Here is a 55,886-nt window from a genome sequence, read left to right on the forward strand (position 1 = left end):
GCCCGCGTGACGACCTGGCCCTGCTGGTCGGGCGCGACGCCCTGGCCGGCACGCCGGCGGCGTACGTCTGCCGGCACCACGTCTGCGCTGCCCCGGTCACCGACCCCGCGGAGGTCTAGCGGCGTCCTCCAGTGCGGACACCGCCGCCCCCACGTCCGGCAGCGTGCAGAGCTCGTCCGCCACCGACCGGCACCGCTCGCGCGTCCCGGTCCCCGCCAGCGCCGTGCGGACCCGGGACCCGATCTCCTCCGGGGTCGCGGTGGCGGCGTCGAGCGAGGTGGCGACGCCCAGCTCCTCGGCCCGCCGCGCGTTGTGCGGCTGGTCGGCGCCCAGGGGCAGCAGCACGGACGGGAGCCCGTGGGCCAGGGCAGCCATCAGGCTGCCCGAGCCGCCGTGCGAGACGACGAGGTCGACCTCGTGCAGCAAGTCCTCCTGCGGCACGAACCGCTCCAGGCGCACGTGCGGGAGCTGGGGGCCGAACCCGGCCGGGTCGAGCTCGCGGGCGAGGCCGGGGTCGGGAGGCAGTCCGTGCTCGGCGCGTACGGCGTCGAGCCGCGAACCCACCAGGTCCGGCCGGACCAGCAGCCCGGAGGCGAGCACGAGGTGCGTGGCGACCGGGACGCCCAGCAGCTCCGCCGCGATCGTGGTCCCCAGGTCGGTCTCGTCGCGCAGCACGAGGTCGGGTGCGAAGTCCTCGATCACGCCCGGGACCGCCGCGGCCATCCGGCGCGCGCCCCGGTCGCCGAAGTTCTCGGCGAACTCGACCTCGGCCGCGCGGGCGTCGGTGCCCGCGAGCGGCGTCAGGACGCGGGTCGCGGGTGCCCCGGCGTGGTGCGGCTGCGGGCTGGTCGCATAGGCACGGAAGCCTGCGTCCTCGATCCTCGGGACGAGGCCGCCGGACCCGGCCACCGCGACCTCGTGGCCCGCGGCCTGCGCCGCCCGCGTCAGCGGCAGCAGGGGAGCGAGGTGTCCGAGGCCGCCGACGAACGTGCAGAGGATCCGCATGGTGCGACCAGCCTACGATCGCGGGGCTCCGCGGGTGCTGACGCCTGTCGGTGCGCAGCGCCACACTGGAGGCATGCGGACTCGGGAGCGCGACGGGTCAGGTCGGGGAGCGGGCCGGGCGTCAGGTCGGGCGTCAGGTCGGGCGTCAGGTGGAGCAGCAGCCGCGCCGGTTCTACGACGGTGGGACGCTGCCGAGCGACGACAGCGCCGGCGAGCCGCCCGATCCGGGGGCCGACCCGCGCATCGTGCTGGAGCGGCACGCGGAGGAGGGCGTCGAGACGTTCTCCCTCGAGCGCCGCCTGGCCTACCTCGACCGGCACCTCGGCGAGCTGCTGGTGCCCGCCGATCCCGACTTCCGCACCGACCTCACGTCGGTGCCGGCGCTCTTCGCGTGGCTGGTGCCCAAGACCGGCGCCCACCTGCCCGCGGCACTGCTGCACGACGCGCTCGTGGCCGGCGGTGACGACCCGTCGTCGTACGTCTCCACGGACGGGCACGTCGTGGACCGCGTCGCGGCCGACCGGATCTTCCGCGACGCGATGGCCCGACACCGGCACGGGCGTCATCCGGCGGTGGATCGTCTGGACCGCGGTGACGGTGGCGACGATCTTCGTCGGCCGCGACGTGACGTGGTCGCCCGCGCGGCACTGGTCCTACCGGGTGGCGGCCGGGGCGACGATCGCGACGATCCTCTACCTCGGCTACAGCTCGACCAGCGACCTCGTCGACCAGGCGTGGCCGGGCGCCGTCGACGTCCCGTGGATGGGCGACCGGTCGTGGTGGCTCGAGGTCGTGGGAGGGCTGTCGGGGGCGATCGTCCTGCCCCTCGCCCTGAGCCTGCTGTGGGGTCGCCTGCGGATGGCCGGGGCGATCGCCGGGGTGATGCTCGCGGTGCTGCTGCACGTCACGGAGGGGCTCGCGGTCATCGCCGCCACCTACGTCGGCCTCGAGCGTCTGGCCCGGCGTGCGCCGCTGGTCGCGTGGACGCTCGCCGCGGTCGTGGTGGCCGCGGCCCTGGTCACGTTCGCCGTGATCAGCTTCGGCTGACGCCGAGCTGGGCGAGCCAGCGCGCGGCGAAGGCGTCCGGCGGCAGGCCCGCGGTGACGAGGTCGACCCCCGCCCGGAAGGCGACGACGACCAGCCCGAGGGCGACGGCCGTCACCAGCATCCCGTGCAGGTTGCGCGGGAACCTGCTGGGCACGCTGCGCACCCGGTGCCAGCCGCCGACGAGCCCCGCCGTCACGATCGCGGAGACGATGCTGGCGGCGGCCGCGCCGAGCACGGTGCCGAGCAGGCCCATCCGCCCGATCAGGACGGCGGACGTCGCCGCGGCGGTGGCGCCGGCGACCAGCTGGGGGAGGCTGAGGTCGAGGAGGGGTGGGCGGTCGGTCTCGGGGTCGGAGTCAGACATCACACGATCGGGGTGGAGGACAGGGGCTTCCCCTGTACGACGACCGGGCCGGGCAGATCGTTGCCCGACGTGAGCAGGCTCACCGGGTCCCGGTCCCGGGTCGAGCGCCCGGGTCGAGGGGCGGCTCAGCGCAGCGAGTAGGTCGCCAGCGAGATGCCGACGTAGTGGGCGGCGAACGCCAGCACCGTGAAGGAGTGGAACACCTCGTGGAAGCCGAACCAGTGAGGTGAGGGGTTGGGCCGCTTGAGGCCGTAGACCACGCCGCCGACGGTGTAGAGGATGCCGCCGGCCGCCACGAGGATCAGGGTGGCGATGGCGATGCCGCTGCTGAACCGGTCGGCACCGTCGACGAACTGCGGGATGAAGAAGACCGCCGCCCACCCGAGGCCGAGGTACATCGGCGTGTAGAGCCAGCGCGGTGCGTCGGTCCAGAAGACGCGGAAGATCACGCCCGCGATGGCCGCTCCCCAGACGACCAGCAGCAGCGTCGTACGCGCCGAGTCCTCGAGGAACAGCAGGGCGTAGGGCGTGTAGGTGCCGGCGATGAGCACGAAGATGTTGGCGTGGTCGAAGCGGCGCAGGAACGCCCACGTGCGCGGCGACCACGTGCCGCGGTGGTAGATCGCCGAGACCGTGAAGACCAGGAGCGCCGAGAGCGCGAAGGCGGCTGAGCCGACGCGCGTCAAGGCCGTCGGCGACAGCGCGACCAGGACGATGCCCGCCACGAGGGCGACGGGTGCGGTCCCGGCGTGCAGCCAACCGCGCAGCTTGGGCTTGACCTCGGCCAGCTTGTCGGACATCAGCTCGCCGGCACGCTCGACGGCGTGCTCGGCGCGCCCGACGGCGCTGTCCACGCGGTCGCGGGACGTCATGGGCTGGTCTCCATGCGGAGAATCTACCCGGGGCCGGGTGAGGCGCGCAGCCGTCGCGTCAGAGTGCTGGGTCACAGGGCGGTTACCATCGGCAGGTGGTGAGGTGGAAGGACGCGGTGCGACGGGTGCTCTACCCGGCGTACGAGTCCCGCGTCGTGAAGTTCCTCCCCACCGACCAGATCCCCAAGCACGTCGGCGTGATGCTCGACGGCAACCGGCGCTGGGCCAAGGCGGTCGGGCTCAACACCGCCGAGGGCTACCAGGCCGGGGCCGACAACATCCGCCCCCTGCTCGGTTGGTGCGAGGAGGTCGGGGTCGAGGTGGTCACGCTGTGGCTGCTCTCCAGCGACAACCTCACCAACCGCCCGCCGGAGCAGCTGACCGGCCTGCTGACGATCATCGAGGGTGCCGTGGAGTCGCTGGCCGAGGCCGGTCGCTGGCGGATCCACCCCGTCGGCGCGCTCGACCTGCTGCCGCCCGAGACCGCCGCGCGGCTCAAGGCGGCGGAGGAGGCGACCCGCCACATCGACGGGGTGCTCGTCAACGTCGCCGTGGGCTACGGCGGTCGGCGCGAGATCGCCGACGCCGTACGCGCCCTGCTCGCCGAGCACGCCGCCCGCGGCACCTCGCTCGAGGAGCTGGCCGACATCCTCGACGTCGAGCACATCGCCGAGCACCTCTACACCAAGGGCCAGCCCGACCCCGACCTCGTGATCCGCACCTCGGGTGAGCAGCGGCTCGGCGGGTTCCTCCTGTGGCAGTCGGCCAACTCGGAGTTCTACTTCTGCGAGGCGCTGTGGCCCGACTTCCGGCGCGTCGACTTCCTGCGCGCCATCCGGTCGTACGCCGCGCGCGAGCGCCGCTTCGGCGGCTGAGCCGCACCCGATGGGAGACGTCACCTCCTCGTCACCTCGGGTTCGGGCGTGTCGCCCCGGATCGGGCCACCGGCGGGCGTACTTTCGCGTTCATCAGCAGGTGGGGAAGCCGGCTGAACCGGGAGGCAGTCCTTGAGCACTCAGATGGGAGCTCTCCGGTCCGTTGAATGACATCGGGCCGGGCGAGGAGTGCGCGCGCCGACCCGCAGCAAGGGGTTAGTCGTGGCCAGCAAGACCTCATCGCCCAGCTCCGTCAGCTCTGACCGCAGGACCTACGTCCTGGACACCAGCGTCCTGCTCGCCGATCCCGGCGCGCTCACCCGCTTCGCCGAGCACGAGGTCGTGCTGCCCGTGGTGGTGATCACCGAGCTGGAGGGCAAGCGGCACCACCCCGAGCTGGGGTACTTCGCCCGGGCGGCGCTGCGTGCCCTCGACGACCTGCGCGTCGTCAACGGACGGCTGGACGAACCCGTCGGGATCGGGACGGAGGGCGGCACCCTCCGGGTGGAGCTCAACCACACCGATGCCGCCTCACTGCCCTCGGGCTTCCGGCTCGGCGACAACGACACGCGGATCCTCGCCGTCGCCCGCAACCTCGCCAACGAGGGCCACCGGGTCACGCTCGTGTCCAAGGACCTCCCACTGCGGATCAAGGCCTCGGCCGTCGGGCTCGATGCCCAGGAGTACCGCGCGGAGGGGATCAGCGACTCCGGCTACACCGGCATGACCGAGCTGGAGGTGCCGGCGGCCGACCTCGACGAGCTCTACGAGGACGGCGTCATCGATCTCGCCGAGGCCCGCGACCTGCCCTGCCACAACGGCCTCGTGCTGCTCTCCGACCGCGGTACGGCGCTGGCCCGGGTGGGTGCCGACAAGCGGGTCCACCTCGTCCGCGGCGACCGCGACGCCTTCGGGATCCACGGCCGCTCCGCCGAGCAACGGATCGCGCTCGAGATGCTGCTCGACCCCGAGGTCGGCATCGTCTCGCTGGGTGGTCGCGCCGGCACCGGCAAGTCGGCGATGGCGCTGTGCGCCGGGCTCGAGGCGGTCATGGAGCGACGCCACCACAAGAAGGTCGTGGTCTTCCGCCCGCTGTTCGCCGTGGGGGGCCAGGAGCTCGGATACCTGCCCGGCTCGGAGAACGAGAAGATGTCGCCCTGGGCGCAGGCCGTCTTCGACACGCTCGGCGCCCTCACCGGCAAGGACGTCATCGACGAGGTGATGGACCGTGGCATGCTCGAGGTGCTGCCGCTGACGCACATCCGGGGTCGCTCCCTGCACGACGCCTTCGTGATCGTGGACGAGGCCCAGTCGCTGGAGCGCAACGTGCTCCTGACCGTGCTCTCGCGCATCGGCGCCAACTCCAAGGTCGTCCTCACCCACGACGTGGCCCAGCGCGACAACCTGCGCGTCGGGCGCCACGACGGCATCGTCGCGGTGGTGGAGAAGCTCAAGGGTCACCCGCTGTTCGCCCACGTCACGCTGACCCGTTCCGAGCGCTCGCCGATCGCGGCGCTGGTGACCGAGATGCTGGAGGACGTCACGCTCTGACGTGGGGTCCACCACTGGGGCCCACCGCTGGGGCACGCCACTGGGGCACAGGGGACTCGTGTGACGCACGAGCTCCCTGTGACGCAAGGGACATGGGCAATTCCGGCGTTCGGTTTGCACGCCCCAGACGCCTCATGCATGGTGGTCGTGATCGTTTCGTGACCTGTGCCCGATCGGCAGGCCTGGGACACCCCCTGTATGCGTCCCGCCCGCCCCGCGTCACGATCTCCCTGTCGTCAACCCCGTGAGCCCCTCTCCGTGCCCTCTTCGTCGAAGTACGTCCCCACGCACCGCGCGCCCGGCAAGCACAAGGCCGCGCGCGTGCCCCGCCGAGCCCTGCGCACGACCCTGGCCCTCACCGGCCTGGCCGCTGCGGTCACTGGAGTGAGCGTCGCGGGCGGCATGTACTCCGGCGACACCACGCTGACTCCCGCCGCGGCCGACGTCGCCACCGCGACCTCGCAGGCGTCGCCGGACGGGACGTCCGAGAGCGCCCCGGGCATGAGCGCGGCCGACCTCGAGCAGCGTGAGAAGTCCTCCGTCGCCTCCCGCTCCTCGCGTCGTACGGACGCGACCAAGGCCACCGCGCTGTCGATGTCGGCCGGCTCGGCGGTGACGAGGTCGCAGAAGCTGTCCGAGGGCGACCCGCGTGACATCGCCCGCGCGCTGCTGCCGGTCTACGGCTTCTCCTCCGACCAGTTCTCCTGCCTCGACTCCCTCTACATGAGCGAGTCGGGCTGGCGCGTCGACGCGGACAACCCCAGCTCGTCGGCGTACGGCATCCCGCAAGCGCTGACCCAGCTGCACGACCTCCCCGCGGACTACATGACCTCCGCCGAGTCGCAGATCCGCTGGGGCCTGGAGTACATCCAGGGCACCTACGGCACCCCCTGCAGCGCGTGGAGCTTCAAGGCCGGCCACGGCTGGTACTGAGCGGACCACTGGTCTAACCGGTCGGGCTAGTCCCGCCCGGAACCTCCCCACGGCGCCATGCGAGGGGCCACGCTTCGGCCATGTTGCCTCATCGGTCCACTGGCCGGAGCTCGGGGCCGCCACACTGACGAGACGACAGAGCCCCAGGGCTCGCACCAGGACGACCAGGGGGTCGGAGAGGCGCGACGCGCTCGTCCACAGGGGGATGAGCGAGTCGCGCCTCGTTGGTCGTTCCGCTGCCCGCCTGCGCGATGAGGTCGAGCGCCCCGCCGACGCCCACGCGATCGCCTCCTCGCCGTCCATCACCAGCGCGGCACGGGCCTTCCCCTGCTCGACGTACGAGCGCTTGAAGGCGCGGTTGGCCTCGGCGCCCTGGCCCCGCTAGGGCAGGTTCGGACGACCTGCTGTCGCATCGTCAACGCGCCTCGAAGACGGTGACGTCGTCGCCGTCCGGCATCTCGAGGTCCTGGCGGCGTACGTCGCTGAACCGGCGGGTGAGGGTGAACTCACCGTTCTCGCTGGAGAAGTGGCGGGTCTCGCCGTCGGTCAGGGCGACGAACGTGCCACCCGGGCGCAGCACGCGGCGGACCTCGGCGAGGGCACGGTCGAGGTCGCGCACGTGGTGCAGCATCCACCCGGCGTGGACCACGTCGAAGGTGTCGTCCTCGAACGGCAGGTAGCAGACGTCGGCCCGGCGGGCGTCGACGCCGCGCGCCGCGGTCTGCGTCACCGAGCTCTCGGACCAGTCGACCGCGACGAGGCGGACCCCGGGCAGCGCGTTGATCCGCTCGGCCATGGCGCCCGCCCCGCAACCCACCTCGAGGACGTCGGAGTCGCCGACCATGGCGCGGTCGATCGCCTTGAAGGCCTCACGTGCCGCCGGGTCGTGGCCGTCCGCTGTCGCGTGCTGCGTCCGCAGGGGGCCGGTGCTGGTGATGTCGTCCACGCGAGCACCGTCTCACGTCGCGCGCGTCAACGGCCTGTCATCGAGTCCACGTCGAGGGCGGCGTCGAGCTGCTCCTCGGTGAGCTCGCCGCGCTCGACGTAGCCCATCGCGATCACGGTCTCGCGGATCGTGGCGCCCTCGGCCAGCGCCTGCTTGGCGACCTTGGCCGCCGCCTCGTAGCCGATGTGCGCGTTGAGCGGGGTGACGACGGACGGCGAGGACTCGGCGTAGCGGCGCATCCGGTCGGCGTCGGCGGTGATCCCGTCGACGCACCCGTCGGCGAGCAGCACCGTCGAGGTCGACAGCACGTGGATCGACTCGAGCAGCGCGTGCGCCATGATCGGCATCATCACGTTGAGCTCGAAGCTGCCGGACGCGCCCGCCCAGGCGATGGTCGCGTCGTTGCCGACGACCCGCGCGCACACCATCAGCGTGGCCTCGGGCAGCACCGGGTTGACCTTGCCGGGCATGATGCTCGAGCCCGGCTGGAGGTCGGGCAGGTGGATCTCTGCGAGCCCGGTCGTCGGGCCGGAGGACATCCAGCGGAGGTCGTTGCAGATCTTGGTGAGGCCCACTGCCACGGTGCGCAGCACCCCGGACAGCTCGACGAGCGAGTCGCGCGTGCCCTGTGCCTCGAAGTGGTTGCGCGCCTCGGTGAAGGGCTGGCCGGTGCGCTCGGCCAGGGCGGCGATGGCGCGCTCGGCGAAGGCGGCGGGGGTGTTGATGCCGGTGCCGACCGCGGTGCCGCCCAGGGGCAGCTCGCGCACCCGGGGCAGGACGGCCTCGAGCCGCTCGATGCCGAGCCGCACGGTGGCGGCGTACGCCCCCATCTCCTGCCCCAGCGTCACCGGGGTGGCGTCCATCAGGTGGGTCCGTCCGGCCTTGACCGTGTCGGCGAACTCGACCGCCTTCGCCTCGAACGACGTCGCGAGCCGGTCGAGCGCGGGGAGGAGGTCGTCGACCACGGCGAGCGTCGCCGCGACGTGGATGCTGGTCGGGAACGTGTCGTTGCTGCTCTGCGACGCGTTGACCTGGTCGTTGGGGTGGAGCTCGACGCCGGCGCGCGCCGCCAGGGAGGCGATCACCTCGTTGGCGTTCATGTTGGAGCTGGTGCCCGAGCCGGTCTGGAAGACGTCGAGCGGGAAGTCGCCGTCGTGCTCACCGCCGACGATGGCGTCGGCGGCGTCGACGATCGCCTGCGCCTGCTCGTGGCTGAGCACGCCGAGGCCCGCGTTGGCGGTGGCGGCAGCCGCCTTCACGTGCGCCAGCGCCTGGATGTGGCGTGGCTGCAGCGTGAGGTCGCTGATCGGGAAGTTCTCCACCGCCCGCTGGGTCTGCGCCCGCCAGAGTGCGTCGCGAGGCACTTGGACCTCGCCCATCGAGTCGTGCTCGGTGCGTGTCTCGCTCACGGACCGACCGTACCCCCGGCACGATGGGGTCATGCGATCTCTCCGTCTCGGGGTCGCCGTGGTGCTCGCGGGAATGGCGTCGGCCTGCTCCGCGCTCGGCGGCGACGACGACACCGACCCTGCAGCCGACCTCGCCGACGACCTCGCCGCAGCGCTGTCCGACCACTCGCTGGGCGAGGTGCCGCTGGGCGACGAGGCCCAGCGAACGGCCTTCGAGGAGCTGGTCGCGCCCCTCGACGAGGTGCCGGCCGCGGTCGCTGCCTCCTCCGTCGACGTCGTCGAGGAGGAGGGGTGGGCGGACGTCACGCTGACTTGGCGGTGGGACGTCACCGCGGACGCGGCCTGGGAGTACGACACCTCCGTGCGGCTCGCGCAGGACGGCGAGGGGTGGCGGGTCCAGTGGGAGCCGGAGGCGCTCGTGCCCGACCTCGCCGAGGGCGACATGCTCGGCCTGCGGACGCTGACGCCGCAACGCGGCGACATCACCGGCGCCGGCGGCGTGGCGCTGGTGACGGAGCGTCCGGTGCTGCGCTACGGGCTGGACAAGACCAAGGTCGAGGGGCCGCAGGTGGCGCGCAGCGCGGGTCGCATCGCCCGCGTCCTCGACGTGGACGCGGCGTCGTACGTCGAGCGCGCGGAGGCGATGGGGCCGGAGGCCTTCGTCGAGGCGCTGGTGCTGCGCGAGGACGACGCGCTCGACGTGCTGCCCGCCTTCCGGAAGGTCCCCGGCGCGCTCGCCGTGCGCGACACCCTGCCGCTGGCCCCGACCCGTGAGTTCGCGGCCGCACTGCTGGGACGCGTCGGGCCGGCCACCGCCGAGCTGGTGGAGGCGTCCGACGGTCGTGTCGTGGCCGGGGACGAGGTCGGCCTCTCCGGGCTGCAGGCACGCTACGACGAGCAGCTCAGCGGCAGCAGGGGGATCGCGGTGGTCGCCCGCGACGACCAGGACCGGCTGCGCACCCTCTTCGAGGTCGCCCCGACCGATGGCGCGGACCTCGCCACCACCCTCGACCCCGGCCTCCAGCAGCGCGCCGAGCAGGCCCTCGCGACCCTCGGCGACGCCGGTCCGGCCGGCGCGCTCGTGGCGATCCGGCCCTCCGACGGTGCCGTCCTCGCGAGCGCCAACGGCGCCGGCGCGGGCGGGGCCGACCTGGCGAGCACCGGGCAGTACGCCCCTGGCTAGACCTTCAAGGTGGTGTCCTCGCTGGCGCTGCTCCGCAGCGGCCTCACCGTCGACGACGTCGTCTCCTGCCCGGCGACCACGGTCGTGGACGGGCGCTCGTTCAAGAACTACGACGACTACCCGCCCTCCGCCATCGGCGACATCCCCTTCGTCCAGGCGATCGCCCAGTCCTGCAACACCGCCCTCATCGGCAACGCCGGTCGCCTCGCCCCGGGCGACCTCGCCGCCGCGGCGGGTGCCCTGGGCCTTGGCACCGACCACGACCTCGGCTTCCCGGTCTACTTCGGCCAGGTCCCTCCGCCCGGGACGGAGACCGGTGCCGCCGCCGACATGATCGGCCAGGGGACCGTGCTGGCCAGCCCGTTCGCCATGGCGACCGTCGCCGCGTCGGTCTCGTCCGGCCGCGCCGTGCTGCCGGTCCTGCTGCCGGGGCACCAGGTCGAGCAGGCGCGGGTCGTCGTGCCGCTCACCGACGCCGAGGCACGCACGCTGCGGGGCCTGATGCGGGCCGTGGTGACCACCGGCTCGGGCAGGTTCCTGCTCGACGTACCTGGTCAGGTGGGCGCCAAGACCGGCACCGCGGAGTACGGCGAGCCCGATGCCGCAGGCACCCTGCCGACGCACGCCTGGATGATCGCGACCCGAGGCGACCTGGCCGTGGCGGTGTTCGTCGAGACGGGGGTCTCCGGCTCGCAGACCGCCGGGCCGGTGCTCGAGGCGTTCCTGCGCTGAAGCGCGTCAGGCGGCGCGCGCGAGGTAGAGGTAGTAGGTCTCCGGGCGCTCCTGCAGCAGCACGTCGTGGCCCTGCTCCTCGGCGGCGCCGAAGACCGTGCGCATGGCCTGGAGCAGGTCGGGGGCGGGATTGGCCGACCAGACCACCAGCACCCCGCCGGGGCTCAGCAGGTCGCGGCAGCGGCGCAGGAACCGCTCCTCGTAGACCGCCCCGTTGTCGGCGTGCACCAGGTAGCCCGGGCCGTTGTCGACGTCGAGCAGCACCAGGTCGTAGGTCGACCGGGCCTCCGCGATCGCCATCAGGATGTCGGCGTTGACCACGGTCGCGCGCGCATCGGCGAGAAGCGCGGGGCCGTGCGGAACGGTGCCGTCGCGCATCCACTCGATCAGCGGCTCCTCGATCTCGACGACCACCGCCCGCTCGACACGGGCGTCGGCCAGCACCCGCTGCAGGGTGAACCCGAGGCCGAGGCCGCCGATCAGCACCGAGTCGGGCTGCTCCACCAGGTCGAGGGCCTGCGCGGCCAGCTCGATCTCGCTGGTGGTCTCGAGGGTGTCCATCACGAAGACGCCGTTGACCCGCAGCTCGACCACGTCGGCCGCCGTCTCCGACCTACGGCGCCGCAGCACCACGTCCCCGCGCTCGGTCTCGGCCCGGGCGATCTCGACACTCTCCACGGCACCATCCTGCCCAAGGGGCGCTGCCGTGCTGACATGCGGTGGTGCGCGGCGGACGGCAGGGTGCTCGAGGCATGGGTCGTGGGCCACGCGGGAGGCCCCCTGGTACGCCCTCGCGTGCTCACGACGCCGCGTGACCTCGTGGCGCCGAGCAGGTCGGCCGTCAGGACACGACGGTGACGGTGATGCTCGAGTCGGTGCAGCCGGACGCGACGGACTGCAGCGCGCCGACCTCGCTGTTGTCGGCGGTGAGGCCCCACCGGATCTTCACGGCCACCCACTCCTTGACGTAGCGGCACGAGTTGATCGGCGGGAGCCACTCGGCGACGTCCCGGTCGCCCTTGGAGCGGTTGAGCGACCATGATCGTGCACTGCAAGGACCTGCGCAGGACACGACCTCGTCCACCCTCTGTGCAACCCGGTGGGGAAGAAGTGCGCGAGAAGTAGAGCCTTCGGCGCCGGGTCGCCCTACCTTGGACAGATGTACACCGTCGGACGGGCTGCCGAGCTCACCGGCGTGCCCAGCGGCACCCTGCGCAAGTGGGAGCAGCGCTACGGGGTGGTCGTCCCGCAGCGCTCACCGAGCAACTACCGCCTGTACGACGACGAGGCCGTGCGCCGGCTCAGCGTGATGCGCAGCCTGGTCAACGCCGGCTGGTCGGCGCACGAGGCCGCGCAGCACGTGGTGGACGGCGCGGCGGTCGCGGAGGCCGAGCTCGCGCGCCCGGAGGAACCGTCGACCGACCCGCACGTCGAGGACCTCGTGACGTGCGCGCAGGACTTCGACGTGCCGCGCCTCGAGCAGGTGCTCTCCGAGGCCTTCGCCGAACGCGACGTCGCCGTGACGGTGGACGAGTGGCTGATGCCGGCGATGGTGCGCCTGGGCAAGGCCTGGCAGCGCGGCACCGTGACGGTCGCGGGGGAGCACTTCGTCTCCGCCGCCGTGCACCGCCGTCTCGCGCACCTGTTCCAGACGTGGCCGACCGCGGCGCCCGGTGGTCCGCGCGTGGTCGTGGGCCTCACCCGTGGCGCCCGTCACGAGCTCGGCGTGCTCGCGTTCGCCCTCGTGCTCCGCTCCCGAGGCATCTCCGTGACCTACCTCGGCGCCGACCTCCCGCTGGAGGCCTGGCTGGGCACCGTCCAGGTGGTCGAGCCCGCCGCGGTCGTGCTCTCCGTCCCGATGATCGAGGACCTGCCGTCCGTCCGGGAGGCCGTCGAGGCCCTGATGCCGCTGACCATTGTGCTGCTCGGTGGCGCCCACCAGGACCAGGTCGAGGGCCCCGAGCGCCTCGGCCACCGGGCCGGGGCCGCGGCGGTGGCGATGGCGGAGCGGCTGATCGGCGGGGCGTACTCCGGGGGGTAGCTCCCGGCCGGGGCCTACCGCTCGGCCGAGCGGACCCGGATCCCCGCCCCCAGGAGCGAGCTCAGCGGGACCGTCACCGCGCCTGAGGGGTCGGTGAAGAAGTCGTTGCCCTTGTCGTCGACGACGATGAAGGCGGGGAAGTCCTCGACCTGGATCTTCCACACGGCCTCCATGCCGAGCTCCTCGTACTCGACGACCTCGACGGACCGGATGCAGTCCTGCGCGAGGCGCGCGGCCGGGCCGCCGATCGAGCCGAGGTAGAAGCCGCCGTGGGTGCCGCACGCCTCGGTGACCTGCTTGGACCGGTTGCCCTTGGCGAGCATCACCATCGAGCCACCGGCCGCCTGGAACTGCTCGACGTAGGAGTCCATGCGTCCCGCCGTCGTCGGCCCGAACGAGCCGGACGCCATCCCCTCGGGGGTCTTGGCCGGGCCGGCGTAGTAGACCGGGTGGTCCTTGAGGTAGGCCGGCATCTCCTCGCCGGCGTCGAGGCGCTCCTTGATCTTGGCGTGCGCGATGTCGCGCGCGACGACCAGCGGTCCGGTCAGCGAGAGCCGCGTCTTGACCGGGTGCTTCGAGAGCTCGGCGAGGATGTCGGCCATCGGCTGGTTGAGGTCGACGGGGACGACCGCGCCGCCCTCGATGTCGTGGGCCAGCCCCGCGTCGGGCATGTACTGCGCCGGGTCGGTCTCGAGCTGCTCGAGGAACACGCCCTCGGGCGTGATCTTGCCGAGCGCCTGGCGGTCGGCCGAGCAGGAGACGGCGATCGCGACCGGGCACGAGGCGCCGTGGCGGGGGAGCCGGACGACGCGGACGTCGTGGCAGAAGTACTTCCCGCCGAACTGCGCGCCGATCCCGAAGGACTGGGTGAGCTCGAAGACCTTCTCCTCCAGCTCGGTGTCGCGGATGCCGTGGGCGCTCATCGAGCCCTCGGTCGGCAGGTCGTCGAGGTAGTGCGCGGAGGCGTACTTCGCGGTCTTCAGCGCGAACTCGGCGCTCGTGCCGCCGATGACGACGGCGAGGTGGTACGGCGGGCACGCGGCGGTGCCGAGCGAGCGGATCTTCTCGTCGAGGAACTCCATCAGCCGCGTCGGGTTGAGCACGGCCTTCGTCTCCTGGAACAGGAACGACTTGTTGGCCGAGCCGCCGCCCTTGGCCATGAAGAGGAACTTGTACTCAGGCACGTCCTTGGCGGGCGTGGAGTAGAGCTCGATCTGGGCCGGCAGGTTGGTGCCGGTGTTCTTCTCCTCGAACGTCGTCAGCGGCGCCAGCTGGGAGTAGCGCAGGTTGAGCCGGGTGTAGGCGTCGTACACCCCGCGGCTGATCGCCTCGCCGTCGTCGACGCCGGTCAGCACGCCCTCGGACTTCTTGCCCATCACGATCGCGGTGCCGGTGTCCTGGCACATCGGGAGGACGCCGCCGGCCGAGATGTTGACGTTCTTGAGGAGGTCGAGCGCGACGAAGCGGTCGTTGCCCGAGGCCTCGGGGTCGTCGATGATCTTCCGCAGCTGGGCGAGGTGGCCGGGCCGGAGGTAGTGGCTGATGTCGTGCATCGCCTCCTCCGTGAGCCGGCGGATCGCCTCGGGCTCGACGGTGAGGAAGGTGCGCCCCCCGACCTCCACCGTGGACACGCCCTCGGTGGTGATCAGCCGGTAGGGCGTCTCCTCCGCGCCGTTGGACCCGGCGGTGGGGAGGAGGTCGGAGTAGTGGAACTCGGGGCCGGTGGCAGCGGTCGTCACGGGACCCGAGCGTACGCCGCCGTACGGGGGTGTCCGGCACCCGGGATTCATCGGTCGGGCACACAACGGCCATTCGGGAGTAGCCTCCGGTCCGACGGGACCTACGAGGCTCCGCCCGGCACATCCCGCCGATCCCCCGGCAGACTCCCTTGGAGGTCCGATGAACACCCGCAAGGCACTCGCATCCCTCACCGCGATGGCCACCCTCTTCTCGATGGCCGCCTGCGCCGCTCCCGAGAAGGAGTCCGACACCACCACCGAGAGCGGTGTGGACTCCGCGTCCGCGACGTCCGCCGAGGACTTCGGTGGCATGGAGGAGCTCGTGAAGGCCGCCGAGGACGAGGGCGAGCTCAACGTCATCGCTCTGCCGCCGGACTGGGCCAACTACGGCGAGGTCATCTCGGCCTTCGAGGACAAGTACGACATCGACGTCAACTCCGACCAGCCCGATGCGGCCTCGCAGGACGAGATCAACGCGGCCAACGACCTCAAGGGCACCGAGCGTGCGCCTGACGTCTTCGACCTGGGCCAGTCCGTGGCGCTGGCCAACACCGACATGTTCGCCCCCTACCAGGTGGAGACCTGGGACGACATCCCTGCGGAGTTCAAGGACGCCGACGGCACCTGGGTCAACGACTACGGCGGCTACATGTCCATCGGCTACGACTCCGCGGTCGTCCCCGACGTCACGTCCCTGGCCGACCTGCTGAAGCCCGAGTTCAAGGGCAAGGTCGCCCTCAACGGCGACCCGACCCAGGCGGGCGCCGCCTTCAGCGGCGTGATGATGGCGGCCATCGCCAACGGCGGCTCCGCCGACGACATCGCTCCCGGCGTCGACTTCTTCGCCGACCTCAAGAAGGCCGGCAACTTCCTCACCGTCGACCCCGACTCGACCACGATCGAGCAGGGCACCACGCCCGTCGTGATCGACTGGGACTACCTCGGCGCGGCGGCGGCTGCCAACGTCGACACCTGGAAGACGGTGGTGCCCGAGGAGGCCGTCGTGGCCGGCTACTACTTCCAGGCCATCAACGCCGACGCGCCGCACCCGGCCGCCGCCCGCCTGTGGCAGGAGTTCCTCTACAGCGACGAGGGCCAGAACCTGTGGCTCAAGGGCGGTGCCCGACCGGTGCGCGGCGAGGCGATGGCCGAGGCCGGCACCATCGACGCCGAGCTCTGGGGCGCCCTGCCCGAGGTCACCGGCGAGCCCGTGGTCCCGACCGACGACCAGACGGTGACGGCTGGCGAGTACCTCGCAGCGAACTGGTCCAAGGCCGTCCGCTGAGCACGCCGACCACCGGCGCGGGTCCGGGCCGACGGTTCGCCGTCGGCCCGGTCCTCCCGCTGCTGCCCTTCCTCGGCTTCGTCCTCGTCTTCCTCGTCGCCCCGACGCTCACCGTCGTCGTCGGGGCCTTCCAGGACGAGTCCGGCCGACCGACGCTCGGCAACCTCGACGCCCTCACCAGCGAGGCGGCCCTCTCGGCGCTGAAGGGATCGCTGATCCTCTCGGCCGCGACGGCGATCATCGGCGCCGTCCTGGGCGCCCTGCTCGCCTACCTGGTCGTGTCGATGCCGACGCAGAGCCTGCTGCGCCGGGCCACGCTCGCGGTGAGCGGCGTGCTCGCCCAGTTCGGTGGCGTGGTGCTCGCCTTCGCCTGGATCGCGACGATCGGCCAGGTGGGCATCGTCACCAAGGTGGTCAGCGACCTCCTCGGCGCCGACATCTACGGCTCCGGCTGGCTCTTCGGGCTGCCCGGCCTGGTCGTCGTCTACTCCTACTTCCAGATCCCGCTGATGGTGATCGTCTTCGCGCCCGCCTTCGACGGCCTCCGCCCCCAGTGGCGCGAGGCGGCGATCAACCTCGGTGCGAGCACCTGGGAGTACTGGCGCCACGTCGCCCTCCCTCTGCTCACACCCGCCTTCCTGGGTGCGGTGCTGCTGCTCTTCGCCAACGCCTTCGCCGCCTACGCCACCGCGGCCGTCCTGGTCAGCCAGGGCCAGCCGATCGTGCCGCTCCTCATCCGCCAGGCGATCACCAGCGAGGTCCTTCTCGGCCAGGCCAACGTCGGCTTCGCGCTCGCGCTGGAGATGATCGTGGTGGTGACGCTGGTGATGGTCGCCTACAACCTGCTGCTGCGGCGTACGTCGAGGTGGCTGCGATGAGCACCTCCAGGACCTTCCGGGTGTTCCGGGCGGTCGTGCTGCTGGTGTTCGCTGCCTACTTCTTCGTCCCGTTGCTGGCGATGTTCGACTTCTCCACCCAGGTCCGCGGGAGCGCGCCGGGTCGCACCTGGGACAACTGGGAGTTCATGTACACCGACGAGGACCTCCGGTCCTCGATCGTCGCCTCGCTACTGCTGGCGCTGTTCACCGTGGTGCTCATGGTCGCCCTGCTGGTGCCGACGATGGTGTGGGTGCGGCTGCGCGTGCCGCGGGCCAAGAAGCTCATCGAGTTCCTGTGCCTGCTGCCCCTGACCATTCCGGCGCTGGTGATCGTGGTCGGCATCAGCAACGTCTACTCGTGGGTGACCTACCTGCTGGGCGACAGCGCGCTGGTGCTGACCTTCGCCTACGTCGTGCTGGTGCTGCCGTACTCGTTCCGCGCCGTGGACGCCTCGCTCTCGGCGATCGATGCTGCGACGCTGTCGGAGGCCGCCCGGTCGCTGGGCGCGGGGTGGTTCACCGTCATCGTGCGGATCATCATGCCCAACATCACCGGCGGCATACTCGGCGCCGCCTTCATCTCGGTCGCGCTCGTGCTGGGCGAGTTCGTGTTCGCCTCGCTGCTCCACTTCGACACCCTGCCGGTGGCGATGGCAGCGCTCTACAAGAGCAACGGGCCAGCGGCCATGGCCGCGGCGCTGGCCTCGATGCTGTTCGTGTCGCTGCTGCTCGTCGGCCTCACCTTCCTCAGCCGTGACCGGCACAAGCAAGGAGCCTCCTCATGACCGACCACGGTCTCGCCGTCGACCTGGACGACCTCACCCGCGTGTACGGCGCCGTGAAGGCGCTCGACGGCTTCACGGTGCACATCGCACCCGGCGAGCTCGTCGCCCTGCTCGGCCCCTCGGGCTGCGGCAAGACCACCGCGCTGCGCATCCTGGCGGGACTGGACACCGCGACGTCCGGCACGGTGTCGGTCGGCGGCAAGGACCTGACCCGGGTGCCGGCCAGCAAGCGCGACATGGGGATGGTGTTCCAGGCCTACAGCCTGTTCCCCCACATGACGGTCATCGACAACGTCGCCTTCGGTCTCAAGATGCGCGGACGCGACGGTGCCGCCCGGCGTGCCCGCGCCGGCGACATGCTCGACCTGGTCGGGTTGGCCGAGCACGCCGACCGCTACGCCCACCAGCTCTCCGGAGGGCAGCAGCAGCGCGTCGCGCTCGCCCGGGCGCTCGCGATCGAGCCGTCGGTCCTGCTCCTCGACGAGCCGCTGTCGGCCCTCGACGCCAAGGTGCGGGTGCAGCTGCGCGACGAGATCCGTCGCGTCCAGATCGAGGTCGGCACCACGACCCTGTTCGTCACCCACGACCAGGAGGAGGCGCTCGCCGTCGCCGACCGGGTCGGCGTCATGAATGCCGGTCGCCTCGAGCAGCTCGCGCCCCCGGCGGAGCTCTACTCCGCTCCCGCGAGCCAGTTCGTGGGGGAGTTCGTCGGCCTCAGCAACCGCATCCCGGCGCACGTCCGCGACGGCGTCGCCTCGGTGCTGGGTCGCGACGTGCCGGTCCTGCCCGGCTCCGCCTCCGGCCCGGGCCACGCGCTGGTCCGGCCCGAGTCGGTGTCGGTCGTGGCGGATGCTGCCGGGCCCGCCACCGTGGCGACGGTGATGTTCCTCGGCCCGCTCTCACGGGTGACCTGCACGCTGGCGGACGGCACGCACGTGGTCGCCCAGCTCGCCAGCTCCGACGCGCTGCGCCTCCAGCCCGGCCACGCCGTACGCCTCGAGGTCGAGCCGTCGCCGGTGCTCGTGGTGGGTGAGGGTGCTGCTGCCAACTCACCGGTTGGTTGACCAACTCGTGAGTTGGCGAGTTGGGGGCCGGCCGGCCGCCCTACTTCCAGGGCGCGACCAGGGCGGCCAGGTCGGGGGCCAGCTCCTTCTGCAGCAGCGGCCCGAAGGTCACCCGGTGCACGCCCATCACCTGCAGGTCCTCGAGCGATCCCGCGGCGGAGCCCTTGCGGGGGTTGGCGATCACGTTCACCGGGCCGGCGAGCGCGTCGAGGAGCCGCTGGAGCGAGGGCGCGTCCGGTGCGCCGACGGGGTACGAGCAGCGCGACCCGGCCTCCTCGCACGCCAGCAGCCGGGTGATCGCCTCGGCGACCGGGTCCTCGAACTGGTCCTTCTTGATGAAGGCGTCCGTGCGCGCGTTGATGACGAGGTCGACCCCCGCCGCGTCGGCGGCGCGGCGCAGGCCACCGATGTAGTCGGCGTGCTCGGAGACCGAGCGCATCCGACCGCCCTCGGAGTGCACGGTGTCCTCGATGTTGATGCCGACCGCGCCGGCCTCGAGCAGGCGGTCGACCAGCTCGGCGGGATCGGTGCCGTAGCCCGCCTCCATGTCGGCGGTGACGGGCACGTCGGGCACGGCGGAGCAGATGCGGCGTACGCCGTCGAGGGCGTCGTCGAGGGTCATGTCCTCGTTGTCGCCCTGCCCGCGGGAGTCGGCCAGCGGGTGGCTGCCGATGCTCAGGGCGGGGAAGCCGGCGTCGGCGACGACGCGTGCCGACCAGGCGTCCCAGACCGTGGGGAGGACCAGCGTGGTGCCGGTGTGGTGGAGCTCGAGCAGGGTGGTGGCGCGAGTGGCGATGTCCATGGCTCGAGGCTGCCACGGAGATGGTGACGGGCATAGATGCTGCGGGGTGGGCGTTCTGCCACCGTGGACGTCCTGGATTCTGTGGTGATCGGCGCGGGCCAGGCGGGCCTTGCCGCGTCGTACTTCCTGCGCCAGCGCGGCATCGACCACGTCGTGCTCGACGCCAATCCGCACGCCGGTGGGGCCTGGCAGCACCGGTGGGCCTCCCTCAGCATGGCTGACGTGCACGGCGTCGCGGACCTTCCCGGATCGGCGGCTCCGACCAGCTCCGCGCGGGCCGCCAGCGCCGCGGTGCCCGACTACTTCGGCGACTACGAGCGCGAGCAGGGCCTCCCTGTGGTGCGACCCGTGCGGGTCGAGCGCGTCGAGGACGACGGTGACCTGCTGGCGGTGCACGCGGGTGACCGGGCCTGGCGCACCCGCACGCTCGTCAACGCGACCGGCACCTGGACGCGACCGTTCGTGCCCTACTACCCCGGCATCGGGGAGTTCGGCGGGGAGCAGGTGCACACCGCGCACTACCCGGGCGCGGAGCACTTCCGCGGCCGGCGTGTCCTCGTCGTCGGCGGAGGGGCCTCGGCCGTGCAGTTCCTCGGGGAGCTGGCCCCGGTCACCGACACCTTGTGGGTCACCCGGCGCGAGCCCGTGTGGCGCGAGGAGTTCGACGCCGCCGCCGGCCTCGCGGCGGTGACCGCCGTCGAGGAGCGCGTACGCCGGGGGCTGCCGCCGGCGAGCGTGGTCAGCGTGACCGGACTGGCGCTGCGACCGCAGGAGCAGGAGGCCGCCCGGCTCGGCGCCTACCGACGGCTGCCGATGTTCGACCGGATCGAGGCCGACGGGGTGCGCTGGAGCGACCCTTCGACAGGCTCAGGACAAGCTGCCTTCGAGCGGGTCGACGCGATCCTCTGGGCGACCGGGTTCCGGCCGGCGGTCGACCACCTGGCCCCGCTCGGGCTCCGGACCCGCGAGGGCGGCATCGCACTGGTGCCGGTGCGCGGCAACGTGCAGGGCGCCACCACCGCGCTGCTCGACCCGCGGGTGCAGCTGGTCGGCTACGGGCCGTCGGCCAGCACGATCGGTGCCCCGCGCGCCGGACGGCAGGCGGCGCTCGCCGTGTCCCGCTTCCTCGCGTCCCACTCGGACTCCGGACGGTCGGACGAGCGGACCGCCTGACCGGCTCGAGGTGCGGGTGTGGAGGTGCCCGGCACAATCGGGAGATGGGAGTCCGGACGTGGGGCGGCGCGACGGTGGCTGCGCTCGCCCTGACCGCCTGCACCTCGACGACGCCGGGGGACACCCGCACCCGTGACGGCGACCCGGGCCCGGTCGTCGACGACGCGGTCGCGACGCCGGCGGGCCGCGAGGTCACCCTCGCGTTCGCCGGGGACGTCCACTTCGAGGCCCACGTCGGGGCCCTGCTGCGCCGAGGGCTCGGCCCGGTCGCCCGGACCCTGCGGTCCGCGGACGTCGCGATGGTCAACCTCGAGACGCCGGTCACCAGGCACGGGCGCCGTGACCCCAAGGAGCTGGAGCTCGCCTCCGACCGCTACTACTTCCGTACGCCGGCGCGTGCCCTGGGCGCGCTCGCCGACGCGGGTGTCGACGTGGTCACCGTCGCCAACAACCACGCCGGCGACTACGGACAGGTCGGCCTGGACGACACGATCAGGACGGCGCGGCGCAACCGGGTCGGAGTGGTGGGGGCCGGTCGCGACGCAGCCGAGGCCTTCACCCCGCACGTGGTGCGGGTGGACGACCTCGACGTGGCCTTCCTCGCAGCCGACACGGTGCAGCGCGAGGGCGGCAGCGACGTCTGGGCGGCCGGCCCGGACAACGCCGGGATCGCGGCGGCCCGCGGGAGTCGTACGGACCTGCTGCTCGGGGCCGTCGAGGCGGCTGCCGAACGCCGTGACCTGGTCGTGGTCTACCTGCACTGGGGACGCGAGAACGAGGCCTGTCCGACCCAGAGCCAGCGCCTGCTCGCCGACCGGCTCGCCGACGCCGGCGCCGACGTCGTTGTCGGCAGCCACTCGCACGTGGTCGGCGGGGGCGGCTGGGCCGGCGACACCTATGTGTCGTACGGCCTCGGCAACTTCGTCTGGTACCACTCCCGGCAGCCCGACACCGGCGTGCTGGTGCTGCGCCTGGACACGGACGGCGTGGTCGAGGAGGACTGGGTCCCGGCCCGGCTCGCGTCCGACGGGCGACCGGTGCCGCTGACCGGACGTGCCAGGGCAGGTGCGGTCCGCGACTGGCGGGCCGGCGCCCGCTGCTCGGGCCTCGGGACGACGCGCGGGGAGACGAAGACGGCGGACCCGGCGTACGAGGCGACCGTCGCACCCATCGACTCAGCCCTGGCCGCGCGCATGCGGGGCAGCAGCCACCGGCGCGGGTGCCCCGTCCCGCTGTCCGACCTGCGCCACCTGACCATGACCTACCGCGGTTTCGGCGGCCTGGCTCGCACCGGCGAGATGGTGGTCCACCGACGCTTCGCCCGCGACGTCACCGAGGTCTTCGAGAGGTTGTACGACGTCGGCTACCCGATCGCGCGGATGCGGCTGGTCGACCACTACGGCGGCGGCGACGACGCCTCGATGGCGGACAACAACACGTCGGGCTTCAACTGCCGCCGGGTCGCGGGGCAGCAGAGCTGGTCGGACCACGCCTACGGGGCGGCCATCGACATCAACCCCGTCCAGAACCCCTACGTCCGTCCCGGCTCGATCGACCCGCCGGCCGGGCGTCGCTTCGCGGGGATCGACCGCGGCAGGTCGGCGCCGGTGCCGCTCGGGGTGATCCGCCAGGACGACCTGCTCGTGCGGGAGTTCGCCCGGATCGGGTGGCAGTGGGGCGGCTACTGGGTGACGTCGAAGGACTACCAGCACGTCGCGGCGGCCAGGACCCCCTAGCCTGCGATGCCCTGCGCGGTCCGGGCGATGGCCTCGGAGAGCGGGACGTGCTCGCGGGCCTCCCGGGCGGCCCGCTTCAGCAAGCGAGCGGCGACGGTGCCCTGACCGACTCTCGACGCCGCTTGCGCCCCCTGCCAGCGGCAGTACGCCGCGTCGTGCGGGGCGCGGAGGGTGACCCAGGCGGCAGCTGCCGCCGCCCACCGTTCCACCGTCTTCTCGGACGTCGCTGATGCCAGCTCTGCGGCGAAGGTGACGCGATGAGCCGCGAGATGGGGGTCCGTCCGGTGGTCCTCGTCCAACAGGCCGGACCGGCCAGCCACGTCCGCCAGTCGCGCGAGCGCGTCGCGGTCATCGACTCCGGCAGCGACCCGAGCGGCCACCACCAGGGTCGGGGCGAGCAGGCGCACGGCAGCGGACTCGGCCACGTCGACCAGGGGCGCCACGAGTCGGGTCAGGGCCTGTTCCGCAGCGCCCGCCCACCACGCGACGTCCGAGGCCCAGGCGAGGAACTCCAGGTCCAGGGGAGCACTGGTCGACGGTTCCGTCCAGATCTCCTCCAGGCGGTCCATCGCACTCGTCGACAGCCCGCGCCGCGAGTCGATCACCGCGCGGGCCGTGTGGAGAGGCCACCGGTCCAGCTCGAAGGGGGCATCCGCCGGCGTCGCGATCACGTCCTCGGCATCGGCGACGCGCCCGCCGCGCAGCAGGGAGAACGCGACGTTGACCCTCACCAGCATCACCTGGGGGTTGTCGAGATCATGTGCACGCGCGACGTCCAGTGCCGGGCGACCGGCGGTGACCACGTCATCGGCAGGTGCGCCGCAGGTCAGGAACATGTCGGTCGCGTAGACGCCGCACCGGACGTCGCCGAGCGGGTCGTCGAGGGCGCCCGACTCGACGCCTGCGCGAGCAAGCAGTGCCTGTCCACGGTGGAGCTCGCCACCGATGCCCACGTGCCAGGCCACCCGCATCAGCGCGTCACGGAGCAGGATCGGATCGCCGAGCTGACGGGCGGCGTCGACCTCCTCGTACGCCACCGCGCGGGACTCCGCCGACCTGCCCATCGCGAAGAGCAGGTTCTGCTTCCTGTCGAGTGCGCGGACCTTGCCCTCCCTGACCGGCAGCGTCTCGTGGACGGCGAGCGCCTCCTCGAGCAGCGCGAGCCCGCTCTCGAACCCCTCGGGCTCGCCGCGGAAGATGGATCGCCGGAAGAGCAGGTCGGCCCGGTCGCCGGCATCGAGGTCGACACCCGCGAGCGCCGTCTCCGCGGCCTCGCTCAGTGCGGCCGCCTCGTCGAAGCGGAAGGACGCGCGCAGCGAGTCCATCGCCCGCAGGTAGACGTCGGCGCGCCTGACGGCAGGGTCACCACCACGCTCGACGCCGTCGGTGGGCCAGATCTCGAGGACGCGCAACCAGTGGTCCGCCTCCTGGCGTCTGTCGAAGCGCGCGGCGGCGCCCCGGGCGGCGGCGATCCTCCAGTCGAGCTCCCGGCCATCGTCTCCTGCCCGGCGCCAGTGCTCGGCGACCTCGGCGGCCTCGGCCTCGGGCTGCTCCGCGAGGGCCTGGGCGAGCTTGCGGTGTGTCGCGACCCCCTCGCCCGCGACGAGCCGGCGCTGCACGGCCTCGGCCAGCAGCGGGTGTTGCAGCTGGGCATTCCCCTCCTCGTTGGGCCGCAGCAGCCGACGTTCCCGCAGGTCGCGGAGGACGCGGGTGAGCTGTTCCTGGTCGAGACCGCTCACCGCTGCCAGAGGAGCGGGCGGGAGCGGTCTCTCGGCGAGGCCGAGGCCCCGGACCACCGACCACGCCGTCTCGTCGATCCCCAGCAGCCGGCGGTCGAGCAGGTCGGCAAGGACGCTCGGCAGCCCGGCGTCCTCGTCGAGGTGCGCGGCGAGCTGCTCGGTGAACAGGGGCAGCCCCTGGCTCCTGCCGTGGATCGTGTCCAGGCGCGTGTGCGCGTCGGCGCCGAGCAGCGCGAGCTGCTCGGCGGTCTCGCGACGGCTCAGCGGCCCCAGAGCGAGAACCGTCGTCCCCGACCGGCTCCCCATGCGCGTGCGCCAGTCGTCGCTGGAGTCGGGTGTCCCGAGGTCGTCCGATCGCCAGGTGCCGAGGACCGGGACCGGAAGGCCCCGCGTGACGAGGTGCTCGATGAAGTCGAGGGTGGCGGGGTCGGACCAGTGCAGGTCCTCGACGAAGAGTGAGACTCGTCCTTGGTCGGCCATGGCGCGCAGTGCGGCGACCAGCGCGCTGAACAACAGGCCGCGGTCCTCGGTCCTGGCACGTGCGCTGCCGGGGCCGACCTCGGGGACGAGGGTGGCCAGGGACTCGGCCACGTAGGACGGGCATCGGCTCAGGACCCCGTCGAACGCCGGGATGTCGAGCTCGCGCAGGCTGCGGATGCAGTCGGCGACCGGGAGCAGCGGGATCTCGTTCGACAGCGGGAGGCAGCTGCCCCAGGCGACACGGACCGCACTGGCGCGGGCAGCCGTGGTGACCAGCCTGGTCTTGCCGATGCCGGCCTCGCCGGTGACGAGCAGCAGTCCTGAGGCGGTCTCGAGGTGGGTGCGTACGGCGGCGAGCTCAGCCCGGCGCCCGGCGATGCGGGGAGCCGGCGACATCCCGTCGCCCACCCCGTCGGTTGGGGTGGAGGCGGCGAGCCAGAGCGCGTGGAACTCGCCGGTGTCTCCGCCCATCGCCTCGACGAGGAGCTCGAGGGTGCCCCAGGTGGGGAGGGCAGGCCGGGAGAAGGCCTTGGAGACGGTGGTGTGGGAGACGCCGGTCTCCCGCGCGAGGGTGCGCAGCGAGGGCCAGCCGGCGCGGTGGTGGAGGTCGTGGAGGGCGTCGTTGAGGGCGCGGCTCGGTCCCCTCACGTCCGGTCGAGGCAGTGCGCTCATCGGGCCCTCCAACCCACCCGCTCCCGTGTCGAGGATCCTCCCGCGCCGGCCCGCTCGGCAACCGGCTTCCGGGTGGTCGTCAACCTTCGTCAACCGTCGTCAACCCGGTCCGCGGCGGACGAACTCTGGTGGTCCGAGAAGTTGCCGGGCACCCGCTCGGCTCCACCTAGAGGAGATCGCCATGTTCACCACCACCTCGTCGTTCCGCCGGATCGCCGCGATCGCGGGCGCCACGACCATCACCTGCATCAGCGCCATCACCACGACGTACGCCGTCCAGCCGGCGTCCGCCATCACCGAGCCCCAGCCCCAGCGGCCGTGCTTCATCGTCCAGCCGCACTGGAACGTCGCCATCGACGGACCCGCACCGACGTGCCCGGCCCCGTCGTGGCAGTCGGCCGATCCCGATGGCGGAGTCACCCGCACCCGGATCGACTTCGGCGACGAGTACGGCTCCGCGGGGCGCTGAGGCTCCACGGGGACCGGGCGTGGCGGCCACGGGGTGGTCGCCACGCCCGGTCGGCTGACGGCCGTCACGGGTCAGAGGTCCCGCTGCTCGCTATCCTGACGCCATGGGGGAGATCGAGAACCGGCCACCAGACCCGTCGCAGCTGCGGATCTCGGACAACGACCGCCAGAAGGTCGCCGAGGTCCTGCGCGAGGCCGCCGGGGAGGGCCGCATCGACCTCGAGGAGCTCGACGAGCGCCTCGAGCAGACGTGGGGCGCCAAGACGTACGCCGACCTGGTGCCGATCACCGCCGACCTCCACCTGCCCACGCACCCGCAGCCGGCGAGCGCACCGGTCCCGCGGCCGAGCCACGTGCCGGCGGTCGGCCACGCCTCGTCGACGGCGATCATGGGGGAGTGCAAGCGGCAGGGCGTCTGGTCGGTGCCGGAGCACCACAGCGCGTTCGCCCTGATGGGCTCCGTCCTGATCGACCTCCGTCAGGCCCAGCTGTCCGCGCACACCACCCAGATCAACGCCAGCACCATCATGGGCGAGGTCAAGATCATCGTCCCGGCCCACTTCCACGTGGTGATCGACGGGACGCCGATCATGGGCGAGTTCGGCCACGGCAAGGACAAGACGCCGGCCGAGGTGGGTCCCGACTCCCCGGTCGTGCGGGTGCGCGGGATGGCGATGATGGGGTCGGTGACCGTGCAGCGGCTGCCGGCGCCGGGCACGCCGAAGAAGTACCTCGGCACCTACTGACGGCGGCACGCCGTCAGCGTCGGCGGCGCAGGAGCCTGGCCTCCCACGGCTCGAGGCGGCCGTCCCACGGACCCGCGCCCGGCTCGACGTTGCCCAGCAGGAGCTCGGCGTCGGCCCAGTCGGTCAGGTCGAGGTCGGCACGCACCGGTTCGCCGGAGAAGTTCGCCGCGACCAGCAGCTCGACGTCGTCGAGGGACCGGGTGAACGCGTAGACGGTGTCGTCCTCCGGCAGCAGCATGGAGAAGTCACCGTGCGCCACCACCGGCTCGGTGTGCCGGAGCTCGATGAGCCGTCGGTAGTGGTGGAACACCGACTCGTCGTCGGCGGTCGCCGCCTCGGCGTTGACCTCCGTGTGGTCGGGGTTGACCGGCAGCCACGGGGTGCCGGTGGTGAAGCCGGCGTGCGGCGAGGCGTCCCACTGCATCGGCGTACGGGCGTTGTCGCGACCGCGGGACCGCAGTGCCTCGAGCACCTGCTCGGGGTCGGCGCCCAGCTCCACCGCGGTGCGGTGGTGGTTGAGCGACTCGATGTCGCGGAAGTCCTCGATGCCGGAGAACGGGAAGTTCGTCATCCCGAGCTCCTCGCCCTGGTAGACGTACGGCGTCCCGCGGTGCAGGTGCAGGACGGTCCCGAGGAGCTTGGCCGAGCGCACCCGCCACCGGCCGTCGTCGCCGAAGCGCGACACCACGCGGGGCTGGTCGTGGTTGTTCCAGTAGAGCGAGTTCCAGCCGACCCCGGCGAGGCCGGCCTGCCACCGCCCGAGCACGGTCTTGAGGGCGACCAGCCGGAACGGCACCAGGTCCCACTTGGTGTGGGCATGGTCGACACCCATGTGCTCGAAGGTGAACACCATGTCGACCTCGCGGCGGTCGGGGTCGGTGTAGAGCTGGGCCTCCTCGATGGTCGCGCCCGGCATCTCGCCGACGCTGAGGATCGTGCGGTCCCGGCCGTGCAGCACCTCGCGGTGCATCTCCGCCAGGAACTCGTGGATCCGCGGGCCGTTCATGACGTACGGCGTCCCGTCGCCCAGGACGCCCGCGTGCACGATCCCGTCGGGCAGGCCGACGTCCTTGGAGATCAGGTTGATGACGTCCATCCGGAAGCCGTCGACTCCACGATCGAGCCACCAGCGCATCATCGAGTAGACCGCGGCCCGGACCTCGGGGTTCTCCCAGTTGAGGTCCGGCTGCTTGCGGGAGAACAGGTGCAGGTAGTAGTCGCCGCTCGCCTCGTCGAGGGTCCAGGCGGGCCCCGAGAAGAAGCTCTCCCAGTTGGTCGGCTCGGCCCCGGGCGTGCCTGCGACCGCGCCCTCGCGGGGTGGTCGCCACCAGTACCAGTCCCGCTTGGGGCTGTCCGGCGACGACCGTGACTCCACGAACCACGGGTGCTCGTCGCTGGTGTGGTTGACGACGAGGTCCATCATCAGCCGCATGCCGCGGCCGTGCAGCGCCGCGAGGAGCTCGTCGAGGTCGGCCAGGGAGCCAAAGGTCGGGTCGACGTCCTGGTAGTCGCTGATGTCGTAGCCCGCGTCGTCCTGCGGGGAGGGATAGATGGGGGACAGCCACACCACGTCCACGCCGAGCCGCTCGAGGTGGTCGAGCCGGCCGATCAGCCCGCGCAGGTCACCGATGCCGTCGCCGTCGGAGTCGGCGAAGCTGCGGGGGTAGACCTGGTAGACGACCGCGGTGCGCCACCAGTCCTCGTCGGGACTGCTCATCGAGATCGGTCCTCTCCGGCGGGTGACACGTGCACGAGCGTGACCGTCTCCGGGCGTCGGCGTGGGATCCAGTAACCCCGCGTGGCCAGTGCCGCACCCTGCACCACGACGCCGCCAGTGGGGCCGGCCTCGGGGAGCTCAACGGACCTGCTCACCGCCCGGCGGTCGACCGGACCCGCCCACCGGACGGCGTACGTCGCACCCGGCACGAGCCCGGGGACCCGGACGACCGTCCCGCGGTTGCTGGCGGACTCGTCCATCTGGACGTGGGCGAGCAGCGCCTCCGAGCCGTCCTGCGCGACGACCCCGTGGAGAAGCACCGCGTCGTCCGCCGACTCGGGGCGCACCAGCCGACCGGAGTGCAGCAGCGGCCGGAAGTGCTTGTGGAGGTCGACCCACCCAGCGAGCGCGGACAGCTCGTCGTCGGTGGCCGTGCTCAGGTCCCACTCCACGCCGAAGGCACCGAAGAGCGCCGTCGCCGCCCGGAAGTCGAGGGGGAGCGTGCGTCCGGTCTGGTGGGCTACGGGTGCGCTCACGTGGGCGCCGAGGTACTCCGGCGCCACGAGCTGGGCCGTCCACCGCTGGATGTGCTGGCGCGCCAGCGCGTCGGTCATGTCGGAGGTCCACACGCGCTGGGTGCGCTCGAGGACGCCGAGGTCGATGCGACCGCCGCCGGAGGCGCACGACTCCCAGTCGATGCCGGGATGCAGGGCGCGCAGCGAGTCGAGCATCCGGTAGAAGGCGAGGGTCTGCTCGCGCACCACCGGTGCCCCGCCACGCGCGGCGGACCCCGCCTCCAGCAGCTCGCGGTTGTGGTCCCACTTGACGTAGTCGACCGGCGTGGAGGACAGCACCTCGTGCACCCGGTCGTGGACGTGCTGCCACACCTCCGGGCGTGACAGGTCGAGCACGAGCTGGCTGCGGTGCAGCTGCGGGACCCGCGCGCCGGTGCCCAGGATCCAGTCGGGGTGGGCGCGATGGAGGTCGGAGTCGGGGTTGACCATCTCCGGCTCGAACCACAGGCCGAACTCCATCCCCAGCGAGCGCACGTGCTCGGCCAGCGGCGTCAGACCCTGGGGCCAGATGTCGGCATCGACCGACCAGTCGCCGAGTCCGGCCGTGTCGTCGCGGCGTCCGTGGAACCAGCCGTCGTCCAGCACGAACCGCTCGATGCCGATGCGGGCCGCCCGATCGGCGATCTCGCGCAGGCGCGGCAGGTCGTGGTCGAACCACACCGCCTCCCAGACGTTGAGCACCACCGGCTGGTGTGACGGGTGCGCGGGCAGGGACCGCTCGTAGGTGTGGAAGGCGGCGGCGAGACCGTCGAGTCCCTCGTCGGACGCGCCGAAGACGACCCAGGGGGTGACGTGCTCGTCGCCCTGCTCGAGCGCGACCTCGCCGGGCAGCAGCAGCTCACCACCGCCGAGCGTGGTGCCCAGGTCGGGGGAGCGCTCCACCCGCAGCAGGCTGTTGCCGCTCCAGGCGACGTGGACGCCCAGCACGGTGCCGGTGCGGGTGTCGAAGCCCCGGGTGCCGAGGACGGCCGTCGTCGCGCCACCGAGACCGGGCCGGCCCTCGCGGCCCTCGCGCAGCCAGAGCCCGTCGGCGACCCGGTGTCGTTGCGGGGTGCGCTCGCCCTCGTGGCGGCCGGTGAGGTCGAGCAGCTCGATGAGGTCGTCGGCGGCCGGCAGCACGACGTCGAGCGCAGCGAGGTGGAAGCTGCCGGGGCCGGTGCTGCGGAGCACGTGGCGTCCTCGCAGCAGCCCGCCGGGCAGTCCCTCGAGCTCCGTGGTCAGGGTGAGGCCCGCAGCCGCGTCCCCGGCCCTGACGACGAGCCGGGAGTCGGACTCCTCGACGTGGTCCAGCACGAACCGGGTCGACCAGGCGGCGTCCGAGCCGGGCGCACCGGTGCGGTGGCCGCTGAGGTGTGGACGCGTGAAGAGCTCGTGGGCGTGCTCGCCCAGCAGCGGCACCCCGGGACCGCGGAAGGTCGAGGGATAGCCCGCCGGGGCGGCTGTCGTCGGGGTGGCGACCCCCGCCCAGAGGATCCGCGGGAGCAGGTCGCCGTCGGTGTCGAGCTCGAGGGCCAGCCAGGGGCAGCCGTCCGGGCTGCGGGGAGGAAAGAGCATCGCTCGCTTTCCGGGTCGTCGCGTGACTCGGTACGTCGCCCGGCAAGGGTGCCGGGCGACGTACGGAGGGAGGTCAGCCCTTCACGGCTCCCGCGGTCAGGCCGCGCACGAAGAACCGCTGCAGGGACAGGAACACGACGATCGGCACGATCATCGAGAACATGCCCGATGCGGTGACGAGCTCCTGGTTCTGCCCCTGCTGGCCGAGCAGCTGCGAGATCGACACCGTCATCGGCGCCTTGTCGCCGGGGCCGAGGAAGACCAGGGCCACCAGCAGGTCGTTCCACACCCAGAGGAACTGGAAGATCGCGAACGACGCCAGGACCGGCACCGACATCGGGAGCACCAGCCGGAAGAACGTCTGGAAGTGGCTGGCCCCGTCGATCTTGGCGGACTCGATGATGGTGCCGGGCAGCGTCGCCATGTAGTTGCGGATCATGAAGATCGCCAGCGACATCCCGAAGCCCACGTGGAAGAGCCACACCGCCGGGAACGTGCCACCCATGCCGAGGTCGCGGTAGATCTTGAGCATCGGCACGAACGAGACGAAGTTGGGCACGACCAGCATCCCGACGATCACGACGAACAGCACGTCGCGACCGGGGAACCTCATGAACGTGAACGCGTAGGCAGCGAACGCCGCGACGAGGATCGGGATGAACGTCGCCGGCAGGGCGATCGCGAGGCTGTTGATGAAGCCCTCACCGAGGTTGGTCCCCTGGATGGCCTTCTGGTAGTTCTCGAAGGTCAGGTCGCCGAAGCCGGCAGGCTTGAGGAAGAGCTCCCACCACCCGCCGCTGGCGGCGTCGTCCCGGCTGCGGAACGAGGTGAGAATGATGCCGACGGTGGGCAGGATCCACAACAGGACGACGATCGCGAGGGCGAGGTAGGTGAACCAACCGGCACCGCCGGTGGCCCCACCCTCCTTGCCGGGCTTGCCCGCCGGTGCGGAACCGGCTGCCACCACGGGTGGCGTGAGACTGGTCGTCATCGGGCTGCCTCCTCGGCGCGGAAGTTGCGGACCTGGTAGATCATGATCGGGATCACGGCCAGCATGAGCATGACGGCGATGGCCGCAGCCGCGCCCTGGTTGTTGTTGTTGAAGAACTGCAGGTAGAACTCGTTGCCGATGATGTTGGTGTTGAAGTTGCCGTTGGTCATCACGAACACGATGTCGAAGACCTTCATGACGCCGATCAGCACGGTGATGAAGACGGTGACGATCGTGCCCTTGATCTGCGGGAGCACGACGCGGACGTAGACCTGGCGCTCGTCGGCGCCGTCGATGCGCGCCGCCTCGAGCGTCTCGGTCGGCACGCCCTTGACGGCCGCGGACAGCAGCACCATGGCGAAGCCGACGTTCATCCAGAGCAGCATCACCATCAGCAGGAAGCTGTTGAAGTGCAGCGTGTTCTCCTGCAGCCAGGCGACGGGGTCACCCCCGAAGGCGTCGACGATGCCGTTGAGCAGCCCCACCTGGGGGCGGCCCGGCGGGCGGTAGTCGTAGACCAGGCCCCACACGGTGGCCGCGCCGACCATCGAGATGGCCATCGGCATGAAGATCAGCGTCTTGACGGCGTTCTCGCCGCGGGTCGCGAGCCGGTCCGCGAGCAGGGCGACGAGGAGGCCGAGGACCACCACCGCGGCCGGCACGAAGAGGATCCACAGCAGCGTGTTGAGCAGCGTCTGCCGGAAGGCGTCGCTGGAGAGCAGGGTCTTGTAGTTCTCGAACCCCACCCACGTCTCGGCGGGGAAGCCGACCTTGGTCTTGAAGCTGTAGACGAAGGTCTGCACGGCCGGGTAGATCACGAATATCGCGATCGCGAGGTAGGCGGGCAGGATGTAGAACCACGGCTTCAGGCGCTCCTCGAGACGCGCCGGCAGCAGTTCGGAGATCTTGTTGAGGACCCAGTAGAGGGCCAGCGCAGCGCCGACACCGGCCAGGACCGTGATGAGCGCGGTGAGTGTCTTCTCGAGCATGTGCGGACAACCTTCCTGCAGTGAGCCGGGGAACCCGTGGGGCTCGCGTCACACGCGAGCCCCACAGGCAGAGGGCGGTACAGGTGTCAGCTCGACGGCCAGCTGTCGTCGATGTTCTGCAAGGCGGTGTCGATGTCCTCGTCACCGTTGAGCCACGCGGTCATCTCCTTCCAGAACGACCCGGCACCCACCTCGGCGGGCATCGAGTCCGAGCCGTCGAAGAGGAACGCCGAGGCGTCGTAGGCCACCTTGGCGATCGTGCGGGTCGTCTCGCTCGGGTAGAGCGAGGCGTCGAAGTCCTTGAACGGCGAGATGAACGAGGAGACCGGAGCAGCCTCGTCACCGATGTCCGCCGTCGCCAGGAGGTTCATCGCGGTCTTGGCGTCCTCGGAGTCGTTCATCAAGACGGCGAGGTCGCCACCGCCGAGGACCGGGTTGTCGCCGCCCGCCTCCGCCGGCGGGAAGCCCATGACGCCGAGCTCGTCGTCGAGGTTGGCGAAGACCTCCTCGGGCAGGAAGTCGGGACCGACGAAGAACGAGCCCTGCTTGAGCAACCAGCAGCCCGGCTTGCCCTTGTCGAACATGGGCTTGGCGGCCTCGGTGAAGGGCGTCGCCGTGATGGCCTGCTGCCCGCCGAGGACGTTGCCCTCGGTCAGCGCGACGTTCTCGAAGTAGGCGGCCGCCTCCTTGACCACCGGGTCGGTGAACGGCAGGTCGTGGGAGACCCAGTCGTTGTAGGCGTCGACCCCGCCGTAGCGCATGACGAGGTCCTCCATCCAGTCGGTGGCGACCCAGCCGGTCGCGTCACCGGACTCCATCGTCAGGCACCACGGGGTGCCGCCGTCGGACTTGATCTGGTCGGCGAGCTCGGTCAGCTCGTCGAGGCTCTGGGGCTCCGGGTAGCCGGCCGCCTCGAACGCCTTCTTGGGGTAGAAGATCAGCGACTTGACGTTCATCGACGTCAGCAGGCCGTAGAGCTTGCCGTCGACCTCGCCGGCGTCGAGCGCGCCTGCCACCATCGAGTTCTCGAGCTCGGCGGTGTCGAGCACGTCGTCGAGCGGGAACGCCGCACCGAGCTCCACGACCGACGCCACGACGCCGGGCTGCGGAAGCAGGGCGATGTCGGGGGTGTCGCCGGCCTGGATCTTGGTCTTGATGAGCTTGTCGATGCCGTCGACCCGCTCGATCTTGACCTCGATGCCGGCCTCCTTCGCTTTGACGTCCATCTGCTTCTGGATGCCGTCGACGACGGACTGGTCGAGGCTCATCCAGATCGTGACGGCGCCTCCGTCGTCACTGCCAGAGCCACCGTCGCTGCCACAGGCGGCAGCCGTGAGGGCGAGCGCAGCAGCGGCCGCGGTGGCCGCCATGGATCTCCTCGTTCGACGCTGGAGCATGGGGGACTTCCTTCCGTTGGGTGCACCGGGGGCCGGGGTCCGGTACTGGTCGTACGACTGAACGGTGTGATACACACCACATGCTGAATCGTGTCAGCAGGATGATGTCTCCGCGAGGGGGTGTCAAGACCCTTGTTCAAAACGAGACCTGCACGCAGCGCAGCCATCCGCAGGCTGCAGAATCCGGAGGTGTCATGACGCGTCGCAAACCAGCCACCCTGAGGGACGTGGCGTCCAGCGCCGGCGTCTCGCGCACCACCGCCTCCTACATCCTCAACGGCCGCGCCGACGAGATGCGGATCGCTCCGGGCACCGTGGCGCGCGTCCGGGCGGCCGTGGCCGAGATGGACTACCGACCCAACCGCACGGCGCGCAGCCTGCGCATGCGGCGTACGGCGACGGTCGGGCTGATCTCCGACCAGATCGCCGGCCAGCAGTACGGCAGCAGCATGCTCACCGGCGCGAGCGCCGCGGCCCGCGAGCTGCAGCACGTCGTCGTCATGGGTGAGAGCGGTGGCGACCCGGAGCTGGAGCGGCTCCTCATCGACGAGATGCGCGAGCGCGACGTGGACGGAGTGGTCTATGCCACCCGCACCGCACGGACGGTCCGGCTGCCCGAGGGCCTCACCGAGGTGCGGGCGGTCCTGCTCAACTGCGAGGACCCCGACGCGCGGGTCCCCTCGGTCGTGCCCGACGACGAGGGTGGCGGCCGGGCGGCTGCCGCCACCCTGCTCGCGGCCGGGGTCGACGACGTCTGGGTGATGGGGGAGGACCCGACGCCCGACGCGACCGCCGGTCCTCGGCGCATGGCCGGCATCCGGGCCGAGCTCCACGCCCGGGGCACCGACATCGCCGGCGTGGTGCCGTGCGACTGGTCCGTGACCGACGGGTTCGCCGCCGCCAGCCGGTGGCTGGCCGCCGGCGGTCGGGCAAAAGGCCTGATCTGCATGAACGACCGGCTGGCGATGGGGGCCTACCAGGCGCTGGCCGAAGCGGGCCTGCGCGTGCCCGACGACGTCAGCGTGGTCTCCTTCGACGGCTCCGCCCTCGCCTCCTGGCTGCGCCCGGAGGTCACCTCGGTGACGTTGCCCTTCCACGACCTCGGTGCCCTCGCCGTACGTCGCCTGCTGGACCTCGAGGACGCGGGCGGCACGGTGCTGCTGCCGATGACCGTGCGGGCGGGGGGGTCCGTGCGCGACTCCTGAGCATTGCGGGACCACCGGCCCGGGCCTACTGTGACCCGCGTCACTTCACGACGGATCGTCCGGCACGTACCTGCCGGTGAAGGAGAAAAGTCATGGCAACAGTGAGCTTCGAGAAGGCCCAGCGGTGGTATCCGGGGGCCGACGAACCAGCGGTCCCGGGCATCGACCTGGAGATCAACGACGGCGAGATCATGGTCCTCGTCGGACCCTCCGGCTGCGGCAAGTCCACCACCCTGCGCATGCTCGCGGGGCTGGAGGAGGTCAACAGCGGACGGATCCGGATCGGCGACCGCGACGTCACCAACGTCCCGCCCAAGGACCGCGACATCGCGATGGTGTTCCAGAACTACGCGCTCTACCCGCACATGTCCGTCGAGGAGAACATGGCGTTCTCGCTCAAGATGGCCAAGGTGCCGACCGCCGAGCGCAAGGAGCGCGTCGCCAAGGCCGCCGAGATCCTCGGCCTCACCGAGTTCCTCGAGCGCAAGCCCAAGGCCCTCTCCGGCGGCCAGCGCCAGCGCGTCGCCATGGGCCGCGCGATCGTGCGTGCCCCGCAGGTCTTCTGCATGGACGAGCCGCTGTCCAACCTCGACGCCAAGATGCGGGTGCAGACCCGCACCGACATCGCGCGCCTCCAGCAGGACCTCGGCGTCACCACCGTGTACGTCACCCACGACCAGGTCGAGGCGATGACGATGGGCGACCGGGTGGCCGTGATGAAGCTGGGCGTGCTCCAGCAGGTCGACACCCCGCTGAAGCTCTACGACAAGCCAGCCAACCTCTTCGTCGCCGGCTTCATCGGCTCGCCGCAGATGAACCTCCTCGAGGGTGTCGCGGCCGAGGACGGCACCGTGAAGGTCGGTGGCTACGCGGTCCCCGTCGACCCGACGGCGGAGCGCAAGATGAAGGGCCGGGTGACAGTGGGCGTGCGTCCCGAGAACTGGCGTCTGGTCACCGCCGAGGAGGGCGGCCTGCCCGTGCACGTGACGGTCGTCGAGGAGCTCGGCGCCGACAGCTTCGTCTACGGCACCTGCGACGTGGAGGGCGTGCCCTCCAACGTGATCGTCCGGATCGCCGGCCGGCACCACCCGCAGAAGGGCGAGACGCTCTACGTCACGACCGACCCGCAGCACGTCCACGTGTTCGACACCGAGACGGGCGAGCGCCTGTCCGACTGAGCACCGGCACAGGAGCCCCCCGGAGCGCCGCTCCGGGGGGCTCCTCGCTGCCTGCCGGGCTCAGACGTGGACGGCCAGGTGCAGGACGTGCGCGGTGCCACCCTCCGCGAAGACCGTGAGGCCCGAGCTCGTGGGGTCGGGGAACACCTGGTCGGTCATCGCCAGCTCGCCGTCGCCGACGAACACCTCGACCGAGGCCACGTCGACCACGACCTCGAGGCGCACCGGCCCGCCGCCGCCCGGCCCCCCGCGGGGCGGCAACGGCGCCGTGTGGACGGCCGGGAACTCCGGGTGGACCTCCACCCCCGAGCGGGTCCGGTCGAGCGCCACGGTGCCGGCCGCCGGGTCGATCCGGATGGTGGTGTGCTCGCCCTCGCCGACCCTGACCTGCAGGCCGAGGCGGTCCGCCGTCCCGGGCTCGATCTCGGCGACCACGCGGTACGACGTCGCCTCGACCGGCAGCGGCAGGGTGTCGGTGAGGTTCTGCCCGGTCAGCTCGACGACGAGCTCGCCGGCGCGCGCGACCGGGCGCTGGACCAGCACGAGCCCCTCGTCGCGACGGCGCAGCGAGAGGCGCCGCGCCAGGCTCATCGAGCCCCGGAAGTCGGTCGCGGGGACGCGGTCGGCGTACTGCCAGTTGCTCATCCACGCCTGCACGACCGGCTCGGGGCCGTCGGCGTAGGAGATCGCGGCGTAGAAGTCGGCACCGTGGTCGACCCACCGCGCCGCCTGTGTGGACCGGAAGCCCCGCTCGTCGAGCTCGCCGACGAAGTACTGCATGCCCGAACCGCCGCCCGGACCGCCCGCCTGCACGCTCACCAGCAGGACGGCCGCCGTTTCCGACGTGCCCTCGACGGGCACCACGACGAGGTCGGGGCACTCCCAGACGCCGTCGGTGAAGCCCTCGGGGCCGAAGCTCGAGGCGTGCTCCCAGGTCAGGAGGTCCGTCGAGCGGTAGAGCTCGACCGTCCGGTCCTCGGCGAGGACCAGGACCATGGCCCAGCCGTCGCCCTCGCGGAACACCTTGGGGTCGCGGAAGGCCGTGGAGCCGATGTCGAGCACCGGGTTGCCGGCGTACGTCTCCCACGTGCGGCCCCGGTCCAGGCTGTGGGCCGCGCACTGGGACTGGATCCCGGTCGCCGGGTCGAAGCGCGTGTAGAGCGCCACGAGCGGTGCCCGGCCGTCGGGCGCGAGGCCCGAGGTGTTCGCGGTGTCGTGCACGACGCTGCCCGACCAGATGTGCTCGGAGTCCGAGCCGACCAGCGCCGTGGGCAGCTCCGTCCAGGTGAGCAGGTCGGTGCTGACCGCGTGGCCCCACGACATCGGCCCGGGCTCCAGGGAGTGGGGGTGGTGCTGGAAGAAGAGGTGGTGCTCGCCGTCGTGGACGACCAGGCCGTTGGGGTCGTTGAGCCATCCCCTCTGCGGCGTGAAGTGGTCGCGGGGCCGGACGGCGGGATCGAAGGTCACGACGCGCAAGCCTAGGGCCCCGCGTCTTCGCCATACTGTGCGCGTGACCCGCCTGGACGCCGGCTTCGAGGACAGGCTCCTCGCATGGGAGCCCGACCTGCACGCCACGCTCCAGCGGGTCTACGGACCCGGTGCCGCACGGGACGTGACCGACCGGCTGGTCGCGATCGTGCGCGCCGCGCACGCGGCCCGGCCCGACGACCTGCGCGAGCTCGACGAGCGGCGGCTGCGCGAGGCCGACTGGTTCCAGCGGCCGTCGATGGTGGGCTACGCCGCCTATGCGGACCGCTTCGCCGGCACGCTGCACGACGTCGGCGAGCGCTCGTCCTACCTGCGCGACCTGGGTGTGGGCTACCTCCACCTGATGCCGCTGCTCGCCCCGCGGCCGGGGGAGAACGACGGCGGCTACGCCGTCATGGACTACCGCTCCGTGCGCCCCGACCTCGGCGCGGTCGACGACCTGCGCACGCTCACCACGACCCTGCGCGCCGAGGGCATCAGCCTCTGCCTCGACCTCGTGCTCAACCACGTCGCGCGCGAGCACGAGTGGGCGGCTGCCGCGCGGGCCGGCGACCCCGACCGGCGCGCCTACTTCCACGTGTACGACGACCGCGAGCTGCCGGACGCCTACGAGGCGAGCCTGCCGGAGGTCTTCCCCGACTTCGCCCCCGGCAACTTCACCTGGGACGACGAGCTCGCGGCGTGGGTGTGGACGACGTTCAACGACTACCAGTGGGACGTCAACTGGTCGAACCCCGCCGTGCTGTGCGAGTACGCCGACATCATCCTGGCGCTGGCCAACCTCGGTGTGGAGGTCTTCCGCCTCGATGCGATCGCCTTCATCTGGAAGCGGCTCGGCACGACGTGCCAGAACCAGCCCGAGGTGCACGAGCTCACGCGCGCGCTGCGCACCGTCGCGCGGATCGCCGCACCGGCGGTGGTGTTCAAGGCCGAGGCGATCGTCGGCCCGGCCGACCTCCCGGCCTACCTCGGCGTCGGTGACCACGCGGGCCGGGTCAGCGACCTCGCCTACCACAACGGCCTGATGGTGCAGATCTGGTCGATGCTCGCCTCGGGTGACACCCGGCTGGCCGCGCACGCCCTCCAGCAGGTGCCGCAGCCTCCTTCGACCACCGCGTGGGCGACGTACGTCCGGTGCCACGACGACATCGGCTGGGCGATCTCCGACGAGGACGCGCACGCCGTCGGGATCGACCCCTACGCCCACCGCCGGTTCCTGTCCGACTGGTACTCCGGCGCCCACCCGGGCTCGTGGGCGCGGGGACTGGTCTTCCAGCAGAACGAGGCCACCGGCGACCGGCGCATCTCCGGCACGCTCGCCTCGCTGGCCGGGCTGGAGGCCGGCGACCCGGACGCCGCGGCCCGGATCCTCTGGGCGCACGCCGTCATCCTGGGCTTCGGCGGCCTGCCGCTGATCTGGATGGGTGACGAGCTCGGCCTGCTCAACGACCAGGGGTGGGCCGACGACCCGGCGCACGCCGCCGACAACCGGTGGGTGCACCGGCCGATGATGCCCTGGGACCCCGCATCGGCGTCAGGGGCCCATGACGACCAGCACGGCATCGGCGCCGGCCTGCGACACCTGCTCGACGTACGCCGGGGGCTGCCGCACCTGCACGCGGCCTCGCCCACCGAGGTCTGGGACCCGCGCGACCCCGGCGTGCTGCTCGTCGTACGCCGTCACCCGCTCGGCCCGCTGCTCGCGGCGTCCAACGCCACGGGCGAGGAGGCGTGGGTCGCCGCCGACGTCCTGCACTGGCTCGGTCTGCACACCGACGGCCTCCACGACGCGATCAGCGAGAGCGCGCCAGAGCTGCGCGAGGGTGCGGTGCGGCTCGCGCCCTACGCCACTGCGTGGTTGTACGACAGCGGTGCGTCGTGAGGGGTCAGCCCGCCCGTCGGGCGATGTAGCGCGGGAGGTCGAAGATCGTGGCCTTGATGTCGTCGGGGAACCATGAGGTGTCGCTGTTGGGCTCGTGCTGCCCGGCCAGGCCGAAGGCGTGGTTGTAGTAGTCCTCGATCTGCGACGACGTGACCTGCCCGCCTTCGTGCGAGAAGCCGCCGTTGACGAAGATGCCGACCTCGAACCCGGCCACCTGGAAGTCGTCCGAGACGACCTGTCCCTCGCGTGGGGGCAGGGTGAACCCGTGGGTCCCGGCCGAGGCAGGGACCGTCGTGTTGAAGGGTGGCTGGATCACGCCGACCCCTTTGCCGAACTTCTTCATCGCGAGGTTGTTCAGCCGGTTGAGGTGGCAGATCGTCCGGAAGGATCCCTTGACGGTGCGCCCGGACTCGTCCTTCTTGGACCACTGGGCCTTCGCGGTGGCCGACGGCGGATCGTTCCAGTCCACCATCGCGCCTCCTGGCAGTCGCGCCTCCTCAGTCATCGCCCTCCACCTCCTCGTCGTAGTCGTCACTCGTGGGCTCGTCTGGCTCGTAGTCGGGCATCGGCTCGGCAGGTCCAGGCAGGCCAAGACTCGGGTCTTCGATGATCCCCGGTTCTGGGAGCTCGGTCATGGCGGCCTCCTCTGGTCGTCTCGGTGAGATCAGTGTCGACCTGCGACGAGGCGACAGCAAGGGCGAGGACGCGACGACAACGGCCCCGCGGCCGAGGTGGCTCGCGGGGCCGTCGTCACGCCGACCAGCGGGGTCGGACGACAGTGCGGATCGCTCAGGTGGTGGCCGCGTTCGGGTCGACCGCGGCCTGCTCCTTGCCGACCTCCTCGGCCTTCGCGAGCGCCTCGACACCCGGGACGATGCCGGCGTTGTCGGCGTCCATGGTGAGGTTCTCGCCCGTGGCCGGGTCGAACAGGTGGATCTTGCGGGCGTCGACCCAGATCGTCGCGTCGTCGCCCTCGCTGATCCGGCTCGCGCCGTCGAGCGAGATCACCAGCTGCGTGCGCATCGACTCGCCGTCGAGGTCCTTCTCGAGCTGCGTGAGCTGCTCGCGCACCTCCGGCGGGGCCTCGAAGGGGATGTAGGCGTAGGCCTCGTTGCCCAGCCACTCCACGACGTCGACCGTGGCGTTGAAGGTCGCCTCGTCGGTGACCTTGTCACTGTCGACGACGCTGGCGTCCTCGAAGTGCTGGGGCCGGATGCCCGCGATGAGCAGCTCCTTGCCCTGCGCCCTCGCGGCCTTGTCATCGGGGATCGTCACGGTGCCGAACGGGAGCTCGACCTGGTTGCCCGTCACCTTCGCCGGCAGGAAGTTCATCGGCGGGGAGCCGATGAAGCCGGCGACGAAGAGGTTGGCCGGGTTCTCGTAGAGCTCACGCGGCGTGGCGTGCTGCTGGAGCACGCCACGCTTGAGCACCGCCACGCGGTCGCCCAGCGTCATCGCCTCGGTCTGGTCGTGGGTGACGTAGACGGTGGTGATGCCGAGCCGCTTCTGCAGACGCGAGATCTCGGTGCGCATCTGGCCGCGCAGCTTGGCGTCCAGGTTGGACAGCGGCTCGTCGAAGAGGAAGGCCTCCGCGTCCCGGACGATCGCGCGACCCATGGCGACGCGCTGGCGCTGCCCGCCCGACAGGTTGCCGGGCTTGCGCTCGAGGTGCTCGTCGAGCTCCAGCGTCTTGGACGCCTCGCGCACCTTCTCGTCGACCTCGGAGTCCGACTTGCCCGCCAGCCGCAACGGGAACGCGATGTTCTCGTAGACGGTGAGGTGCGGGTAGAGGGCGTAGTTCTGGAACACCATCGACAGGTTGCGGTCGCGCGGCGCCAGGTCGTTGACCTTCTTCCCCCCGATCATCATGTCGCCGTCGGTGATGTCCTCCAGGCCCACGATCATCCGCAGGAGGGTCGACTTGCCGCACCCCGACGGCCCGACCAGGATCAGGAACTCGCCGTCCTCCACGTCGATGCTCACGTCGTTGACGGCGGGGAAGCCGTCGCCGTACTTCTTGACGATGTTCTTCATCTCGATGCCAGCCATCAGCTGATCACCCCTTCACTGCGCCGGAGGTGAGTCCGGCAACGATCTTGCGCTGGAACAGCAGGACGATGACGATCACCGGCAATGTGACGATGACCGACGCCGTCGCGAGCTGCGCGTACGGCGGGTTGAACGGATCGGGTCCGACGAAGAACGACATCTGCGCCGGCACCGTCCGCGAGGACGTGGTGGAGGTCAACGAGATCGCGAGCACGAACTCGTTCCACGCGAAGAAGAAGGTCAGGATCGCCGCGGTGAAGACGCCGGGTGCGGCGAGCGGGACGATGACCTTGCGGAACGCCTGCCACGACGTGGCACCGTCGACCTGGGCCGCCTGCTCCATCTCCCACGGGATCTCGCGGAAGAAGGCCGAGAGGGTCCAGATCGCGAGCGGCAGCGTGAACGACATGTAGGGGATGATCAGGCCGGGCCAGGTGTTGAACAGCCCGAACGTGGTCCACATGTCGAAGAGCGGCCCGACGAGTGCGACCACTGGGAACATGGCGATCGCGAGCGCCAGCGAGAGCACCAGACGCTTGCCCTTGAACTCCAGCCGCGCGATGGCGTACGCCGCGAGCGTCGCGAGGATCACCGACAGCACGGTCGCGATGAGCGAGATGCCGAACGAGTTGATCAGGGCCCGGGTGAAGTCGGGGTTGTCGATGATCGCCTTGTAGTTGGCGATCGTCGGGTCCTTGGGCAGGAACTGCGGGCTGCCTGCGGCCGTCTCGCCCTCGGACTTGAACGACAGCGAGATGATCCACGCCACCGGGAACAGGCACCACAGCATGATCAGGGCGAACCCGAACCACGTGCCGATTGCGTTCTTGCCCTTCATCAGCCCTCACCCCTCGCCTGGGCCAGGTCGACCCGGAACAGCTTCACGATCAACCACGCCAGCACCAGCACCGACAAGAACAGCAGCACCGACATGGCCGAGCCGAGCCCGAGCTGCATCTGCTCGATCACCTGGCGGTAGGTCAGGAACGAGATGGACTGCGTCCCCTCGGCCCCCTTGGTCATCACGAAGATGTTGTCGAAGATGCGGTAGGCGTCGAGGGCGCGGAAGAGCACCGCGACCATGATGGCCGCTCGCATGTTGGGCAGGATCACCTTGACGAGCCGCTGGGTCCACGTGGCGCCGTCGACCTTGGCGGCCTCGAGCATGTCCTCGCTCACCTGCGCCAGTCCGGCCAGCAGCAGCAGCGCCATGAACGGCGTGGTCTTCCAGATCTCGGAGACCATGATCGCGAACATCGCGTGCGGGTAGTCGCCGAACCAGTTGGTGTCGTCGGCGATGAACGGCAGCCAGTTGAACCACGAGTTCACGAACCCGTTGTTGAGCGAGAACGCGAACTGCCAGGCGAACGCCGAGACCACGGTGATGATGCCGTAGGGGATCAGGATCGACGTGCGCATCAGGCCGCGCGCGAACACGATCCGGTGCATCACCATCGCGAAGGCGAAGCCGATGACCAGCTCGACGGCCACCGTGACGACCATGATCAGGAGCGTGGTGCCCGTGCTCTTCCAGAACTGGTCGTCGCTGAGGATCGTCAGGTAGTTGTCGATGCCCACGAACGCCCGGTCGTCGGGCGCGGTCAGGCGGTAGCGGAACAGCGACAGGTAGAGCGCCTGGATCATCGGCCAGGCCGTGACCAGGAGCATGAGGACCACGGCTGGGGCGACGAGCTTGAGCCCGAGCCTGTTCTCGGCCGTGGTGCGGTCGCTGGTCACGTGCTTCTCCGGGCGGCGGACGTCCTTGTCCGCATCAGGTGCGACGGTCGTGCTCACAGCAGGTCACCACCCTTCAGTACGTCCTCGATGAACGTCGACGACCGTCCCGGGGTGTCCTTGGTGACAGACCGCGGGGGGTGCCAGATGTTCTGGATGGATCCCGACACGTCGCTCCAGTAGGGCGTCACCGTGCGGGGTGCGGCCGCGTCGACGCTGTCCTGGAACAGCTGGAGCAGGTCCTCGGGGTAGGACTTCTCCTCGTCCGGGTCGCTCAGGGGCGGGTAGGCGTACCCCTCGGTGCTGGCGGGCATGTTGCCGGTGATGGCGGCGTTGATGCCCTGGCTCTCCGGGCTCACCAGGCACTGGGCCGCCTCGAGGGACTGCTCCTTGGCGTCGGAGTAGGCGCTCACGCCGATGCCGATGCCGCCGTAGGGCGGACGGGACTCCTCGCCCTCGACCGACTGCGGGTAGCGCGTGTAGCCGATGTCCTTGGCGACGTCCGGCGCGGTCGTGTCGTAGTTGTGCCAGATGTAGGTCCAGTTGACCAGGAACGAGCCCTCGTCGGATCCGAACGTCGAGCCCGCGGTGCCCTCGTTGGACACGCTGAGGTCGGCCGGGGCGGCCTCGGAGGTGGCGAGTTTCTCGACGATCTCGGCGGCCGCCTCGCCTGCGTCGTCGGCGATGGTGATCTTCGCGTCGACGCCCTCGCCGGCGTCCTCGAGGATGTGGCCGCCGGCGCCCTCGACGAGGGCGTTGATCCACACCACGTAACCCTCGTACTTGTTGGCCTGGACCCCGATCTTGGCGTCGTTGTCGTCGGCCGCGTCGATGATCTGGTCCCACGTCACGGGCTGGGACATGTCGATGTCGGCCTTCTCGACGAAGGACTTGCGATACCAGAGCACCTGGGTGTTGGACCAGAACGGGAAGACGACGAGCTTGTCCTTCCACGACGCTGCGTCCATCGCGCCCTTGAAGGTCCCCTGGTCCTCGAGCTGGGCCTTGGCCTCCTGCGGCACCTCGGCCAGGAAGCCCGCGTCCGCGAACTCCGCGGTGTAGGGCGGGTCGATCGACATCAGGTCGATCGAGGGGTCCTTCGCCGCGAGGCGCCGGGCCAGCTGGATGCGCTGCTGCCCGGCGTCCTGGGGGAGGACCTGCGTGGTGATCGTGTAGTCGTCGGTGGAGCACTTCTCGGCCACCGCCGCCTGCCCGCCGCTGTCCGGGTTGATGTACCAGACCAGCTCGGGCTTGCCGTCGGATCCACCGCACGCGGCCAGCATGCTGCTGGCGAGCGCCAAGGTGGCGATCGGGGCGGCGATGCGCCGAGCCCCCGGACGACCGCGCGATCGGGTCGATGATCGGATTCCCATGCGCCCCTCCTATTTATGACGTAGGTCACTACGTCTATCGGCTCCGCTAGGGTTTGGCAAACGTCGCCCACCCCTCCGATCCACCCGGCGAAGGAGCAATCTGTGACGCGCTGGTTCGCCCCCGGCCGGATCAACCTGATCGGTGAGCACACCGACTACAACGACGGCTTCGTGCTGCCCTTCGCCCTCGAGGTCGGCTGCACGGCGACCGTGTCGCCGGGTTCGGACGGCTGGTCGGTGCGTTCGGTGCAGGAGCCGGAGCCCGTCGTCGTACGCCGCTCCGGGCTGGCCGACGCCGACGAGGTGGCGGAGTGGTCGCGCTACGTGCTCGGGGCCCTGTGGCTGCTGACGGACCGGGGGACCGACGTGCCGCCCCTCGAGGTCGTCGTCGACTCCGACGTGCCGACGGGAGCCGGGCTGTCGTCCTCGGCGGCGCTCGTCTGCTCGGTCGTCCGGGCCCTCGACGACCACCTGGGCCTGGGCCTCGACGACGACGCGATCTTCGCGCTCACCCGTGACGTGGAGAACGACGCGGTGGGAGCCCCGACGGGCGGGATGGACCAGCTGGTGAGCCTGCGCGGGCGCGCCGGCCACGTGTTGCTGTGCGACATGCGCAGCCACGAGACGCGGCCCGTGCCGCTCGACCTCGCCGGCTCGGGCCTGGTCGTGCTCGTCGCCGACACGCGGGCGCCGCACCGGCACTCCGACGGGGAGTACGGCGCCCGCCGGCGCGGCTGCGAGGAGGCGGCACGACAGCTCGGCGTGCCGGCCCTGCGCCACGTCACGGAGGCCGACCTCGACGCGGCCCTGGCCCGGCTCGACGACGACGAGCTCCGGCGCTACGTCCGCCACGTCGTGACCGAGGACGCGCGCGTCCTCGACGTGGCGCGCCTGCTCGACGCCGGGAGGCTCCCGGAGATCGGGCCCGCCCTGACCGCGTCCCACCGCTCGATGCGCGACGACTTCCGGATCACCGTGCCCGAGGTCGACACCGCGGTCGACGCGCTGCTCGGCGCCGGCGCGCTGGGCGCGCGGATGACCGGTGGCGGGTTCGGCGGGTGCGTCATCGCCCTGGTGCCCGAGAGGGACGAGGCCGCGGCGGGCGACGCCGTACGCCGCGCCTTCGCGGACGCCGGGTTCGGGGAGCCCGCGCTCTTCACCGCCGCCCCGCAGGACGGTGCCCGGGTCGTTGGTCTCCCCGGGTGACCGGGGGGCGCAACGAGGAGGCTAGGACGCCCGGTCGGCGGTGCGCGCGATCGCCTCGACGAAGCTCTCGAAGAGCGCCGGCGGCAGGTCGTGGCCCATCCCGTCGACCAGCAGCAGCTCGGCGCCGGGGATCGCGGCCGCCGTCGAGCGACCACCGCTGACGTGGACCATCTTGTCGGCCGTGCCGTGCACGACGAGGGCCGGCACGCGCAGGCTGCGCAGCCGCGGGGTGCGGTCGGGCTGCGTGAGGATCGCCATCATCTGGCGCATCATCCCGCTCGCGCTGTAGCCGCGGTCGAAGGTCTCGCCGGCCCGCTCGGCCAGCCGCTCGCGGTCGGCCGGGTAGTCGGGGGAGCCGATGACGTCCCAGAACGCCACGCTGGTCTCGACGTACGACTCGCGTCCCGGCTTGCGTGGGGCGATGAGCGAGGGGAGCAGACGCGGGTCCTGCCAGCCCACCGTGCGCCGGCCGGTCGTCGACATGATGCTGGTCAGCGACCGCACCCGGCGCGGGTGCTCGACCGCGACGGTCTGCACGATCATGCCGCCCATCGAGATGCCCGCGACGTGGGCCGACTCCAGGCCGAGGTGGTCGAGCAGCGCGACCGCGTCACCGGCCAGGTCGCTCATCGAGTACGGCGCCTTGGCCCGGCGGCCGCTGAAGGCCCGGACCAGCTGGCCCCGGGTCACCCGCGCGCGGATCCTGGTCGCCCGGCCGGAGTCGCGGTTGTCGTAGCGGATGACGTAGAAGCCCTCCGCCGCCAGCATCCGGCACAGGTCGGGGTCCCACCAGGTCATCGGGCCGCCGAGGCCCATCACGAGCAGCAGCGGCTCCCCGTCCGGGTCGCCGAAGGTCTGGTAGCAGAGCTCGACCTCGTTGCCCACGGGCGCGAGGAGCTCGTCCGAGACGACCGGCGCCTCCGTGGTGGCTCGACGAGCTGATCTTCCGTCGGTTGGCATGCCTCCAGTGAACACGACGGGCATCCCCAAAAGAATGCAAAGTGAGCGACGTCCCCCATTCCGTAGGGGCTCTGGGCTAGGTTCGATGATTGTGACCCAGCGCACAGTGGCGGCTTTCCTGACGCCTGAGGGCTTCTCCCAGCCCTCGGCGAGAGCCGTGCTGCGCGAGGGATCGCTGGTCACCGAGGCTGGTCGCTACGCGCTCCAGGCCCTCAGCTCGCGCGGCACACGACGCCGTACGCCCTATGGCGGGCACCCCGTCCGCGCCGCCGAGCCCGTGCTGCTGGTCCCCGGCTTCCTGGCCGGCGACTCCTCGCTCGGACCGATGAGCCGGACCCTGCGCCGCCAGGGCTTCCGCACCTACCGCGCCGACATCCGCGCCAACGTCGGGTGCACGCTCGCCGCGGCCGCCCAGCTGGAGGAGCGCCTCGAGGAGATCGCCCAGCGCCGCGGGTCGCGGGTGCGGATCGTCGGCCACAGCCTCGGCGGGATGCTGGCGCGTGGCGTAGCCGCCCGTCGTCCCGACCTCGTCGCGGGCATCGTCACCCTGGGCAGCCCGATGCTGGCGCCCGGCGCCCACCACGCCTCGCTCGCGCGCAGCGTCGACCTGCTGGTGCGCCTCAACCGTGCGGGGATGCGCAACCTGATGGCCGAGGACTGCGTCGCCGGGCGCTGTGCCCAGGAGAGCTTCGACCAGGCCCGGGCCGCCCTGCCCGCCGGCGTCGACTTCACCGCGATCTACTCCCGCCGCGACGGCATCGTCGACTGGCGCGCATGCATCGACCCGGCCGCCCGCCCGGTCGAGGTGCGCTCGTCCCACGTCGGGATGGCGTTCGACCCCGTCGTCATCGCCGCGGTCTCGGCGGCGCTGCGACCGGCTGTGCCGGTGGTGTCAGCCGTCGAGGTCGATCGTGGAGAGATCGCGTAGCTTCGAGAGCCGGTGCTCGGCGGTGATCGAGCGCACCGTGCCGCTGCGCGAGCGCATCACCAGCGAGTGCGTCGTCGCTCCGTCGCCGCGGTAGCGCACGCCGCGCATCAGCTCGCCGTCGGTGATGCCGGTGGCCACGAAGAAGGCGTCGTCACCGGTGACCAGGTCGTCGGTGCCGAGCACGAAGTCGGCGTCGAGGTTGTGGCCGGCGTCGAGGGCGCGCTGGCGCTCGTCGTCGTCCTGGGGCCACAGCCGACCCTGGATCTTGCCGCCGACGCACTTCATCGCGCAGGCCGCGATGATGCCCTCCGGGGTGCCGCCGACCCCGAGCATCAGGTCCACACCGGTGTCGGGGCGGGCCGCCATGATCGCGCCGGCCACGTCGCCGTCGGTGATGTACTTGATGCGCGCCCCGGTCTCGCGGATGTCCTCGACGAGGCGGGCATGGCGCGGCCGGTCGAGCAGCACGACGGTCACGTCGTGGATCGAGAGCCCCTTGGCCTTCGCCACGCGGGCGATGTTCTCCTTCACCGGCAGCCGGATGTCGACGTGGTCGGCGGCCTCGGGGCCGGTGACCAGCTTGTCCATGTAGAAGACCGCGCTGGGGTCGTACATCGAGCCGCGCGGCGAGACGGCGAGCACCGAGATCGCGTTGTTCATGCCCTTCGCGGTGAGGGTGGTGCCGTCGATCGGGTCGACCGCGACGTCGCACTCCGGACCGGTGCCGTTGCCGACCTCCTCGCCGTTGAAGAGCATCGGGGCGTTGTCCTTCTCGCCCTCGCCGATGACGACCGTGCCGCGCATGCCGATCGAGGAGATCATCACGCGCATCGCCTCGACCGCGACGCCGTCGGCGTCGTTCTTGTCGCCGCGACCCACCCAGCGCCCGGCCGCCATCGCGGCCGACTCGGTGACCCGCACCAGCTCGAGGGCGAGGTTGCGATCGGGCTTGAGGTCGCTGGTGCTCATGGTGCGCATGCTAGCGGCCGGTGTGGTCCGTCCCGCCGCGTGCTCCGTAGCGGCTCACGGCCGTCGCCTTGGTCGAGAGCCAGACCTCGCGGCCGGGCACCAGGGCGAGCTCGGTGGCCGCGGCGGGGGTGAGGTCGGCGAGCAGGTCGGGGGAGGCGTGCACCAGCAGGCGTACGGCGTCGCCGTGCGGCGCCAGCGTGGCGATCGGGCCGCGCCAGCGCAGCCGGCTCGACCCCTCGGGCTCGGACAGGGAGACGACGACGGCGTCGGGCGTGAACGCGATCAGGTCCTCGCCGTCGGTGACCAGGTTGAGGCCGACGAGGCGCGCGACGTGGGGCGTGCGGGGCTCCGCGGCCACCTCGGCCGGTGGGCCCACCTGCGCCACCTCGCCGTCGTCCAGCACCAGCACCCGGTCGGCCAGGGTCAGCGCGTCGATCGCGTCGTGGGTGACCAGCAGCGCGATGCCCGGGAAGTCGCGCAGGTGCTGGCCCAGCTCGATGCGCAGCGCCATCTGGACCGACACGTCGAGGCCCGTGAACGGCTCGTCGAGCAGCAGCACGTCGGGGTCGGTGGCGAGTGCCCGCGCGATCGCGACGCGCTGGGCCTGCCCGCCCGAGAGCTCGCGCGGCTTGCGGTGGGCGAGATCGGGGATGCCGAAGCGCTCGAGCCACTCGCGGGCCACGGCCTCGGCCGGAGCCCGCTTGACGCCACGGGCGCGCAGGCCGAAGGCGACGTTGTCGAGCGCGCTCAGGTGCGGGAAGAGCAGCTGTCCCTGGAACACCAGCCCGACGCGGCGCTCGCGGACCGGCACGGCCAGCAGGTCGGTGCCGCGCAGGTGGGCGTGGCCCTCGACGTCCACCAGGCCGGCCAGCGCGTGGAGGAGGGAGCTCTTGCCGGCGCCGTTGGGGCCGATGACCGCCAGCACCTCGCCCGGCTCGACGGTGAAGGCGGCGTGCACCCGGTCGGCGACCCGGAGGTCGGCCACGAGCTGGTCGGTCGCGGTGCCCGGGGCCTTCACGGGGTCCCCATCCAGTGGTCGCGCAGCGCCACCAGCACGCCGATCGAGACGAGCAGCATCACCAGGCTCAACGAGAGCGCGGCGTCCTGGTCGGCCTGCCGGGTGACGTAGATCAGCGTCGGCATCGTCTGCGTCGTGCCGGGGTAGTTGCCGTTGAAGGTGATCGTCGCGCCGAACTCGCCCAGCGACCTCGCCCAGCCCAGCACGGTCCCCGCGACCACGCCGGGCACGGCCAGGGGCACGGTGACCCTCCGGAAGGTCGTCCAGCGGGTCGCGCCCAGCGTCGCGGCAGCGTCGTCGTACCTCGGGTCCGCGGAGCGCAGCGCCCCCTCGATCGCGATGACGACGAAGGGCATCGAGACGAAGACGTGGGCCAGGACGACGCCCCACGTGGTGAAGGGGAACGCGAAGCCGGTCCAGTCGAGCAGCGGCTCGCCGAGCAGGCCCGTACGTCCGAAAGCGCTGCGCAGCGCCACCCCGGCCACCACCGGCGGCAGCACCAGGGGCACCGTCACGAGCGCACGTAGAGCGCCCCGTCCCCGGAAGTCGACGCGCGCCAGCAGCCAGGCCAGGGGGAGGCCGAGCAGGAGGCAGAAGACGATGGCCGCCGTCGACGTCACCAGCGAGAGGCGCAGCGCGTCGAGCGCCGCACGCGAGGTCAGGTGCTCGGGGAGCTCGCGCCAGTGGGTGCTGGCGACCATCGCCACCAGCGGCACGAGCAGGAGCAGCGCGGCCAGGGCCGCCGGCACCATCAGCAGGGCGGGCGGCCGACCGAGCCGGTCCCTCACGGGCTGCCGAAACCGGCGTCCGCGAGGATCGCCCGGCCCTCCGGCGACGTCACCCACGCGACCCAGTCTGCGGCAAGGTCGGCGTCCTGGGACTGCTCCAGCGTCGCGGCGTAGTAGGACGTCAGGTTCTCCTCGGCGCCGGGGATCTCCACCGCCTCGACCTCGTCACCGGCCGCCACCGCGTCCGTGGCGTACACCAGCCCGGCGTCCGCCTCGCCGGAGATCACCTTGTCGAGGGTGGCGCGCACGTCCTCCTCGAGGCTGACCGGATCGGCGGTGATCCCGGTGGCCTCGAGCACCGCGAGCGCGACCTTGCCGCAGGGGACCTCGTCGGCGCACCGGACCCAGGTGGTGTCGGTCAGGTCGTCGAGCGAGCCGATGCCGGCGGGGTTGCCCTTGGGTACGACGATCGTGAGGACGTTGGTCGCGAAGGTCTCGACGTCACCGGTGACACCGGCGTCCTCGGCGAGGCCCATCGAGGTGGAGTCGGCGGTGGCGAGGACGTCGCCCGGGGCACCGTCGGCGACCTGCTCGGCAAGGTCGGTGCTGGAACCGAAGGAGAAGGTCACGTCCACCCCGTGCTCCTCCTCGAACGGGGTCGCGAGCTGTTCGAAGACGTCGGTCAGCGACGCGGCCGCGAGGACGGTGAGGGTGCCGGCGTCGGCCTCGTCGGCCGACCCCGCGTCGCCGCCCCCGCAGCCGGCGAGCGGCAGCACGAGGACGAGGGACACGAGGGTGGCCTTCAGGGTGTGCCTCACGACGGGACCTCCACGATGACGTTGGTCGACTTCACGCTGGCGATGGCGCGCACGCCCGGCTCCAGGCCGAGCTCCTCGGCGGCGTCGCTGCTCATCAGCGACACCACCCGGTAGGGGCCGCAGATCATCTCCACCTGCGCCATCACCTGGTCGCGCTTGACCCGGGTGACGATCCCGCTCATCCGGTTGCGCGCGCTGACCGTGCTGGCCCGCGTGCGGTCGCGCTCGGCGACCTCGCCGGACTCGGCGAGGTGCTCGGCGAACGCCGCGAGGTCCGGACCGGAGACGGTCGTGCGGCCCTCGGTGCGCTGCGAGGGGATCCGCCCGGCGTCCACCCAGCGGCGCACGGTGTCGTCGCTGACGGCCAGGATCTCGGCCGCTTCCGCGATTCGGTAGGTGATCACGGCGTCAGTATGCCGCACCTGCGGTTGTCTGGTGTCCCTGCCTCCGAACCTGCGGTTTCACCGTCCCGTCCCCTGGCTCGGTAGTCCGCATCAATTGGCTCCCGCCTGGGCCCTGGGACAGAGCCATGTGATGCGGACTATCGGGCGGCTGGGAGGATGGGCCGCGTGAGTGAGCAGCCGAGCCGGTACACCCGCTCCTTCAGCGGCATGATCGGCGCGCTGATCGTGACGGTGCTCTTCGTGCTGGCCTTCGTGCTCTGGCGCGGGCTCTTCCGAGGCGACGCCGACGACACCCCGGTGGCCGTCGACTGGCAGGCCAGCGTGGCGCTCGCCGACGAGGCAGACCTGCGGGTCGTGCACCCGCGCGAGCTCCCCGCCGGCTGGACGGCGACCAGCGTGGACCTTCGGGCCGGCGACGAGCCCCGGTGGGGCCTCGGGGTGCTGACCGAGGACGGCGACTTCGTCGGCATCCGCCAGGAGGACGCCTCGATCGGCGACCTGGTCGAGCAGTACGTCGACGAGGAGGCCGAGGCCGGCGACGATGCGAGCATCCCGTCGGCGGTCACCGACACGTGGCAGACCTTCTCCGACAGCGGCGGGGACCACGGCTACGCCACCGAGATCGGCGACGAGTCGGTGCTGGTCTACGGCTCCGCGCCGGTCGCTGACCTCGAGACCTACCTCGGGCTGCTCACCCGCTGATCAGCTGATCAGTCCTCGGACTCGGGACCGATCGCCTCGTCGAGCCGCTTGCGGGCGCCGTCGAGCCACTCCTGGCAGACCTTGGCGAGCGCCTCGCCGCGCTCCCACAGCGCGAGCGACTCCTCGAGCGTGGTGCCACCGGCCTCGAGGGTGCGGACCACCTCGATGAGCTCCTCGCGTGCCTCTTCATAGCTGGGGGCGTCAGTCATCGGGGTCCTCCTGCGGGTGGTCGGGGGTGAGGGCGTCCGGCTCGACGCGGTCGGTGGTGGCGTGGATGCGGCCGTCGGCCACCCGCACGGAGACGGCGGCACCCGCCGCGGCCTGCGCGACCGAGGTGACGACGTGGCCGTCGGCATCCTGGAGGACGGCGTACCCCCGCTGGAGCGTGGCCAGCGGCGAGAGCGCCTGCGCCCTCGCGCGCTGGTGGCCGATGTCGTCGGCGGCGCGGTCGAGGCGGTGGGAGAGCGTGCGGCGGGCGCGCGCCAGCAGCTCGTCGAGCTCGTCGGAGCGCGCGGTGAGCAGGTTGCGCGGGTCGGCCATCGCGGGCCGCGACCGGACCTGGGCGAGCCACTCCTGCTCGCGCGCGATGCGCTGGGTGATGACCTGGCGCAACCGGTCGCGCGCCCAGGTCACGCCGTGGGCCTCCTCGGCGATGTCGGGCACGACCAGCTTGGCGGCGTCGGTGGGGGTCGAGGCGCGGACGTCGGCGACGAGGTCGAGCAGCGGCTGGTCTGGCTCGTGGCCGATCGCGGAGACGACCGGCGTGCGGAGTGCGTGGACGACGCGGACCAACGCCTCGTCGGAGAACGGCAGCAGGTCCTCGATCGACCCGCCTCCGCGCGCCACCACGATGACGTCGACCTCGGCGTTGCGCTCGAGCTTCTGCAGCGCCTCGATCACCTCGGCCGCGGAGCGCTGGCCCTGCATCGCGGCGTAGGCCACCTCGAACCGCACGGCCGGCCAGCGACGCCGCGCGTTCTCCAGGACGTCGCGCTCGGCGGCGCTGTTGGGGGCGGTGACCAGGCCGACCCGACCGGGCAGGAACGGGAGGTCGCGCTTGAGCTCCGGGGCGAAGAGGCCCTCGGCGGCGAGCAGCTGGCGGCGGCGCTCCAACCGCGCCAGGAGCTCGCCGATGCCGACCATCCTGATCTCGCGCGCGGCCAGCGAGAAGGAGCCGCGGTTGGCGTAGAAGCTCGGTCGCGCGTGCACCACCACGCTGGCGCCCTCGACCAGGGGCGGGTTCATCGAGTCGAACAGCGACCGCGCGCAGGTGAGGGTCACCGAGATGTCGGCGACGGTGTCGCGCAGCGTCATGAAGACCGTGTTGACGCCCGGACGGCGGTTGACCTGGGCGATCTGCCCCTCGACCCACACTGAGCCGAGCCTGTCGATCCACTGCGTGACCGCATTGGCGACGGCGCGCACCGGGGCCGGGGACTCGGCCGTGGCGTCGCGGAGGGAGGGCACGCGGCGAGGATAGGCGAGGCGACCGACGCCGGTGGCCCGGCCCGTAGACTCGCCCCCATGACCCTTCGACACGACGCCGCTGGCGCGTCGTCTGCTCAGGCCGGCGCCACCGACCTCGGCCTTCCTCCCGTCCTCGACCCCGAGAGCGCGAAGAACGTGCTGCTGGCGGCCCCGCGTGGCTACTGCGCCGGCGTGGACCGGGCCGTGATCACCGTCGAGAAGGCGCTCGACCTCTACGGCGCGCCGGTCTACGTCCGCAAGCAGATCGTCCACAACAAGCACGTGGTGGCCAACCTCGAGTCGCGCGGCGCGATCTTCGTCGAGGAGCTCGACGAGGTGCCCGAGGGCCGGACCGTCGTCTTCTCCGCGCACGGCGTCTCGCCGGCCGTGCACGCCCAGGCCGCCGACCGCGGCCTCAAGACCATCGACGCCACCTGCCCGCTCGTCACCAAGGTCCACCACGAGGCTCGGCGCTTCGCCAGCGACGACTACGACATCCTGCTCATCGGCCACGCGGGCCACGAGGAGGTCGAGGGCACCGCCGGCGAGGCGCCCGACCACATCCAGCTGGTCCAGAGCCCCGACGACGTCGCGGGCATCGTCGTACGCGACCCCGCGAAGGTCGCCTGGCTCTCGCAGACCACGCTGAGCGTCGACGAGACGCTGGAGACCGTCGCCGCGATCCGGGAGAGGTTCCCGCTGCTGCTCGACCCGCCGAGCGACGACATCTGCTACGCCACCCAGAACCGCCAGCTCGCGGTCAAGGAGATCTCGCCGACCGCCGACCTGGTGATCGTGGTGGGCTCGCGCAACTCGTCCAACTCCGTGCGACTGGTCGAGGTGGCGCTGGAGGCCGGCGCCAAGGCGTCCTACCTCGTGGACGACCACACCGAGATCGAGGAGTCCTGGCTCGACGGCGTCGACACCGTTTCGGTCACCTCCGGCGCGTCGGTGCCCGAGGACCTCGTGGAGGGCGTGCTGGCCTTCCTGTCCGAGCGCGGCTACCCCGATGCCCGCGCCGTCCACTCGGCGGAGGAGTCGCTGATCTTCGCGCTGCCCCCCGAGCTGCGCCGCGACCTCCGGGCCGCGCAGAGGGCCTGAGCACGATGGCCCGCTACCTCGACATCCACCCCGACAACCCGCAGCCGCGGCTGGTCGCCCAGGTCGTCGAGGCGCTGCGAGACGACCAGCTGATCGCCTACCCGACCGACTCCGGCTACGCCCTCGGTGCCCAGCTCGGCAACCGTGCCGGCCGCGACCGGATCCTCCGGATCCGCGAGCTCGACGACCGCCACCACTTCACCTTGATGTGCAAGGACTTCTCCCAGCTCGGGCAGTTCGTCCACGTCGACAACGCCGCCTTCCGTGCGATCAAGGCGGCCACCCCGGGGCCCTACACCTTCATCCTCCCGGCGACCGGTGAGGTGCCCAAGCGGCTGATGCACCCCAAGAAGCGCACCGTCGGCGTGCGCATCCCCGACCACACGCTCGTCTGCGCGCTGCTCGAGGAGCTCGGCGAGCCGATGCTCACCAGCACGCTGATCCTGCCCGGCGAGACCGAGGCGCGGACGATGGGCTGGGAGATCAAGGAGGACCTCGTCCACGTGGTCGACATCGTCGTGGAGTCCGGCGAGGTGACCGCCGAGCCGACCACGGTGATCGACTGGTCGGAGGCCGAGCCCGTCGTCGTACGACGTGGGGCGGGCGATCCCGAGCGCTTCGAGGCCTGACGGTCCGAGGACGGCGGCTCAGCCGGCGGACTGGCCGAGCTCGCGACTCAGCTCGGTGGCCATGTCGGCCTCGCCCTCGCGGTGCAGCCGCCAGGCGAGCCAGCACAGGCACAGGGCGTAGCCGATGAACAGGGCGATGCCGTGGGTGGCGACGCCCGAGACGACGGCCTGCAGGACGCTGTCGGCGGGATCGGCGATCGCGCCGCGGGCGACCAGGGCGATGAAGCCGAAGACCGCCGTCATCAGCACCGGCGGCAGCAGTGCCACCAGGAAGAAGTCGCGACGGCGCACCAGCGCGG

General features: G+C 71.7%; 54 protein-coding genes and 1 pseudogene (1 of these 55 running past the window's edge). 24 read left to right on the plus strand and 31 right to left on the minus strand.

Features of this window, described 5'->3' with window-relative positions:
- Positions 1-96 precede the first annotated feature (96 nt).
- A complete protein-coding gene (locus JWN97_RS19105; protein WP_297626607.1) occupies positions 97-1,005 on the minus strand; it encodes a glycosyltransferase in 909 nt (302 codons plus the stop codon).
- 335 nt (positions 1,006-1,340) lie between these two features.
- Here JWN97_RS19105 and JWN97_RS21310 point away from each other — a divergent pair.
- Together JWN97_RS21310 and JWN97_RS19115 are read left to right on the plus strand one after the other, a co-directional pair.
- A pseudogene (locus JWN97_RS21310) lies at positions 1,341-1,502 on the plus strand (DUF1353 domain-containing protein); the annotation flags it as partial.
- 100 nt (positions 1,503-1,602) lie between these two features.
- Entirely contained in the window at positions 1,603-2,052 is a 450-nt protein-coding gene (locus JWN97_RS19115) for a hypothetical protein (protein WP_297626612.1), read from the plus strand.
- Here the strand turns inward: JWN97_RS19115 and JWN97_RS19120 are convergent.
- Both JWN97_RS19120 and JWN97_RS19125 read right to left on the minus strand, forming a co-directional pair.
- Positions 2,039-2,416 carry a hypothetical protein gene (locus JWN97_RS19120; protein ID WP_297626615.1) on the minus strand — a complete coding sequence of 126 codons (378 nt, stop codon included), beginning with the start codon at positions 2,414-2,416 and terminating at the stop codon, positions 2,039-2,041. The genes JWN97_RS19115 and JWN97_RS19120 overlap by 14 nt on opposite strands.
- Before the next feature lie 125 nt (positions 2,417-2,541).
- Complete coding sequence (locus JWN97_RS19125) at positions 2,542-3,288, minus strand: hemolysin III family protein (protein ID WP_297626618.1); 747 nt, start codon at positions 3,286-3,288, stop codon at positions 2,542-2,544.
- Between the two features lie 95 nt (positions 3,289-3,383).
- Between JWN97_RS19125 and JWN97_RS19130 the strand changes: the two genes are divergently transcribed.
- From JWN97_RS19130 to JWN97_RS19140, 3 genes are all read left to right on the plus strand, one after another.
- Complete coding sequence (locus JWN97_RS19130; protein ID WP_297626621.1) at positions 3,384-4,163, plus strand: isoprenyl transferase; 780 nt, start codon at positions 3,384-3,386, stop codon at positions 4,161-4,163.
- 222 nt (positions 4,164-4,385) lie between these two features.
- On the plus strand, positions 4,386-5,714 hold the full coding sequence (locus JWN97_RS19135; RefSeq protein WP_297626624.1) for a PhoH family protein: 1,329 nt from the start codon (positions 4,386-4,388) through the stop codon (positions 5,712-5,714).
- A gap of 258 nt (positions 5,715-5,972) precedes the next feature.
- Positions 5,973-6,647 (plus strand): lytic transglycosylase domain-containing protein, encoded by a 675-nt coding sequence (locus JWN97_RS19140; RefSeq protein WP_297626627.1) that lies wholly within the window; start codon positions 5,973-5,975, stop codon positions 6,645-6,647.
- A gap of 415 nt (positions 6,648-7,062) precedes the next feature.
- On the opposite strand, the gene JWN97_RS19145 is transcribed toward JWN97_RS19140, so the two are convergent.
- The gene (locus JWN97_RS19145) at positions 7,063-7,593 is read right to left on the minus strand and encodes a class I SAM-dependent methyltransferase (protein WP_297626629.1); all 531 of its coding nucleotides are present in this window, start codon (positions 7,591-7,593) and stop codon (positions 7,063-7,065) included.
- A gap of 26 nt (positions 7,594-7,619) precedes the next feature.
- On the minus strand, positions 7,620-9,035 hold the full coding sequence (locus tag JWN97_RS19150; RefSeq protein WP_297626632.1) for a class II fumarate hydratase: 1,416 nt from the start codon (positions 9,033-9,035) through the stop codon (positions 7,620-7,622).
- On the opposite strand from JWN97_RS19150, the gene JWN97_RS19155 reads away from it, so the two are divergent.
- Together JWN97_RS19155 and JWN97_RS19160 are read left to right on the plus strand one after the other, a co-directional pair.
- Complete coding sequence (locus JWN97_RS19155; protein ID WP_297626634.1) at positions 9,034-10,185, plus strand: NTF2-like N-terminal transpeptidase domain-containing protein; 1,152 nt, start codon at positions 9,034-9,036, stop codon at positions 10,183-10,185. The genes JWN97_RS19150 and JWN97_RS19155 overlap by 2 nt on opposite strands.
- A gap of 9 nt (positions 10,186-10,194) precedes the next feature.
- A complete protein-coding gene (locus JWN97_RS19160; RefSeq protein ID WP_297626637.1) occupies positions 10,195-10,917 on the plus strand; it encodes a penicillin-binding transpeptidase domain-containing protein in 723 nt (240 codons plus the stop codon).
- A 6-nt stretch (positions 10,918-10,923) separates the two neighbouring features.
- On the opposite strand, the gene JWN97_RS19165 is transcribed toward JWN97_RS19160, so the two are convergent.
- Positions 10,924-11,595, minus strand: coding sequence for a hypothetical protein (locus JWN97_RS19165; protein WP_297626640.1), 672 nt, complete (start codon positions 11,593-11,595; stop codon positions 10,924-10,926).
- 163 nt (positions 11,596-11,758) lie between these two features.
- Positions 11,759-11,989 (minus strand): hypothetical protein, encoded by a 231-nt coding sequence (locus tag JWN97_RS19170; protein WP_297626642.1) that lies wholly within the window; start codon positions 11,987-11,989, stop codon positions 11,759-11,761.
- A gap of 87 nt (positions 11,990-12,076) precedes the next feature.
- Between JWN97_RS19170 and JWN97_RS19175 the strand changes: the two genes are divergently transcribed.
- Positions 12,077-12,958, plus strand: coding sequence for a MerR family transcriptional regulator (locus JWN97_RS19175; protein ID WP_297626645.1), 882 nt, complete (start codon positions 12,077-12,079; stop codon positions 12,956-12,958).
- A 14-nt stretch (positions 12,959-12,972) separates the two neighbouring features.
- Here JWN97_RS19175 and JWN97_RS19180 read toward each other — a convergent pair whose 3' ends face one another.
- Positions 12,973-14,697: a fumarate hydratase gene (locus tag JWN97_RS19180; protein ID WP_297626647.1), complete on the minus strand. Its 1,725-nt coding sequence runs from the start codon at positions 14,695-14,697 to the stop codon at positions 12,973-12,975.
- A 160-nt stretch (positions 14,698-14,857) separates the two neighbouring features.
- Between JWN97_RS19180 and JWN97_RS19185 the strand changes: the two genes are divergently transcribed.
- The 4 genes from JWN97_RS19185 to JWN97_RS19200 all read left to right on the plus strand — a co-directional run bounded on the left by JWN97_RS19185 (position 14,858) and on the right by JWN97_RS19200 (position 18,709).
- Complete coding sequence (locus tag JWN97_RS19185) at positions 14,858-15,982, plus strand: ABC transporter substrate-binding protein (RefSeq protein ID WP_297626650.1); 1,125 nt, start codon at positions 14,858-14,860, stop codon at positions 15,980-15,982.
- 284 nt (positions 15,983-16,266) lie between these two features.
- Positions 16,267-16,860: an ABC transporter permease subunit gene (locus tag JWN97_RS19190; RefSeq protein ID WP_297626653.1), complete on the plus strand. Its 594-nt coding sequence runs from the start codon at positions 16,267-16,269 to the stop codon at positions 16,858-16,860.
- Entirely contained in the window at positions 16,857-17,645 is a 789-nt protein-coding gene (locus tag JWN97_RS19195; protein ID WP_297626656.1) for an ABC transporter permease subunit, read from the plus strand. The genes JWN97_RS19190 and JWN97_RS19195 overlap by 4 nt, the downstream gene beginning before the upstream one ends.
- Positions 17,642-18,709 (plus strand): ABC transporter ATP-binding protein, encoded by a 1,068-nt coding sequence (locus JWN97_RS19200; RefSeq protein ID WP_297626659.1) that lies wholly within the window; start codon positions 17,642-17,644, stop codon positions 18,707-18,709. The genes JWN97_RS19195 and JWN97_RS19200 overlap by 4 nt, the downstream gene beginning before the upstream one ends.
- Positions 18,710-18,749: 40 nt before the next feature.
- Here the strand turns inward: JWN97_RS19200 and JWN97_RS19205 are convergent, their stop codons facing one another.
- A complete protein-coding gene (locus tag JWN97_RS19205) occupies positions 18,750-19,511 on the minus strand; it encodes an isocitrate lyase/phosphoenolpyruvate mutase family protein (RefSeq protein ID WP_297626663.1) in 762 nt (253 codons plus the stop codon).
- Between the two features lie 63 nt (positions 19,512-19,574).
- Between JWN97_RS19205 and JWN97_RS19210 the strand changes: the two genes are divergently transcribed.
- A complete protein-coding gene (locus JWN97_RS19210) occupies positions 19,575-20,684 on the plus strand; it encodes an NAD(P)/FAD-dependent oxidoreductase (RefSeq protein WP_297626666.1) in 1,110 nt (369 codons plus the stop codon).
- A gap of 44 nt (positions 20,685-20,728) precedes the next feature.
- A complete protein-coding gene (locus JWN97_RS19215; RefSeq protein WP_297626675.1) occupies positions 20,729-22,420 on the plus strand; it encodes a CapA family protein in 1,692 nt (563 codons plus the stop codon).
- Here the strand turns inward: JWN97_RS19215 and JWN97_RS19220 are convergent.
- Positions 22,417-25,311, minus strand: coding sequence for an AAA family ATPase (locus JWN97_RS19220; protein WP_297626678.1), 2,895 nt, complete (start codon positions 25,309-25,311; stop codon positions 22,417-22,419). The two genes, JWN97_RS19215 and JWN97_RS19220, sit on opposite strands and share 4 nt — an antisense overlap.
- 181 nt (positions 25,312-25,492) lie before the next feature.
- On the opposite strand from JWN97_RS19220, the gene JWN97_RS19225 reads away from it, so the two are divergent.
- Entirely contained in the window at positions 25,493-25,780 is a 288-nt protein-coding gene (locus JWN97_RS19225; RefSeq protein ID WP_297626681.1) for a hypothetical protein, read from the plus strand.
- A gap of 103 nt (positions 25,781-25,883) precedes the next feature.
- Positions 25,884-26,525 carry a DUF1707 domain-containing protein gene (locus JWN97_RS19230; protein ID WP_297626684.1) on the plus strand — a complete coding sequence of 214 codons (642 nt, stop codon included), beginning with the start codon at positions 25,884-25,886 and terminating at the stop codon, positions 26,523-26,525.
- A gap of 13 nt (positions 26,526-26,538) precedes the next feature.
- Here the strand turns inward: JWN97_RS19230 and JWN97_RS19235 are convergent, their stop codons facing one another.
- From JWN97_RS19235 to JWN97_RS19255, 5 genes are all read right to left on the minus strand, one after another.
- Entirely contained in the window at positions 26,539-28,242 is a 1,704-nt protein-coding gene (locus JWN97_RS19235; protein WP_297626687.1) for an alpha-glucosidase, read from the minus strand.
- Positions 28,239-30,371, minus strand: a complete 2,133-nt coding sequence (locus JWN97_RS19240; protein ID WP_297626690.1) for an alpha-galactosidase — start codon at positions 30,369-30,371, stop codon at positions 28,239-28,241. The genes JWN97_RS19235 and JWN97_RS19240 overlap by 4 nt, the downstream gene beginning before the upstream one ends.
- Positions 30,372-30,444: 73 nt before the next feature.
- A complete protein-coding gene (locus JWN97_RS19245) occupies positions 30,445-31,362 on the minus strand; it encodes a carbohydrate ABC transporter permease (protein WP_297626693.1) in 918 nt (305 codons plus the stop codon).
- Positions 31,359-32,351, minus strand: coding sequence for a sugar ABC transporter permease (locus JWN97_RS19250; protein ID WP_297626696.1), 993 nt, complete (start codon positions 32,349-32,351; stop codon positions 31,359-31,361). Before JWN97_RS19250 ends, JWN97_RS19245 begins: the two co-directional genes overlap by 4 nt.
- Before the next feature lie 86 nt (positions 32,352-32,437).
- Positions 32,438-33,748, minus strand: a complete 1,311-nt coding sequence (locus JWN97_RS19255) for an ABC transporter substrate-binding protein (RefSeq protein ID WP_297626700.1) — start codon at positions 33,746-33,748, stop codon at positions 32,438-32,440.
- 227 nt (positions 33,749-33,975) lie between these two features.
- On the opposite strand from JWN97_RS19255, the gene JWN97_RS19260 reads away from it, so the two are divergent.
- Positions 33,976-34,953: a LacI family DNA-binding transcriptional regulator gene (locus JWN97_RS19260; RefSeq protein ID WP_297626703.1), complete on the plus strand. Its 978-nt coding sequence runs from the start codon at positions 33,976-33,978 to the stop codon at positions 34,951-34,953.
- Positions 34,954-35,045: 92 nt separating this feature from the next.
- A complete protein-coding gene (ugpC, locus tag JWN97_RS19265; protein ID WP_297626706.1) occupies positions 35,046-36,131 on the plus strand; it encodes a sn-glycerol-3-phosphate ABC transporter ATP-binding protein UgpC in 1,086 nt (361 codons plus the stop codon).
- 60 nt (positions 36,132-36,191) lie between these two features.
- On the opposite strand, the gene JWN97_RS19270 is transcribed toward ugpC (JWN97_RS19265), so the two are convergent.
- Positions 36,192-37,598, minus strand: a complete 1,407-nt coding sequence (locus tag JWN97_RS19270; RefSeq protein ID WP_297626709.1) for a glycoside hydrolase family 32 protein — start codon at positions 37,596-37,598, stop codon at positions 36,192-36,194.
- 43 nt (positions 37,599-37,641) lie between these two features.
- Between JWN97_RS19270 and JWN97_RS19275 the strand changes: the two genes are divergently transcribed.
- The gene (locus JWN97_RS19275) at positions 37,642-39,501 is read left to right on the plus strand and encodes an alpha-amylase family protein (protein ID WP_297626711.1); all 1,860 of its coding nucleotides are present in this window, start codon (positions 37,642-37,644) and stop codon (positions 39,499-39,501) included.
- 4 nt (positions 39,502-39,505) lie between these two features.
- Here JWN97_RS19275 and JWN97_RS19280 read toward each other — a convergent pair whose 3' ends face one another.
- The 6 genes from JWN97_RS19280 to JWN97_RS19305 all read right to left on the minus strand — a co-directional run bounded on the left by JWN97_RS19280 (position 39,506) and on the right by JWN97_RS19305 (position 44,657).
- Positions 39,506-40,006 carry a hypothetical protein gene (locus JWN97_RS19280; protein ID WP_297626714.1) on the minus strand — a complete coding sequence of 167 codons (501 nt, stop codon included), beginning with the start codon at positions 40,004-40,006 and terminating at the stop codon, positions 39,506-39,508.
- Positions 39,999-40,136, minus strand: coding sequence for a hypothetical protein (locus tag JWN97_RS19285; protein ID WP_297626717.1), 138 nt, complete (start codon positions 40,134-40,136; stop codon positions 39,999-40,001). Before JWN97_RS19285 ends, JWN97_RS19280 begins: the two co-directional genes overlap by 8 nt.
- A 154-nt stretch (positions 40,137-40,290) precedes the next feature.
- Positions 40,291-41,550, minus strand: a complete 1,260-nt coding sequence (ugpC, locus tag JWN97_RS19290) for a sn-glycerol-3-phosphate ABC transporter ATP-binding protein UgpC (RefSeq protein ID WP_297626720.1) — start codon at positions 41,548-41,550, stop codon at positions 40,291-40,293.
- 7 nt (positions 41,551-41,557) lie between these two features.
- Positions 41,558-42,388: a carbohydrate ABC transporter permease gene (locus JWN97_RS19295; protein ID WP_297626723.1), complete on the minus strand. Its 831-nt coding sequence runs from the start codon at positions 42,386-42,388 to the stop codon at positions 41,558-41,560.
- Positions 42,388-43,344, minus strand: a complete 957-nt coding sequence (locus JWN97_RS19300; RefSeq protein ID WP_297626725.1) for a sugar ABC transporter permease — start codon at positions 43,342-43,344, stop codon at positions 42,388-42,390. The genes JWN97_RS19295 and JWN97_RS19300 overlap by 1 nt, the downstream gene beginning before the upstream one ends.
- The gene (locus tag JWN97_RS19305; RefSeq protein ID WP_297626728.1) at positions 43,341-44,657 is read right to left on the minus strand and encodes an extracellular solute-binding protein; all 1,317 of its coding nucleotides are present in this window, start codon (positions 44,655-44,657) and stop codon (positions 43,341-43,343) included. Before JWN97_RS19305 ends, JWN97_RS19300 begins: the two co-directional genes overlap by 4 nt.
- Before the next feature lie 102 nt (positions 44,658-44,759).
- On the opposite strand from JWN97_RS19305, the gene galK reads away from it, so the two are divergent.
- Entirely contained in the window at positions 44,760-45,863 is a 1,104-nt protein-coding gene (galK, locus tag JWN97_RS19310) for a galactokinase (RefSeq protein WP_297626732.1), read from the plus strand.
- Between the two features lie 21 nt (positions 45,864-45,884).
- Here the strand turns inward: galK and JWN97_RS19315 are convergent, their stop codons facing one another.
- Positions 45,885-46,823 (minus strand): alpha/beta fold hydrolase, encoded by a 939-nt coding sequence (locus JWN97_RS19315; RefSeq protein ID WP_297626744.1) that lies wholly within the window; start codon positions 46,821-46,823, stop codon positions 45,885-45,887.
- Positions 46,824-46,914: 91 nt separating this feature from the next.
- Between JWN97_RS19315 and JWN97_RS19320 the strand changes: the two genes are divergently transcribed.
- Entirely contained in the window at positions 46,915-47,751 is an 837-nt protein-coding gene (locus JWN97_RS19320; protein ID WP_297626754.1) for an alpha/beta fold hydrolase, read from the plus strand.
- On the opposite strand, the gene glpX is transcribed toward JWN97_RS19320, so the two are convergent.
- From glpX to JWN97_RS19345, 5 genes are read right to left on the minus strand one after another with little or no spacing between them, the layout of a single operon-like run.
- Positions 47,716-48,720: a class II fructose-bisphosphatase gene (glpX, locus tag JWN97_RS19325; RefSeq protein WP_297626757.1), complete on the minus strand. Its 1,005-nt coding sequence runs from the start codon at positions 48,718-48,720 to the stop codon at positions 47,716-47,718. The genes JWN97_RS19320 and glpX overlap by 36 nt on opposite strands.
- A 10-nt stretch (positions 48,721-48,730) precedes the next feature.
- The gene (locus JWN97_RS19330) at positions 48,731-49,738 is read right to left on the minus strand and encodes an ABC transporter ATP-binding protein (protein WP_297626760.1); all 1,008 of its coding nucleotides are present in this window, start codon (positions 49,736-49,738) and stop codon (positions 48,731-48,733) included.
- Positions 49,735-50,526, minus strand: a complete 792-nt coding sequence (locus JWN97_RS19335; protein ID WP_297626763.1) for an ABC transporter permease — start codon at positions 50,524-50,526, stop codon at positions 49,735-49,737. The genes JWN97_RS19330 and JWN97_RS19335 overlap by 4 nt, the downstream gene beginning before the upstream one ends.
- Entirely contained in the window at positions 50,523-51,284 is a 762-nt protein-coding gene (gene modA, locus JWN97_RS19340) for a molybdate ABC transporter substrate-binding protein (protein WP_297626766.1), read from the minus strand. The genes JWN97_RS19335 and modA overlap by 4 nt, the downstream gene beginning before the upstream one ends.
- Positions 51,281-51,688: a helix-turn-helix transcriptional regulator gene (locus tag JWN97_RS19345; RefSeq protein ID WP_297626769.1), complete on the minus strand. Its 408-nt coding sequence runs from the start codon at positions 51,686-51,688 to the stop codon at positions 51,281-51,283. The genes modA and JWN97_RS19345 overlap by 4 nt, the downstream gene beginning before the upstream one ends.
- A gap of 165 nt (positions 51,689-51,853) precedes the next feature.
- Here JWN97_RS19345 and JWN97_RS19350 point away from each other — a divergent pair, with 165 nt between their 5' ends.
- Positions 51,854-52,390 (plus strand): DUF4245 domain-containing protein, encoded by a 537-nt coding sequence (locus JWN97_RS19350; protein WP_297626774.1) that lies wholly within the window; start codon positions 51,854-51,856, stop codon positions 52,388-52,390.
- An 8-nt stretch (positions 52,391-52,398) separates the two neighbouring features.
- On the opposite strand, the gene JWN97_RS19355 is transcribed toward JWN97_RS19350, so the two are convergent.
- A complete protein-coding gene (locus tag JWN97_RS19355; RefSeq protein WP_297626777.1) occupies positions 52,399-52,599 on the minus strand; it encodes an exodeoxyribonuclease VII small subunit in 201 nt (66 codons plus the stop codon).
- Positions 52,592-53,857, minus strand: a complete 1,266-nt coding sequence (gene xseA, locus JWN97_RS19360) for an exodeoxyribonuclease VII large subunit (RefSeq protein WP_297626780.1) — start codon at positions 53,855-53,857, stop codon at positions 52,592-52,594. Before xseA ends, JWN97_RS19355 begins: the two co-directional genes overlap by 8 nt.
- A gap of 57 nt (positions 53,858-53,914) precedes the next feature.
- On the opposite strand from xseA, the gene JWN97_RS19365 reads away from it, so the two are divergent.
- Together JWN97_RS19365 and JWN97_RS19370 are read left to right on the plus strand one after the other, a co-directional pair.
- Positions 53,915-54,958: a 4-hydroxy-3-methylbut-2-enyl diphosphate reductase gene (locus JWN97_RS19365; RefSeq protein ID WP_297626783.1), complete on the plus strand. Its 1,044-nt coding sequence runs from the start codon at positions 53,915-53,917 to the stop codon at positions 54,956-54,958.
- A gap of 5 nt (positions 54,959-54,963) precedes the next feature.
- Positions 54,964-55,587: an L-threonylcarbamoyladenylate synthase gene (locus tag JWN97_RS19370; RefSeq protein WP_297626786.1), complete on the plus strand. Its 624-nt coding sequence runs from the start codon at positions 54,964-54,966 to the stop codon at positions 55,585-55,587.
- A gap of 18 nt (positions 55,588-55,605) precedes the next feature.
- Here the strand turns inward: JWN97_RS19370 and JWN97_RS19375 are convergent, their stop codons facing one another.
- Positions 55,606-55,886, minus strand: partial view of a DUF6542 domain-containing protein gene (locus tag JWN97_RS19375; RefSeq protein ID WP_297626789.1) — the 3' portion only. Its footprint extends 166 nt past the window's final position; 281 of the gene's 447 nt are visible here — the last part of the coding sequence; its start codon lies off the right edge, out of view; it ends in the stop codon at positions 55,606-55,608.

This window comes from Nocardioides sp., from assembly GCF_025965415.1.
Classification (GTDB): domain Bacteria; phylum Actinomycetota; class Actinomycetes; order Propionibacteriales; family Nocardioidaceae; genus Nocardioides.

What these genes read in the sequence shown, in the direction of transcription:
- JWN97_RS19105 (WP_297626607.1), bottom strand. Translation starts at nt 1,005, where the DNA reads ATGCGGATCCTCTGCACGTTCGTCGGCGGCCTCGGACACCTCGCTCCC.
- JWN97_RS19120 (WP_297626615.1), bottom strand. Translation starts at nt 2,416, where the DNA reads ATGTCTGACTCCGACCCCGAGACCGACCGCCCACCCCTCCTCGACCTC.
- JWN97_RS19125 (WP_297626618.1), bottom strand. Translation starts at nt 3,288, where the DNA reads ATGACGTCCCGCGACCGCGTGGACAGCGCCGTCGGGCGCGCCGAGCAC.
- JWN97_RS19155 (WP_297626634.1), top strand. Translation starts at nt 9,034, where the DNA reads ATGCGATCTCTCCGTCTCGGGGTCGCCGTGGTGCTCGCGGGAATGGCG.
- JWN97_RS19150 (WP_297626632.1), bottom strand. Translation starts at nt 9,035, where the DNA reads ATGACCCCATCGTGCCGGGGGTACGGTCGGTCCGTGAGCGAGACACGC.
- JWN97_RS19175 (WP_297626645.1), top strand. Translation starts at nt 12,077, where the DNA reads ATGTACACCGTCGGACGGGCTGCCGAGCTCACCGGCGTGCCCAGCGGC.
- JWN97_RS19185 (WP_297626650.1), top strand. Translation starts at nt 14,858, where the DNA reads ATGAACACCCGCAAGGCACTCGCATCCCTCACCGCGATGGCCACCCTC.
- JWN97_RS19190 (WP_297626653.1), top strand. Translation starts at nt 16,267, where the DNA reads ATGCCGACGCAGAGCCTGCTGCGCCGGGCCACGCTCGCGGTGAGCGGC.
- JWN97_RS19195 (WP_297626656.1), top strand. Translation starts at nt 16,857, where the DNA reads ATGAGCACCTCCAGGACCTTCCGGGTGTTCCGGGCGGTCGTGCTGCTG.
- JWN97_RS19200 (WP_297626659.1), top strand. Translation starts at nt 17,642, where the DNA reads ATGACCGACCACGGTCTCGCCGTCGACCTGGACGACCTCACCCGCGTG.
- JWN97_RS19205 (WP_297626663.1), bottom strand. Translation starts at nt 19,511, where the DNA reads ATGGACATCGCCACTCGCGCCACCACCCTGCTCGAGCTCCACCACACC.
- JWN97_RS19215 (WP_297626675.1), top strand. Translation starts at nt 20,729, where the DNA reads ATGGGAGTCCGGACGTGGGGCGGCGCGACGGTGGCTGCGCTCGCCCTG.
- JWN97_RS19220 (WP_297626678.1), bottom strand. Translation starts at nt 25,311, where the DNA reads ATGAGCGCACTGCCTCGACCGGACGTGAGGGGACCGAGCCGCGCCCTC.
- JWN97_RS19225 (WP_297626681.1), top strand. Translation starts at nt 25,493, where the DNA reads ATGTTCACCACCACCTCGTCGTTCCGCCGGATCGCCGCGATCGCGGGC.
- JWN97_RS19230 (WP_297626684.1), top strand. Translation starts at nt 25,884, where the DNA reads ATGGGGGAGATCGAGAACCGGCCACCAGACCCGTCGCAGCTGCGGATC.
- JWN97_RS19235 (WP_297626687.1), bottom strand. Translation starts at nt 28,242, where the DNA reads ATGAGCAGTCCCGACGAGGACTGGTGGCGCACCGCGGTCGTCTACCAG.
- JWN97_RS19240 (WP_297626690.1), bottom strand. Translation starts at nt 30,371, where the DNA reads ATGCTCTTTCCTCCCCGCAGCCCGGACGGCTGCCCCTGGCTGGCCCTC.
- JWN97_RS19245 (WP_297626693.1), bottom strand. Translation starts at nt 31,362, where the DNA reads ATGACGACCAGTCTCACGCCACCCGTGGTGGCAGCCGGTTCCGCACCG.
- JWN97_RS19250 (WP_297626696.1), bottom strand. Translation starts at nt 32,351, where the DNA reads ATGCTCGAGAAGACACTCACCGCGCTCATCACGGTCCTGGCCGGTGTC.
- JWN97_RS19255 (WP_297626700.1), bottom strand. Translation starts at nt 33,748, where the DNA reads ATGCTCCAGCGTCGAACGAGGAGATCCATGGCGGCCACCGCGGCCGCT.
- ugpC (WP_297626706.1), top strand. Translation starts at nt 35,046, where the DNA reads ATGGCAACAGTGAGCTTCGAGAAGGCCCAGCGGTGGTATCCGGGGGCC.
- JWN97_RS19280 (WP_297626714.1), bottom strand. Translation starts at nt 40,006, where the DNA reads ATGACTGAGGAGGCGCGACTGCCAGGAGGCGCGATGGTGGACTGGAAC.
- JWN97_RS19285 (WP_297626717.1), bottom strand. Translation starts at nt 40,136, where the DNA reads ATGACCGAGCTCCCAGAACCGGGGATCATCGAAGACCCGAGTCTTGGC.
- ugpC (WP_297626720.1), bottom strand. Translation starts at nt 41,550, where the DNA reads ATGGCTGGCATCGAGATGAAGAACATCGTCAAGAAGTACGGCGACGGC.
- JWN97_RS19295 (WP_297626723.1), bottom strand. Translation starts at nt 42,388, where the DNA reads ATGAAGGGCAAGAACGCAATCGGCACGTGGTTCGGGTTCGCCCTGATC.
- JWN97_RS19305 (WP_297626728.1), bottom strand. Translation starts at nt 44,657, where the DNA reads ATGGGAATCCGATCATCGACCCGATCGCGCGGTCGTCCGGGGGCTCGG.
- JWN97_RS19315 (WP_297626744.1), bottom strand. Translation starts at nt 46,823, where the DNA reads ATGCCAACCGACGGAAGATCAGCTCGTCGAGCCACCACGGAGGCGCCG.
- glpX (WP_297626757.1), bottom strand. Translation starts at nt 48,720, where the DNA reads ATGAGCACCAGCGACCTCAAGCCCGATCGCAACCTCGCCCTCGAGCTG.
- JWN97_RS19355 (WP_297626777.1), bottom strand. Translation starts at nt 52,599, where the DNA reads ATGACTGACGCCCCCAGCTATGAAGAGGCACGCGAGGAGCTCATCGAG.
- JWN97_RS19365 (WP_297626783.1), top strand. Translation starts at nt 53,915, where the DNA reads ATGACCCTTCGACACGACGCCGCTGGCGCGTCGTCTGCTCAGGCCGGC.
- JWN97_RS19370 (WP_297626786.1), top strand. Translation starts at nt 54,964, where the DNA reads ATGGCCCGCTACCTCGACATCCACCCCGACAACCCGCAGCCGCGGCTG.